Below are 57,671 nucleotides of genomic sequence, written 5' to 3'. Positions count from 1 at the left end.
ATTTATTAAATTGTCATTTAAGCATGCTTAGTGCTATAAAGTGATTTCCCATGTTAATCAGAAAATATACCTAATGAATATAGCTGAACTTCTTGAGCAAATTGCAGAGAAAGGATGGTGTGTATGGGATGAATTCCTGACACCAGATGCTGTTCAACAATTACGTGCATGCTTTGGTAATGAAAATGCTAAAAATGCACGTATTGGTCGTAATGAAAATTTACTTGCTGAAAAAACAATCCGTAGCGATAAAATTAGTTGGTTAGAACCCGAAATGGGTGAACCTGTACAACACTATTTAATGCAAATGGAAAATATTCAGCGTGCAGTAAATAGAGAGTTTTTTCTGGGTCTTTTTGAATATGAAGCGCATTTTGCCAGTTATGGTAAAGGTGCTTTTTATAAAAAACACTTAGATGCTTTTAAAGAAAATATCTCTCGTCGTTTAACAACCGTTTTATATCTAAATGATAATTGGACTGCTGAAGATGGCGGTGAGTTAGTTATTTACGATCTTGATGATAAAAAGTTAGCGACAGTTGCACCTCAAGGCGGAAGGTTGATTATTTTTCTTTCAGAACAATTCCCCCATGAAGTGTTACCAACGAATAAAGAACGCATTAGTATTGCAGGGTGGTTTCGTGTTAATGGTGTAAGAGATAACTTTCTTGATATAGCAAGCTAATTGATTGACAAAATTGCACTTATTTTAGGTTATTTATATAAAATACGTCGCATGGGATTAGGCGCGTGCCTTATTTTAAGTATAATACATAATGTAGAGTACTTAACTTAAGGGCGCTTTTTCTGTTCTTAAGGGTGTACTTAAAAATTAAAAAATAAAATAAGAAAAATTGATTTTATTTTAGTTAAATACACCGTAGTCAATTTTATGGAATAGAAAATAGCGATGAATGAATTTTCAATAGTATGTCGCCTTTTAGGTACTTTATTTCAACGTGCCCCTAATGATCCTATTTTATCACCCATTATTACGATGATTGGTGATGGTAAGTTAAGCCAGCTTTGGCCTCTTGAACAAGATGAATTATTCACAACATTAAAAAATAATGTAAAAGACTTGCAGGCTATGGAATTAGATTACCAATCATTATTTGGTAATGATTCACCCGCTGTATCAATCTATGCGCATGATTATTGTGACGTGAAAGAAGAAGAGGTTCGTCAATTTTTGCAGACAAGGGGGATGCCAGTAACTGATAATGCAACAGATAGTTTTGGTGCATTATTATTAGCGGCTTCTTGGCTTGAAGACAATGCAGCGCAGGATGAAGTATTAGCGCAAACACAATTATTTGATGACTATTTATTACCTTGGGCTGGTTCATTTCTAGGTAAAGTTGAAGCTCATGCTACAACAGGTTTTTATCGTACTTTAGCTGTTATTGCTCGTGGTGCATTATCCGCATTACGTGAAGAGCTTGCTGATGATGAAAATGAAAGTCCAGCTGACTAATTTACTGTGATGTTGATAGATACAGTGCGGTATTGATAAAAAAGGCAAACCATTGAGTTTGCCTTTTTACATATTACGGTGTAATAACGATTAAAAATTTTAATCAACAAGCGTAATTATTATAGTTGGATAACAAATTTACCCGGTTTAACCTCAATACCTTTCGCTAATTTAAAGGCTGCCGCTTCTGCGCTGTTCTTCTCAGGATTAAGCACATACACGGGCTGATTATCAAAATAAGTCGAAATAGAGCTATCTAAATAAGGTTTTAATGCAATGATTAGTGCATCCATTTTTTCTGGTGTGACTTTATAGCTATCAATAGACATGGATTTAATATAGATAGCGCCTTGTTCTGCTTGATAAACAGGTTGACCTGATAAAGTAAGAAGAACGTTAGCTTGTGTATTACCTAAAAAAGATTCAATTTTTAAATCAACTTTCCCAGATAAACTCACTTTGCCAGGCTCTGTGCGACCAATTTGAATAGTGAGATCTTTTAATTGAATATCCGCTGAAACAACGTTGTCTTCACCAATATGCTTTTGTAATTGCGTTTTTTGGCTTAGATAATTATTGATTAAGTTCTCACTGACATCAAACTGTTTTAACTGATCACAACCGACAACTAAGCTTGTTAAGAAAAATACCGCAGTTAGAAAAATCGCTTTCATACAGACTCCTTAAATGTCTCTGAGTTAAGTTTACTCGATCTCTAAGGGGTAAGCATGGTTGTTTCAACCTTTTTATGGTTAAACTGACGATAAAGAGCGTAAAGTGTTATTAATCCTACTGTTCCTAACAAAATCCAGGGTAATTCAGGGGTATTAAATTGCGCACCTAAATCATACATCCATCCACCACCGGTATAGCCAATAGCCCCACCAAAGGCTAAACCTAATCGACTAAAGCCCATATAGCTACCTCTAGCACGAGGGTCAGCTAAAGAGGCGCTTAATGTTTCACGAGCAGGATCGGCGATAATAGAACCTAGATAAAATAAGCCAATGATAAGAAAAATAGTATGTAAAGAGTGAATAATACCGACAGGAAACATGCTGATGCTCATTAATAATAAGCCCGCCATCAAGCGTTGCTCAAGTTTAAAGTGTTTTTCACTCCAGCGAGCAATAGGATAAAGCAACGTTAAAGAAAGTGTAGCTTCAATGGCATACATCCATTTAACAGCAGTGGGTGTACCGGCAATATCATTAACAACAATAGGGAACATGAGCATGACTTGCACTGATAAAACGAAATAGCCTGTCAGCGTTAAGACATAACGGACAAATTGTTTATCAATGAGAACGCGTTTTAGTCCTTCTTTAATGGGTGTTCTGGTTGTTGAAATACGATAAGCAGGAAGAAATAACGCATTAAAAATAGCAGTAATAACAAAAACAATAGCACCAACCCAGCACACAATATGAAAATCGTATAATAACAACCAGCTACCAATTAAGGCGCCGATAACTGCACCCGCGCTATCTTGCATAAATAATAAAGAATAAAAACGTCCACGTTCATAAGGGCGAGTTAATTTAATAACGAGAGCAGTACGAGGTGGATCGAATAATGTGCCACCTAATGCAGATAAAATGCAAGATACCCAAAGTATCCAAGGTTCATCAGCCATTGCCATTAATGCAAATCCTAAAGCACGCAGTAACATACCTAGGATTATCATTGGTTTTGCGCCAAAACGATCCGCAATGGCGCCACCAAAAATACCTAAACCTTGTTGAACAAGTTGTCTAAGTCCTAATGCAAAGCCGACAATAACGCCAGCCCAGCCTAGTTGTTCAACAAAATGGATAGAAATTAGTGGGAAAACAACAAAAAAGCCCAAGACAACAAGCATGTTGTCAATTAGGAGAAAATATTTACCTAAAGTACGGGCTTGAGTTACTAGCGCCATTGCTCACCATTAATAAACACATTATTCAAAAAAAGAGGTAAGAAAATTATTTAATTCTTCTCTTATTCTGGCGCTAATTGTCAATAATACCTAGTAGTTTAAAGATGATATTTTTTTATTGAGGTTAATGGCAAAATAAGTAGGATTACTTTTGAATAACATATTTTATTTTAAGGATAATAGATTGGCGATGTTTGGTTACCGAAGTGGGATGCCTAAAGTTCGTTTTGAAACGAAAAGGATGATAGTTCGTTTAACAACTGAACGAGATGCTGAAAAATTAGCAGATTATTATAGTGAAAATCGTCGCTATTTAATGCCATGGGAGCCATTTAGAGATAAATCTAATTATGTGCCATCAGGATGGGATTATCGTTTGCAATATATGAACGAACTACATCGACAAGAAAGTGCATTTCATTTTTTATTGCTAACTGCAAGTGAAGATGAAGTAATTGGTGTTGCTAATTTCAGTAATGTTATTCGTGGTGCTTTCGATGCTTGTTTCTTAGGTTATTCAGTCGGTGAAAAATGGCAAGGGAATGGCTATATGTCAGAAGCGTTAACCGAAACCATTCGTTATATGCAAAGACAACAAGGAATACATCGTATTATGGCAAACTATATGCCTCATAATTTACGTAGTGGTCATTTGCTGGCTAAACATGGTTTTGAACGAGAAGGGTATGCCAAAAATTATTTACAAATAAATAAAGAATGGCGAGATCATGTGCTTACTGCATTAACAACCCGAATGTCCTTTAAAGCAACATAGTAATATTCACCCGTTAAAATTACACGCTATTTTTATATCTATTTGAATAAGAAAACGCATCAAGTCAGTTTATTCTTACTCAATTGATGATTGATTTTTCTGTGCTAGAGACGGACTATAGTCGCTCTCTTTTTTCTTGATATCACAACAATTAGAATGAATTATGAATTTACTTAAATCACTGGCTGCAGTGAGTTCGATGACGATGTTTTCACGGGTATTAGGTTTTATTCGTGATGCCATCATTGCCCGCATTTTTGGTGCGGGTGTTGCAACAGATGCGTTCTTTGTTGCTTTCAAACTACCTAACTTATTGCGCCGTATTTTTGCTGAGGGCGCTTTTTCTCAAGCATTTGTTCCTATTTTAGCTGAGTACAAAAATCAGCAGGGCGAAGAAGCAACTCGCACATTTATTGCTTATGTATCGGGAATGTTGACGCTTATTTTAGCCGTCGTCACAGTTCTCGGTGTTATTGCCGCTCCTTGGGTCATTTATGTTACCGCACCCGGATTTATTGATTCACCTGATAAATTTCAGCTGACTACTGAATTATTACGCATCACTTTTCCTTATATTCTACTGATATCGTTAGCCTCATTAACGGGCTCTATTCTTAATACGTGGAATAGATTTTCAGTGCCTGCATTTGCACCGACATTATTAAATGTCAGCATGATATTTTTTGCTTTGGTTGTCGCACCTTATTGTAATCCACCTATTATGGCGCTTGCTTGGGCTGTTGTTGCTGGTGGTGTATTACAATTGGTTTATCAATTACCTCATTTGAAAAAAATAGGAATGCTCGTTTTACCACGTATTTCATTTAGAAATAGCGGAGTATGGAGAGTGATGAGATTAATGGGGCCCGCTATTTTAGGGGTTTCAGTGAGCCAAATTTCATTAATTATTAATACGATATTTGCATCATTTCTTGTTTCTGGCTCAGTTTCTTGGATGTATTATGCTGATCGCCTAATGGAACTACCGACAGGGGTATTAGGCGTTGCATTAGGAACGATTTTATTGCCTTCTCTTGCAAAAAGTTTTACAAGTGGAAATACGCAAGAATATAGAAAGCTGATGGATTGGGGATTAAGATTATGCTTTTTACTTGCACTCCCTTGTACGCTTGGTTTGGCTATTTTATCAGGCCCTTTAACAGCCTCTTTATTCCAATACGGTAATTTTAATTCTCATGATGCATTAATGACACAACAGGCATTAGTGGCTTATTGTGTAGGATTAATGGGGCTTATTCTCATAAAAATCCTAGCGCCTGGTTTTTATTCTCGCCAAGATATTAAAACACCAGTAAAAATTGCAATCGCAACATTGGTGTTAACACAATTAATGAATCTTGCATTTATTGGTAGTTTAAAACATGTTGGCTTAGCGCTTTCTATTGGTATTGCTGCGTGTTTTAATGCCGGCATGCTTTTTTGGCAAATTCGTAAAAAAGATATCTACCAACCTTTAGCAGGGTGGCCTATATTTTTACTTAAATTAGCGATTGCACTTGTTGTTATGTCTGCTGTGTTAATGGCGATGCTCTGGGTAATGCCAAGTTGGGATCAAGGTAGTATGCTAATGCGTATCCTACGTCTATTAGGTGTAGTTACTGTTGGAGCTGGTAGCTATTTTGTTTCATTGTATCTACTTGGCTTTAGACCTCGTCATTTTTCATTACGCGCAATTTAGCCTCTATATATTGTACTGATATAATTCAATCAACTTAATCATGCGCCTTACTTGTAAAAGTGGGGCGTATTTTTTTATCTTCTTGAAACCTAGGATATTGAGTATTATGTGGCTATTTGCCATTAGATGACAATTTTTCACATTAATGTAATAGGCGTAATTTGAATCACCTTGTAGATAGAGAAATTTAACTTGTGAATTAGTTCACATTTTTAAGAATTACAGAAACTTTTCTTAGGTATATTTTTTTAGGTCTCACGAAGAAAATCAAGTGTATTAATATTTTTTTGCAATAAATTCCATTAATCTTTTTTCTTATTTTTAGAAAATATCGACGATGTTTACGAATAAAATTTAATTTCATTGTTTTATTTATAAATATAACTTAACTTTAAGTTGCTTATATATTATTAGACAATTTGTTTATTAACTAGGTTGGTTTACAGAAAGTAAAGAAATAGATGATATATTCTAATAAGTTGCATTTTGACAAAATATCTTTTTTTAGATAAACTCTCTCATGTTGTTAAGGTTTCAAATATCGCATATCTGTTAAATATTTCTTACTTAATGATGAGATATTACAAATATTTCAAATTATTAAGGTGAATTTTAAAATATTTCATTTTTTTGATTTGAGACATATTATTATTTGCTCATTCAGGTAGATTAACCGTGACTGTAAAGTTATTTGCTTGTTATCGTTCAGTGCTACTGAAAGTGATCATATCTATTTTGTCTGCGCTTCAAATAGATAAGCGATTGCTGGGGATAAAGCTGTAAGCAGTAGGTGGGAAATTAATAATGAATGAATTTGATAGTATCAGTTGATAAGTCTTTATATTTCATTCGGTATATTGTGCTAATAATACGTTTATTTTCTATGCCTTTGTTTGCTGCTTTTCCCTCTCTTTTCTTATTTTGTCATGTATTTCTTAATTTTTCATTTTTGGCTCAATGCCTCAATTATTTCTTTATTTATTCGTTATAATCACTATGCGTTAAATCTATGATTAATTTTAAGTGTGAAGAATGCTAAATAATCAATAAGTGATTTTTAGTAACAATAAAAATAAAAAGGTGCTCAAGGAGCAATTATGAAAAAAGCAATTATCCTCTCTGTCTCATTAGCTACATTATTTCTTGCTGGCTGTACAGCTGATGGAAAAATAAAAACATCAAAAGTGACGCCAGTTAATTGTGTGGGTGTGTTTGATAAAACAAATGAAAAACTTTCATTTACGGCTAAAGATACAAATCAGCGTTTATTTACACCAAGTAAACCAATTGATAGTGTAGATGGCTGGATTGAAACGACAGATATTTCTGGCTTACTTTGCCAAGATGCCATTGTTGCGAATGAAGATTAACCAACACATGCTATAAAGCTATTAGATTGAATAATTGTTTTAATTTGCTTGAGAATTAAACCCTAATAATTAAATAGAGTTTAAAAAAATCTCAATAAAAAACCGGTGATATAGAGTCACCGGTTTTTTGTTATTTAGAGATAGAGACAAATTACATTCTATCGACAGTTTCAATACCTAATGTATCTAAACCTTGTTTTAAAGTTCTTGCTGTTAAGCGAGCGAGTTTCAAGCGACTTTGACGCACTTTTTCATCTTTTGTAGATAAGATAGGGCAGTTTTCATAGAATCCTGAGAATGTTTGTGCCAAGTCATATAGATAAGCGCACATCACATGTGGTGTGCCTTCACGAGAAACTTGCATAATGACTTCATCAAATTGAACTAAACGCAATGCGAGCAGTTTTTCGTGAGATTCTGTTAATGCAATGGGTTGTGTGAGTGTTGATTCATCAATATCAGCACGTTTAAAGATAGAAATCACACGAGTGTAAGCATATTGCATATAAGGGGCTGTGTTACCTTCAAAACTTAACATCAGATCCCAATCGAAAATGTAATCTGTTGTGCGGTTTTTAGAAAGGTCAGCATATTTAACAGCACCAATCCCCACAACACGGGCTAGATTATTTAGCTCTTCTTCATCCATTTCTGGATTTTTTTCAAGAATTAAATTCCGCGCTCTTTCTTGTGCTTCATCAAGTAAATCGGTTAAACGAATAGTGCCGCCTGAACGCGTTTTAAAAGGACGTCCATCTTTACCTAACATCATGCCGAACATATGGTGTTCAAGCGTCATTGAATCAGGAATATAACCAGCTTTGCGCACAATAGTCCATGCTTGCATTAAATGCTGATGTTGACGTGAGTCGATATAATATAAAACACGGTCTGCATGTAATTCATCGTGACGATATTTAGCACAAGCAATATCTGTCGTGGTATAGAGGTAGCCACCATCTTTTTTCTGAATAATGACACCCATTGGTTCGCCTTCCTTGTTTTTATATTCATCAAGGAAAACAACGGTGGCACCTTCACTTTCAACAGCAAGACCTTTCGCTTTTAAATCAGCGACAATTCCCGGTAGCATTGGGTTATAGAGGCTTTCCCCCATAATGTCATCTTCTGTTAATGTGACATTAAGACGTTTATAAGTCTCTTGGTTTTGTTGCATGGTGATATCAACGAGTTTACGCCACATAGTACGGCAATATTCATCACCACCTTGTAATTTGACAACGTAGTTGCGTGCTCGCAGAGCAAAGACTTCATCTTCGTCGTAACATTTTTTCGCTTCGCGATAGAACATTTCTAAATCAGATAAAGCCATATCAGCTGCATTTTCATTTTGTTTTTTCTCTAAAAACGCAATGAGCATACCAAACTGAGTGCCCCAATCACCTAAGTGATTAGCACGAACAACGTTATGACCTAAGAAAGATAATGTACGCGCACTGGCATCGCCAATAATCGTAGAGCGTAGGTGCCCTACGTGCATTTGTTTTGCAACATTAGGAGAGGAATAGTCAATAACGATTGTTTTAGGTTCAACTTTTGTCACATTAAGATGCGCATCAGCTAATGCATTTTCTGCTTGTTGGGCAACCCAAGCTGGAGATAAAAAGATATTGATAAAACCAGGACCGGCTATCTCAACTTTTTCTGCAATATCTGTAATATCAAGCTGTTCCAGAATTTTTTCTGCGAGTTGTCGGGGTGGGATCCCCATTTTTTTTGCAGCTCCCATGACCCCATTTGCTTGATAGTCGCCAAATTGTACTTTGGCTGACTGACGAACAAGTGGTTCGCTATCAGCGGGAGCGCCAGCGGCACACATTGCCACACTGATTTTTTCTGAAAGAAAAGCCTGAATATTCACCGGGTTACCTTAAATTATTGAGATAATAAAACCTGACGACCTAAGGTAGACAGGTTTTATATAAAGAATTAGGATTTAACCTTGAATTTATAACATATTCTGGCTAGGACATGCTACTATCTGCGCCTTATCTTTAAGAGTTTTTCTCTATTTTATATGTAAGGTTGCTCAATATGGCGTTATTTTCCTCAATTCCTCTTTTAAATGCGTTGTCTCAAGAGCTTCCTTTATTTGAACAAAAAATAGCGCAACTCGCTGATGAGTTGGGTCTTAACTTAAATGATTATGAAATAGATCATATTTCGTTACGGTGTCACGAATTAGCGCTTGCTGAACAATGGCGTGAAGGGTTAAGCCAATGTGGTGAGTGCATTTCAGATAAAATAATAAATGGGCGTCCTATTTACTTATTTAAACTCGATATACCAATCACATTATTTAATCAGACAATATCGATTATTGAGTTACCTTATCCAACCCATAAAAAATACGAATACCAAGGTTGGGAACATATAGAGCAGGTTATTCCTGTTGAACCTTCAATGCTTGTTGAGTATGCCCTGTCATTACTTCCTAATCTGTTACCCAAAAACTACTCGTTAAAAGTGAGTACACCTAAAGGTGATAATGAGCGTTTAGCGAACCCTACTGTAGCGGTCTCTAATGGAAAAGTGACAATTAAATATCATCCTTATTCGTTACTCAAAATAGTGGAAAGTGAGTGTTGAACAACATTTTTAGAAAATAGTTTGCTTGTGTCAGCACAAAACTCTGAAAGTAGAATTGAATGAATCACGATATTCGACAACTATTGTTACTAATCGCTAAGAAATTATATTTATTTTCTGATTACTTTCTGAATGAAAGATAAAGAGGGATGAAATGGCAGAATTGGAGATTTGTTGTTTTGGTGCAGAATGTGCGTTAATTGCTGAACTTTCTGGCGCAGATAGAATAGAGCTTTGCTCTAGCCAATCTGAAGGGGGAATTACACCAAGCTATGGAATGCTAAAGCAAGTCAGAGATCTGGTTAATATCCCAGTTCATCCTATTGTGCGACCTCGAGGTGGTGATTTTTGTTATAGCCAAGCTGATTTTGCTGTAATGAAAAATGATCTGGCACTTATACGTGATATGGGATTTGCGGGTGCAGTTGTCGGTGTATTAAATGAAGAAGGGCAAATTGATATGCCTAAAATGGCAATATTAATGGAAATTGCAGGACCTCTTGCGATTACCTTCCATCGTGCATTTGATATGTGTATTAATCCACTTTTAGCGTTAGAACAATTAACACAATTGGGTATTGCGCGTATTTTAACGTCAGGACAACAAGCCAATGCTGAGTTGGGATTACCATTATTACGAACACTTAACGAAAAAACGCAAGGGCCAATTATTATGGCGGGTGCGGGCGTTAGATTAAGCAATATACATAAATTCCTAGATGCAGGAATTAAAGAAGTACATAGCTCAGCAGGGAAAAAAGTACCTTCAACAATGAATTATCGTAAAGCGGGTGTCACTATGAGCACGGATAGTGAAATTGATGAATTTACACATTATTGTGTTGATGTTGATACAGTAGGAGCTATGAAAGATATTATTAGTATTTACTCAGCGGTTCCTTCCTAAATTGTTATAGATCATAACAATATAAATGATTATTTAAAAACAAAAGAGCCTAAGTTGGCTCTTTTGTTTATTTAGCGTGATGTTTCAAATATTAATTACCATTTTATTTAGTCAGCGTTAAGGTATGTGTAATTGCACAATTTTCAACGAAATACTTATCATGGGAAATAAGTAATAATGTGCCTTGATATTGTGCGAGCAAATTCTCTAATAATACTTTTGATTCGATATCAAGATGATTATCCGGCTCATCTAATAATAATACAGAAGGTGGTTTAGGACTTAATGTGAGTGCAAGTAAAGTTGCTTTTAATTGCTCACCACCACTGAGCTTTTCAAATGCTAATAATGATTTATCTCCACGTATTCTTAGCATTCCAAGGTGAGTTCGCCATTGCTCAACAGAAATTTCTGGCTGATATTGATGTAATGCTTGTGCAACAGGTAACCTTTTATCTAATAAAGCCAAATGCTGATCAAGATAGCAATATTCTTTATTTAATCGAAACTCACCTGAGATAGGTGCTATTTCACCAATAAGGCATTTTAATAACGTTGATTTGCCACAGCCATTAAGCCCGCTAATATGCCAATGTTCACCACTATAAGCAGAAAAAGAGATAGGATTTTTATCACCAAAAGGGAGACAGAGTTCAGAAACAAAAACGGTTAATTTACGTCCTGTGGACTTATAAGGTAATATCATTTTTTGTTGATGAATATGAGATATTTCATCATCTACTATCTGTTTTTGTGACTGCATATTATCTATAACTCGTTGATGGCGCTTCGTTATTGCACTATGTCCTTTTTCAGCGCGATTTTTTTGCATATCTAATAAGAGCGTAGATTGAGAACCACTTTCTCTAATGGCTTCGCCTTGTTGTTTACGTTGCTGTATTTTTTGTAGTGTAATTTGTTGTTGGCGTTTTTCTTGTTTTATTTGATTATTGACTTGCTCTTTCGCTGCCATTAAAGAAGCAACTGTATTATTTTTTTGTGTTTCATATAATTCATAATTACCGCCATATTCAGCTAATCCTTTATCCGTTAATTCAAAGATTGTCTCCATATGAGAAAGTAATTGTCGATTATGACTGATAATTAAAGCACCCGGTTTATGTTGCGCTAATTGATGAATAAGCCATTGTCGACCTTTACTATCGAGATAATTATCAGGTTCATCTAATAAAAGAAAATGATCGCTATGTAAAAATGCACGACATAATGCTAAGCGTGTTTGCTCACCGCCACTTAATTGCGAAATAGGCATATCAAGTAAATAAGGTAATTGCGCTGAATCAAGTAAGTTTTGCCATGTAGCAGGTAAGTGCCATTTATCTTCTAATAATTCAAAATCGTTAAGTGTTGCAATACCTTGTTCGACACGTTTAAATGCATGGTATAGAGGTTCAATATCTAATGCTTGAGCAAGCGTATTTCCAGCTAAACGAGTTAGCTGTTCAATATGGATAAAGGGCATATTCCAAACAATATTGCCGGTTGATGGTGTTGTTTTTTGTGCTAATAATCTTAAAAGTACCGACTTACCTTTACCATTTTGTCCTATAAGTGCATTTTTTTGACAAGTAATAGAGTGTGATAATGCAGGAAATAGTGGCTGGTGATTAAATTCAATACTGAGATTTGAGAAGTGACAAGCTATTGTCATAATAACCTCCTAACGAAATAGGTGGCAGACAGCCAAAGTCACATTATGATGTGAAAGCAATAATAAACTAATGTCTGCCAGTAACAGAAAATAAGATAAATACCATGTCGGTATGATTTTCTGGCAGAATTTAGTTCATCGTAGGAAAGTACCTTTTAAAAATAAATGAAAGAGGTGAAAACTTGCGTATTTAAACATGAATGAATATTAACGGCAAGCCACCAATAGAATAATGGGTTTTGATTTCTTATTTTAAATAAGGCTTTTTAAATAAAATATTAAATACCATACTTAAAAAGCAAGAGAAAATATTAATACAAAAAAGGGATACTAATCATTAATATCCCTCTTTATGTCACCACATTAAATTTATTTAGATAAATCGATACGTTAAGGCTTTGTTGCGATTAATATCGCTCGTTTAGGGGCAGGGTAGCCTTCAATGGTTTTCGTTTTATCGTCAGGCGCTAGAAATGCGTCTAATGAATCCGTTATCATCCACGGTGTTTTACGTTGTTCATCAAGTGATGTGACATTCTCATCAACAATACGTACATCTTTAAAGCCACATTTCTCAAGCCATACTTTTAACATTTTAGCTGAAGGAATAAAGTAAACATTGCGCATTTGAGCATAACGTTCACCAGGAATCAGACATTGGAATTCATCGCCATCAATAACAAGACTTTCTAATACCAATTCACCACCAGAGACGAGTTGATTTTTTAATTGCCATAAGTGATCAAGTGGTGAGCGACGGTGATAAAGCACACCCATTGAAAATACGGTATCGAACGCATTTAATTCAGGCATTTGCTCTATACCAACAGGAATTAAATGGGCGCGTTGGTTATTTCCTAATAATTTTCTTACGGCTTCAAATTGGCATAAAAAGAGTTGAGTAGGATCGATACCAACAACAAAATCTGCGCCTTCACCTAACATTCGCCACATGTGATAGCCACTACCACAGCCAACATCAAGAATGAGACGTCCTTCAAGCGGCGAAAGATGGGGTAATACACGATCCCATTTCCAATCAGAACGCCATTCTGTATCAATATTGACACCATAAAGTGAAAAGGGACCTTTACGCCATGGCATTAACGCTTTAAGAATATTATTTAAGCCTAATTGTTCACCTGCACTCAATTCTGGTTCTTTTTTAGCAACAACACCATTTTTTAAATCAAGGTTGGTTGGCATTATTTCAGGAAGATTTTCAAGCATTCTCTCCCATGAAGCAAAATGGCCATGTAATGCATGTGAGCGCCATTCTGTTAATTGAGATGGTAATGTATCAAGCCAGTGAAATAGGCGCTCATCTTGAGCGATATATTGATAAAATGAACTAAAATTAATCATTGTTATCACCTTTAATCGCCAATAAAGAGCCAAAATTAAAACATTGGAACCAAACTTCAGCGTGAGAAAAACCAGCTTGATGTAAGCGTTTTTTATGCGTTTCTACGCTATCTGTTAACATAACATTTTCTAACATACTGCGTTTTTGGCTTATTTCTAGTTCGCTGTAGCCATTTGCACGTTTAAAATCATGATGCATGTTAAAAAGTAGTTCGCCAATTTTTTTATCTTCAAAGCTAAATTTTTCAGATAGGACGAGTACACCACCCGGATTTAATCCTTGGTATATTTTATTGAGTAATTGTTGGCGGTGATGAGGTTCTAGAAATTGTAAAGTAAAGTTAAGCACGACCATTGATGCATTATTAATGTCAACATCAAGAATATCGCCTTCAATGATTTCAACTGGTGTATCTGCTTTATATGCATCAATATGGCGTTGGCAACGCTCTACCATTGCTTGCGAATTATCAACACCAATAATTTTGCATCCTGTCGCTTCTATATTACGACGCATAGAAAGCGTTGCCGCCCCTAAAGAACAGCCTAAATCATACACTTGGCTATGAGATGTGACAAAACGACCTGCCAGCATGCCAATCATAGAAATAATATTTGAATAGCCTGGTACAGAGCGCTTTATCATATCAGGAAAGACTTCAGCGACTTTTTCATCAAAATGCCAATCACCAAGGTTAGCAATAGGTGTCGCAAATAAGTTGTCTTGTTGTGGTGTTTTTGAATTAGACATAACAAAAATAGACTTAAAGAATAAAAGAAGGGGGCATTCTATCAGAAGCGTCTCAGCTCACAAAGTTGCATTAGCGAGAAAGGAATCAGAAAAAAACAGTAAATCTTTTTGATTCCCTGCCGTTATTAGAAACAACAGCAAGGATGTCGATATGGATCAAGGATGATCGCACGACTTTTAGCACGATGATTAATAGTAGAAAGAAAATATTTGTATCCAAGGAAGGAAATAGATATTTGCAATTATCATTAGTATCAGAGATAAGTACGTGGCAGCCATACCAGAACGACGCCAGCTTAATTCACGATGTTTTAATCCGTAAGAGTGAATAAGGCGGCCGGCAATTAAGATAGAACCACAAATGTGTACCATCCAAACATTAGCACCATTCATTTCCATTGTTAGCAACAATATCATTGCAACAGGAATATATTCTACAGCATTGCCGTGTACGCGAATGGCCGTTTGTAATTCGTAAAAACCACCATCACCATAAGAAACCCGATATTGCGTTCTCAATTTGACTACGTTTAGGGACAATTTAATCAATAATAGTGCGCCCAATACGATATAAAGCGAGCTAACCATTTTTTCTCCATTGCCAAAACCAAAAAGCGGCTTATTTAATGATAAACCTCAAAGTGATTTCTGTCGCTATAAATCATTATTATTAATTATTTATTTGGGGATTAGCAAATACTTGAAAAGATGTATTATATAAACTAGCTCTATACTCTTATCTCCTGAAAGAATTTTCGTTATAATGTCTGCCTTTTTTTGACACTACTCGAAAAAGACTATTGCCAAAATTTCCGCAGCAGAAAGCACAACAAGCTGAGTAAAAGGATATTGTATGCGTACTAATTATTGTGGGCAGTTAAATAGCGCCCATGTAGGCCAAAAAGTGACTCTTTGTGGTTGGGTTAATCGTCGCCGTGATTTAGGCGGGCTTATCTTTATTGATATGCGAGATCGCGAAGGTATTGTTCAGGTCTTTTTTGACCCAGAGCAGAAAGAGGCATTTTCTCAGGCTTCCGAGCTGCGTAATGAGTTTTGTATTCAAGTTACAGGCACAGTACGTGCTCGCCCTGATAGCCAAGTGAATAAAAATATGGCGACAGGTGAAATTGAATTAGCCGCAGAATCACTCTCTATTTTCAACCGTTCTGAAGCGCTTCCTTTAGATAGTAACCAAACCAACAGCGAAGAGCGTCGCTTAACATATCGTTATTTAGATTTACGTCGCCCTGAAATGTCACAACGTTTAAAAACGCGTGCAAAAATCACAAGCTTTGTACGTCGCTTTATGGATAGCGAAGGTTTCATGGATGTTGAAACACCAATGCTAACCAAAGCAACACCAGAAGGTGCTCGCGACTATTTAGTACCAAGCCGTGTACATAAAGGTAAATTCTACGCATTACCACAGTCACCACAACTTTTTAAACAGTTGTTAATGATGTCTGGTTTCGATCGTTACTATCAAATAGTAAAATGTTTCCGCGATGAAGATTTACGAGCAGATCGCCAACCTGAATTTACACAAATCGATGTTGAAACTTCTTTCATGACCGCAGATCAAGTGCGTGAAGTAATGGAGCGCATGATCCACGCATTGTGGTTAGATGTATTAAATGTTGATTTAGGCGCTTTCCCTGTGATGACTTTCGCAGAAGCGATGCGTCGTTACGGTTCTGATAAACCAGATTTACGTAACCCAATGGAATTAAAAGACATCGCTGATTTAGTCAAAGATGTTGAGTTTAGTGTATTTGCACAAGCCGCTAATGATGAAAAATGCCGAGTTATCGCTTTGCGTGTACCTGGTGGCGCTTCATTAACACGTAAAAATATCGACGAATATACCCAATTTGTTTCTATTTATGGTGCGAAAGGCCTTGCATGGATGAAAGTCAATGAAAGTGCAAAAGGTCTTGACGGTGTTCAAAGCCCAATCGCAAAATTCCTATCTAATGATGTTGTTACCGAAATTCTGAAGACTACGGATGCCACTGATGGTGACTTGATCTTCTTTGGTGCGGGTCGTAAAGGAACCATGAGTGATGCGATGGGGGCTTTACGCATTAAAGTGGGGCGTGATCTTGAATTAACAGATTTAAATGCGTGGAAACCTCTGTGGGTTATCGACTTCCCAATGTTTGAAGAAGATGAAGAATCAGGTAGCCTAAGCGCGATGCACCATCCATTTACTTCACCAAAAGATTTAACACCAGCAGAATTGACTGCTCACCCTGTAGGCGCTGTCGCAAATGCGTATGATATGGTTATCAATGGTTATGAAGTAGGTGGTGGTTCTGTTCGTATTCACCGTAATGAAATGCAACAAGCTGTGTTTGGTATCTTAGGTATTACGCCAGATGATCAACAAGAAAAATTCGGTTTCTTATTAGATGCACTGAAATTCGGTACACCACCACACGCGGGTTTAGCATTCGGCTTAGACCGTTTAGTGATGCTGTTAACGGGAACTGATAATATTCGTGATGTTATTGCATTCCCTAAAACAACAGCCGCAGCGTGTTTGATGACGAATGCCCCAAGCTTTGCTAATGAAGATGCATTAAAAGAATTAGCAATAAAAGTGACGGAAAAAGAAGTCAGCGAAGATAAAAAATAAGTTGAGTTTATGATGAAATATAAGCACCCGATCACCGTCTTAGTTGTTATTTATGCCAAAGAAACAAAACGGGTGCTTATGCTAAAGCGTCAAGATGATCCTGATTTCTGGCAATCAGTTACTGGCAGTTTAGAAGATGGTGAAACACCGTTTCAAGCTGCATTACGAGAAGTGCAGGAAGAGGTTGGAATTGATATCATAAAAGAAAATCTTGAGCTGGTGGATTGCCATCACTCAATTATGTTTGAGATTTTCGCTCATTTCCGACATCGTTATGCACCTCAAGTAACGCATTGCCAGGAGCATTGGTTTGTGTTAGCACTTCCCTCTGAACGGGAAATCGAACTGACTGAACACTCGCAATACCAATGGCTAGATATGCCACTGGCGGCAAAATTAACCAAGTCAGCCAGTAATCAGCAAGCGATTGAAGAATTTGTTATTTAATTATTAGACCACGTTTGGAGATATTTTCATGGCAGGTCATAGTAAATGGGCCAATACTAAACACCGTAAAGCAGCGCAAGATGCAAAACGCGGTAAAATTTTCACTAAAATTATTCGTGAGTTAGTTACAGCAGCACGTTTAGGCGGCGGTGATCCTGCAACTAACCCACGTTTACGTGCGGCAGTTGATAAAGCGTTATCAAACAACATGACTCGTGATACCTTAAATCGTGCTATTGCACGCGGTGCGGGTAATGATGAAAATGATAATATGGAAACTATCATCTATGAAGGTTATGGCCCCGCAGGTACAGCTGTTATGGTTGAATGTCTAAGTGATAACCGTAATCGTACTGTTTCTGATGTTCGTCATGCATTCACTAAAACAGGTGGTAATTTAGGTACTGATGGATCTGTATCTTATCTCTTCACAAAAAAAGGCGTTATCTCTTATGCGCCAGGTGCTGATGAAGACGCAATAATGGAAGCAGCACTTGAAGCAGGTGCTGATGACGTAGAAACTTATGATGATGGCGCTATTGATGTTTACACAACACCAGAATCTTTTGGTGAAGTGAAAGATGCAATGGATGCAGCTGGTTTTGTTGCTGAATCAGCTGAAGTTTCGATGATCCCATCAACAAAAGCAGAACTGGATATCGATACTGCACCTAAATTATTACGTCTTATCGATATGTTAGAAGATAGTGATGATGTTCAAGAAGTGTATCACAACGGTGATATTTCTGATGAAGTTGCAAAACAGTTAGAAGATATTCTGTAATCAGCCATATAACCATGGCTAATAACTGCGTTTTATGCCGTTATTAAAAGCGAAGAGAAGAGCATAGCGCTCTTTCTCTCGCCATTATCTTATTTGCCATAGGAAACGTTATGGCTATCATTTTAGGTATCGATCCTGGTTCACGAGTTACAGGGTATGGTGTTATTCGCCAACAAGGGCGACAGCTTATCTATTTAGGAAGTGGCTGCATTCGCACTCAAGTTCCTGATCTCCCTAATCGATTAAAACGTATTTATGCGGGTGTGAGTGAAATTATTACTCAATTCTCACCGGATATTTTTGCTATAGAACAGGTGTTTATGGCCAAAAATGCAGATTCTGCATTAAAGCTGGGGCAAGCAAGAGGCGTTGCTATTTTATCAGCGGTGAACAATGATTTACCTGTCTTTGAATATGCAGCACGTCAAGTAAAACAAACTGTTGTAGGTACAGGTGCAGCAGAAAAAAGCCAAGTACAACATATGGTTCGTTCAATTTTAAAGTTATCAGCTGCACCACAAGCGGATGCCGCTGATGCACTGGCGATTGCTATTACGCATTGTCATTTTAACCAAAATCTATTGCGAGTGGGTGATCCTCGCTTAGTCCTCACAAGAGGGCGTTTAAGATAAGTGATTATCTTGTGCAATATCACTCGATTTTAACAGGCTGGATATACGTCCAGCCTTTTTTATGTTATAAACTTTGCGTAACTATATTTTGCGGAGGCGTATAAGGTGATAGGTCGTATTAGAGGAATTATTCTTGAAAAACAGCCACCAGTGGTGCTGATTGAAGCGGGCAATGGTGTTGGTTATGAGATTAATATGCCAATGACCTGTTTTTATGAGTTGCCTGATATTGGTCAAGAAGCCATTATCTATACGCAATTTATTGTACGTGAAGATGCACAATTACTTTATGGATTTAACCAAAAACAAGAGCGTGCACTTTTTCGCGAACTCATTAAAGTTAATGGCGTTGGTCCTAAATTAGCGTTAGCGATATTATCAGGTATGTCTGCACGTCAGTTTGTTACGGCAATTGAAAATGAATCGATTTCATCTCTCGTTAAATTACCTGGTGTAGGTAAGAAAACGGCAGAGCGTTTAGTGGTTGAAATGAAAGATCGCTTTAAAGGCTTAAATGGCGACTTATTTGAAAATTCAAGTGATATTGAACTTCCTGCAAGTTCATCACCAAAAGCGCCAACAAGTGCTGATATTGAAGCAGAGGCTTCAGCTGCTTTAATTGCTTTAGGATATAAACCACAAGAGGCCGCTAAGATGATTAGCCGAGTAGCAACACCAGGTGCTGATAGCGAAACGTTGATTAAAGAAGCATTGCGAGCGGCTATTTAGGAGTAATACATTGTGATTGAAGCAGATCGCCTGATTTCAGCAGATGTCCAGCAACCGGAAGAAGAAATCATTGACAGGGCAATTCGCCCTAAATCCCTTGCTGAATATGTGGGGCAGCCACAAGTTCGCGAGCAAATGGAGATTTTTATTCAGGCGGCAAAATTGCGTCAAGATGCACTAGACCATCTACTTATCTTTGGTCCTCCTGGTTTAGGTAAAACAACATTGGCAAATATCATTGCTAATGAAATGGGTGTTAATTTACGTACAACCTCAGGACCTGTATTAGAAAAAGCCGGTGATTTAGCTGCAATGCTCACTAATTTAGAGCCTCATGATGTATTATTTATCGATGAAATTCACCGTCTTTCTCCTGTAGTAGAAGAAATTCTTTATCCTGCAATGGAAGATTATCAGCTCGATATTATGATTGGTGAAGGCCCTGCTGCTCGCTCAATTAAAATCGACCTTCCTCCTTTTACTCTCGTTGGTGCAACAACAAGAGCGGGTTCATTAACGTCACCATTACGTGATAGATTTGGAATTGTTCAACGCCTTGAGTTCTATAATGTAGATGATTTGCAACATATTGTTTCTCGTAGTGCGAATTTTATGGGGCTTGAAATCACTGATGAGGGTGCTCGCCAAATTGCAATGCGTTCTCGTGGTACACCACGTATCACAAATCGATTACTGCGTCGAGTAAGAGACTTTGCACAAGTTAAGGGCGATGGCGCGATTAATGAAGATACCGCAGCTAAAGCGCTTGATATGCTTAATGTAGATGCGGCTGGATTTGATTATCTAGACCGTAAACTTCTCCTTGCTATCATTGACAAATTTATGGGCGGTCCTGTTGGGCTTGATAATCTCGCGGCTGCTATTGGGGAAGAACGAGAAACGATAGAAGATGTTCTAGAACCATATCTAATTCAGCAAGGGTTTATTCAGCGAACACCTCGCGGTCGTATGGCAACCAATCATGCTTATCTTCACTTTAATCGTATTGCCGAAGAGCCTTAATTTAATTATTAATTAAATGACGTTAAAAACGCTGAGTTAATAATAAACCAAATAAAAACCCCTGATAACTAAATTGGCTATCAGGGGTTATTTTTTATCATTGCCTTAAGATTACTGCTTAGCGGGCACAAGCAAGCTTAAAATAAAGAAACAGCTAGCGGCTAAAACGACAGAAGGACCTGCGGGTGTGTCGTAGAATGCAGAAAAGGCTAATCCGCCAGTGATAGATAATATGCCAACGATGACCGCAATTATTGCCATTTGTTCTGGTGAGCGTGCAAAACGTCGTGCGGTTGCTGCTGGAATAATCAATAATGAAGTAATAATCAGTGCACCAACGAACTTCATTGCTAAACCAATAGTTAAAGCAGTGACCATCATTAATTTTAATCGTTCACGTTGTATATTAACACCATCAACAAATGCCATATCTTGACTGATAGTCATAGAAAGCAAAGGGCGCCAAGAGCGTATCATGACAAGTAGAACAATAATGACACCAATAAAGATGCTAAAAATATCTTGATAATTTACAGATAATAAATCACCAAATAAATATGCCATTAAATCAACACGCACATTAGCCATTAAGCTGACAACCACGAGACCAAGAGATAATGCACTATGCGCCAAAATGCCTAATAAGGTATCAACAGACAGCTGTGGTTTAAGCTCTAACCATACTAATAATAATGCGAGTAATAAAGTGACAATAATTACCGCATAAAAGGGCTCAATATTGAATAATAGGCCGAATGCAACACCGAGTAATGAAGCATGAGCCAACGTATCACCAAAGTAAGACATACGTCGCCAAACAACAAAAGAACCTAAAGGGCCTGCTGCCATTGCTAACAGAATACCAGCAATCCAGCCTGGTAATAGCAACTCAATCATGTTGACACTCCTTGTTGTGCTGATGATGGTGACGATAAATTCCTAATTGTTCAGCACCTCGGCTACCAAACATGGCGATAAATTCGGGATGAGAAGACACTACATCAGGCGTACCAGAACAACAAATATGCCCATTTAGGCAGAGTACTTCGTCTGTTTTTGCCATAACTAGATGTAAGTCATGAGAAACCATTAAGATGGCACAGTTCAACTCATGACGGAGTTGATTAATCAGATCGTAAAGCGCTAACTGACCATTAACATCAACACCTTGTGTTGGTTCATCAAGCACTAAAAGCTGCGGCTCATTAAGCAATGCTCTTGCTAATAATACGCGTTGCGATTCACCACCTGATAATTTTTGCATGGGTTGATTGATTAAATGAGTCGCATCAACACGCGCTAACGCAGGTAAAATATCTTTATCATGTACACCTGGCTTTAGTGTCATAAAGCGTTTGACGGTTAATGGCATGGTTGGATCAAGATATAGCTTTTGTGGTACATATCCAATACGTAACGATTTTTGGCGTTCAACTTCACCTGAAGTGGGTTTTAACAACCCAAGAACTAAGCGGATAACTGTTGATTTACCTGCTCCATTAGGCCCTAGAAGGGTAAGAATATGACCAGCTTTTAAATCAAAAGAGATATCTTTTAAAATTTCTCTTTCGCCAAATGAAACACATACTGATTTTAAACGAACCAAGTTAGACATAAAATTAGCACTTGCAGAATTATTGAAACGTTATAATATAACATTTCCAACGATGAATCACGAGAATTTTAGCTATGTTACCTAAAAACAAAAAATTTGCGCACCGTTTTTTATGGAAATCCCTTTTTGCTACCGTCATGATAGGAACATTCAGTTCAAGCGTTCACGCTGATGTGCTTGCTTCTGTGCGACCTGTTGGTTTTATTGCAGCCGCAATTGCTGATGGAGTAACACCGACAACTATTTTATTGCCTGATGGTGCTTCACCACATGATTACTCACTTAAACCTTCTGATTTAAGAAAAATGAAGTCTGCTGATCTCGTTGTATGGGTTGGTCCTGATATGGAAGTGTTTTTAGATAAGCCGTTAAGTCGCCTAAATAGTAAGAATACGCTAGCTTTGGCACAAACGAGTGATATAAAATCGCTTTTATTGAAAGAAAACCATGATGATGAGCATAAACATGAGGAAAGTCACGAACATCATTCTCATGGTGACTATAATATGCACATCTGGTTATCGCCAGAAATTGCGTTGTCGTCTGCAAAACAGATCCACGATAGGTTAGTGACTCTTTATCCAGATAAAAAAGAACAGCTGGACGTAAACCTTGGTAAATTCAGCGAACAACTCAAGCAAACTGATAAAAATCTTGCTAATATTCTGTCGCCCGTTGAAGACAAGGGTTATTTTGTATTTCATGATGCTTATGGTTACTTCGAAAAACATTATAATTTAAAATCATTAGGTCATTTTACGATTAATCCTGAAATACAACCTGGTGCACAGAAATTACATCAAATACGAACACAGTTGGTTGAGCAAAAAGTCACATGTATTTTTGCTGAGCCACAATTTAGGCCGACAGTGATAGAAACAGTGGCGAAGGGTACAGGGGTTAAAATCGGCGTGTTAGATCCCCTAGGTAGTGGAATTGCGTTAACTCCAGATAGTTATATGAAATTTCTTACCCAACTCGCAAACCAATACAAGAGCTGCCTGAATGAAACTCAATAAGGAATTAAGAACGTGCAGCAGAAGACGAGATCCCTTGCACAGGTATATTTAAGTTTACCATTACCACATAAGATAATGCTTGGTTCGTTAACTGCAGCAACACTGGCCGTCGCAATATGGCGGCCTATGTTGCTCAAAACGGAACATAGTCGAGATATCCCCGTCACTATTCAAGCACCCCAAGCAAATATTGCTGAAAATACGGATGATATTTTTGCAGACAGTAGTGAACAACTCACTGATGAAGGTATTGCAGGTGCTGATGATGGCTCAGATAGTAGTACTGCCGTAGCTCAAGTACCTCATACTTATATTGTATCTAGTGGTGATTCTCTAAGTTCAATTTTAACCCAATTTGGTATCGATTCTTCCGATATTGCAACTATTGCAAATCAAAATAAAGATCTCAGAAATCTAAAAATAGGTCAACCTATTAGTTGGAAATTGGATGATGATGGTTTATTGCAAGAATTAAGCTGGGGTGTTTCTCGTCGTGAAACACGAGTTTATACCCGTACAGAAACTGGATTTACAGAATCTAAAGAGTTTCAAAAAGGCGAATTGAAAAATAGTGTTACCTCAGGCGTTATTCGCGGTAGTTTTTCGAATAGTGCTACTAATGCAGGACTTACCAGTGCAGAAGCTCGTGCCGTGACAAAAGCGTTACAATGGCAAATTGATTTTAAAAAATTACAAAGTGGTGATAAATTTTCAGCTCTTTTCTCACGAGAAGTCTTAGATGGTCGTACAGAGCAAAGCGAATTAATTGGTGTTCGCTTACGTAGTGCCGGCAAGGATTATTACGCATTTCTTGCTGAAGATGGCCGTTATTATGATAGCAAAGCAGGTGGGTTAGAACGCGGATTTATGCGTTTCCCGACTGCAAAACAATTTAGAGTTTCATCGCAGTTTAATCCTCGCCGAGTAAATCCTGTTACAGGTCGTATTTCTCCTCATAAAGGCGTCGATTTTGCGATGCCAGTTGGTACTCCTGTGTTAGCCACAGGTGATGGTGAAGTTATTGTGGCAAAATATAGCGGGGCTGCGGGTAACTTTGTTGCTATTCGTCATGGTAGTCAGTACACAACGCGCTATATGCATTTACGCCAACTTCTAGTAAAACCAGGGCAACGTGTTAAACGTGGTGACCGTATTGCTTTATCAGGTAATACAGGGCGTTCTACTGGACCTCATTTACACTATGAGTTATGGATAAACCAACAGGCCGTAAATCCATTAACGGCAAAATTGCCTAGAGCTGATGGCTTAACAGGTAAAGATAAGCTTCAATATCTAACCAAAGTTAAAGAAGTCATGCCTCAATTAACGTTCAATGATTAACCATTGATACGAATGTGAAGACATAAAAGCGGATGATTGCTATCATCCGCTTTTACTTTATCGATTTTACGCCTATTTAAGGTTTCATTTCAGAGAGTTATCTGATGAACAAAGAAAAAGATACGGATAGCAAAGCAGGGTATGTTCCTACTTTTCACCGTGCTTATTTACATCCAAAACATTGGGGAACTTGGCTTGGTGCTGGTGTATTAAGCGCATTAGCGTATATGCCTATAAAGTGGCGTGATCCTCTTCTTGCTTCTATTGGTCGTTTTGTTGGGCGCAAGGCAAAAAGTGCAAGACGTCGTGCTGATATCAATTTACGTTATTGCTTTCCACAGTGGGATAAATCTCAACGTGATGACGTATTAGATAAAATGTTTGAAACAGCACCACAGTCTTTTGTTATGTTAGCAGAATTATGTTTACGCGGTGCTGAGCGTACATTAGCCCGTACATCATGGCAAGGTATAGAGATTATAGAGCGTTTAAAAGCGCAAGAGCGTAACGTTATTTTTATGGTACCTCATGGTTGGGCTGTTGATGTTCCTGCGATGCTATTTGCGGCAAAAGGGCAAAAAATGGCGGCTATGTTTCACCATCAAAAAGATCCTGTAGCCGATTATCTGTGGAATAAAGCACGCTATCATTTTGGTGGCCGATTGCACTCACGTGAAGCGGGAATTAAGCCATTTATATCAACAGTACGCCAAGGATTTTGGGGCTATTATTTGCCAGACCAAGATCACGGTGCCGAACATAGCCAATTTGTTGATTTTTTTGGTACTTACAAAGCAACATTACCTGCTATCGGTCGTTTAATGAAGGTGTGTCGGGCTGCGATAGTACCTCTTTTTCCTGTGTATTGTCACAAAACTCATCAGCTTACAATTATTATTCGTGAACCAATGGATGATATTGAGGGTAAAGATGATGCATATATAGCACGTAGAATGAATGAAGAGTTAGAAGCCTTAGTTTTACCTACGCCAGAACAATATACATGGATTTTAAAACTACTTAAAACACGTAAAGAAGGGGAAATAGAACCTTATTCTCGTGAAAATAAATTAGATTAAAGAAAGAAAACGGGCATTAAATAAAATGCCCGTTTTTAATAAAAACGACAGTAAAATATTATTCTACTTCAAGAATACGGCAAGTATTTGTACTACCAATCGTTCCCATCAGATCACCTTGAGTAACTAACACAATATCGCCAGAGACCAAGAAGCCTTTATCACGTAGGCGTGTGATAGCTTCATTTGCAGCGGCTATTCCATCAGTATGGGTACTACAGAAAACTGGGGTAACACCACGGTAAAGAGCTGTCTGATTAAGTGTTTTTTCATGGCGAGACATCGCAAAAATAGGTAAGCCTGTACTGATGCGTGACATCATTCTCGCTGTTCTACCTGACTCTGTCATTGCGATGATGGCATTAACCCCATTCATATGGTTTGCGGCATACATTGTTGACATCGCAATCGCTTCTTCTGGCGTATCAAACATCATATCTAAACGATGTTTAGACACATTAGCAGCCGGCATCTTTTCAGCGCCTAAACATACTTTAGCCATTGCTTCTACAGTTTCTGCAGGATATTGCCCTGCTGCAGTTTCAGCTGAAAGCATTACGGCATCAGTACCATCTAAAACAGCATTAGCCACATCCATTACTTCAGCGCGAGTTGGCATTGGATTGGTAATCATTGATTCCATCATTTGAGTCGCAGTAATGACGACACGATTTAGCTGACGGGCACGACGAATTAATTTTTTCTGTACACCGACTAATTCAGGATCACCAATTTCGACGCCTAAATCACCACGTGCAACCATAACAACATCAGACGCAAGAATGATTTCATCAATAATTTCATCATTAGCAACAGCTTCTGCTCGTTCTACTTTAGAAACGATCTGACATTCACAGCCAGCATCACGAGCTAAACGACGTGCATAATTGAGATCCTCACCTGTTCTTGGGAAAGAAACAGCAAGGAAATCTACCCCAATTTTGGCAGCAGTTAGAATATCTTGTTTGTCTTTTTCAGTAAGTGCATCAGCAGAAAGACCACCGCCAAGTTTGTTGATCCCTTTATTATTAGAAAGAGGACCTCCAACTGTAACCGTTGTAAAAACTTTTAAGCCGTCTACTTTTTCAACTTTTAGCTGAACACGGCCATCGTCAAGTAATAAAATATCACCAGGAACAACATCAGCAGGTAAACCTTTATAATCAATACCTACTTGTGTTTGATTGCCTTCACCGCTTTCTAAATTTGCATCAAGAAGGAATTTATCACCTACATTTAGAAATACTTTTCCATCTTTAAAGGTAGAAACACGAATTTTAGGACCTTGCAGATCACCGAGAATAGCAACATGGCGACCTAATCTTGCCGCTATTTCGCGAGTACGATTAGCTCGTGCAATATGATCTTCTGCACAACCATGAGAGAAATTTAATCGAACAACATTCGCACCTGCGGTAATGATTTTTTCTAAGTTATTATCACGATCTGTTGCTGGACCTAAGGTAGTAACAATTTTTGTTCTTCTGAGCCGTCTGGACATGTAGTACTCCGTTGACCTTGAACGAAAGGTGTTGGCTATTGGACAAAGAAGAGATAAAGAGTTTTATCCAATATGTTAAGTGAAACGCTTCAAGCTTATTGTAACATACTCGTTTGTTTTCATCATATACGAGAGTTAGCTCGCAGTTATGCTACCATTTTTCAAAAAGTTATCTAGTCAGCGACACGATAGTAAATGTGACATTTCTAACAGAATAATTAAAATGGTGGCTTATCAAACCGCGAATTACGCAAAGCTTCTTTGACTCGCTTCAAGTTATCTCTGAATTTAGGACCCCTGCGTAAAATAAATCCTGTTGCGAGAACGTCAATGACCGTTAATTGTGCAAGGCGAGATACCATAGGCATATAAATATCAGTATCTTCCGGCACATCAAGCAGAATAGGTAGGGTAGCTTCATTGGCTAAAGGAGAATCTGATGTGGTAATCGCTATTACAGCAGCATCATTTTCACGCGCTATCTTAGCAATTTCGACTAAGTTTTTTGTGCGACCTGTATGCGATATAAAAACAACAACATCACCATCTGTACTATTAATACAACTCATCCGTTGCATCACTACATCATCAAAATAAGTGATAGGAATATTAAAGCGTGAAAATTTATTCATAGCATCATGGGCCACAGCAGCAGATGCACCTAATCCAAAGAATGAAATCTTTCTGGCTTGGGTAAGAATATCAACAGCGCGATTGAGTGCCGCAATATCAATATTATTTTTTACATTCTCTAACCCAGCCATTGCTGATTCAAAAATTTTATTGGTATAAGCTGAAACGGTATCAGAATCATCAATATTACGATTTACATAAGGTGTCCCGTTTACAATACTTTGCGCTAACTGTAACTTAAAATCAGGAAAGCCTTTGGTTGCCATTCGTCGACAAAAACGATTAACAGTAGGTTCGCTGACATCTGCCGTTTTTGCAATCAAGGCAATACTAGAATGAATAACAGTTTGAGGCGCAGTTAAAACGACCTGAGCCACTTTTTTTTCCGATTTACTCAAGATGTCCAGACTAGACTGAACTCTTTCCAATATATTCATTAAATATACAGATCCTAGGCTTTGCCAATTTCAATAAAAGGAGAAATCTATAACAGTTATATGAAAATATACTACGGCTAGAGCAAGGCTTGCAGTGATAACAATCTAGAATTTCCTCTTTTTTCATTAAAGTATGACGTGTGTCTAATTTCATTACTGAAAACGAGTAACAAAATGGTTATAAATTTACAAAAATGTATAAAAAACAAGATATAAAATGAAGGGATATCCTATGTGTGCTAAGTTATGAACAAAAAAGTGTAAGCGTATTTACTGGCTACATTCAAAAGAGTACATTAATACATAATTTCTGTAACAAAATTACAAAATCTCATCATGAGGAGACGTACTATGGCAGCGATATCGACTGCACAGGCCTGTGATCTGGTTATCTTCGGTACGAAAGGGGATCTTGCCCGTCGTAAGCTAATTCCATCACTTTATCAATTGGAAAAAGCAGGATATATTCACACTGATTCACGTATTATTGGTGTAGGTCGTGCAGATTGGGATAAAGACGCTTATAAAAAAGTCGCCCATGAAGCACTAGAAACTTTCTTAAAAGAAGATATCAATCCTGAAGTTTGGCAACGTTTAAGTGATCGCTTAGATTTTTGTAATCTAGACGTCAATGAAACAGACCATTTCATTGAGTTATCAAAACATCTCAAACAAGATAAAATACCTGCGATTTACTATTTTGCAATGCCACCAAGTACATTTAGTGCAATGTGTAAAGGTCTTGGTCATGCAAAACTCAATAAAGAGCCAAATCGTGTTGTAATGGAAAAGCCATTAGGAACAGATTTAGCTTCTTCTGTCACTATTAATGATAGTGTGGCGAAATATTTTAAAGAAAACCAAATTTATCGTATTGACCACTATTTAGGTAAAGAAACGGTTTTAAACTTATTAGCGCTACGTTTTGCAAACTCTTTGTTTGTGAATAACTGGGACAATAAGACAATCGATTCTGTGCAAATCACAGTAGCAGAAGAAGTTGGTATAGAAGGCCGCTGGGGCTATTTTGATCAAGCGGGTCAAATGCGTGATATGGTACAAAATCATCTATTACAAATTCTGACCATGATTGCGATGTCTCCACCAGCTGATCTCACGGCTGATAGTATTCGCCAAGAGAAAGTAAAAGTCTTACGCTCATTACGCCGTATTGATCATACAAATGTTCGTGAAAAAACAGTTCGTGGACAATACACTAGTGGTTTTGTTCAAGGGCAAAAAGTGCCAGGTTACCTTGAAGAAGAGGGCGCAAACAAAGCAAGCAACACGGAAACATTTGTCGCTATCCGCGTTGATATTGATAACTGGCGTTGGGCTGGTGTACCTTTCTATTTAAGAACGGGTAAACGTCTACCAAGTAAATGCTCTGAAGTTGTCGTTTATTTTAAAAAACCGGCTTTGAATATCTTTAGTGAAACGTATCAAGAATTACCACAAAATAAATTAACGATCCGTTTACAACCTGATGAAGGTATCGATATTGAAGTATTGAACAAAGCGCCAGGTCTTGATCATAAACACCGCTTACAAACAACTAAGCTTGATTTAAGCTTCTCAGAAACCTTTAATCAGACACATTTAGCTGATGCTTATGAGCGCTTATTATTAGAAGCAATGAGAGGTATTCAAGCGTTATTTGTGCGTCGAGATGAAGTTGAAGAAGCATGGAAATGGGTCGACTCAATTATTAATGCATGGGAATGCGATAATGAGTTGCCTAAGCCATATCAAGCAGGCACTTGGGGACCAGTGTCATCAGTGGCCATGATCACTCGAGATGGCCGTTCTTGGAATGAAATAGAGTAATTAATATTTCTTTATTAGTCTTGTTATGTAACTAAAAATCCAGCGTAATGAACTGACCCCAGTTTATTGGACAGTTTAAATTAGTTAGGTAAAGACTGAGTTCGGTATTGAACTGGACTCAGTCCTTTTAATTTTATCTTGATCCTTTCAGTATTGTAATACTTGATATATTCATGAAGTTCTTCTTCTAATTCCTCTACATCTCTAAATTGTTTAGTATAAAAACATTCTGTTTTTAATATATCAAAAAAATTCTCTATTACTGCATTATCTAAACAATTTCCTTTTCGTGACATACTTTGAATAATGCCTTGTTTCTTAAGGCTATTGTGATAACGGCTCATTTGGTATTGCCATCCTTGATCTGAGTGCAGTATAAGCTCGCCTCCCTGAGTCAATTTTGAAAAGGCTTGGGTAAGCATCTGTTCAATCATGTTGTAATGAGAACGTCTAGCTATTTGATAGGAAACAATTTCTTGATTAAATAAGTCAAGAATAGGCGAAAGATAAAGCTTTTCACCTTTTACCTTAAATTCGGTGACATCAGTAACCCATTTTTCATTGGGCTTACTGGCATTAAAATCTCTTTTGAGATGATTATCAGCAATTCGACCTAATTGACCCTTATAAGAACGATATTTTTTAGGTCTTACAATTGATTTTAGCCCTTGAGCCTGCATTAACCGTTGTACTTTTTATGGTTAATAACGACTTCATTTCGTAGTACAGCAGTGATCCTTCGATAACCATATCGGCCTTTATGTTGATGATAAATGGCCTTTATTTTATCTTTTAATAATTTATCTTTTAAATTATTACTATTTTTTTGATGATAATAAAACGTACTTTTTGATAAAGAAAGCGCACGTAATAAAACCAAAATAGGGTAAGTCATTTTTAGTTGATTAACGACGGCAACACGTTGTTTTACCGTCGTTTTATTTCCTGCAATTCTTGTAACTTTTTTAAGCAAGCATTCTCAGCACGTAAATACTCGAGTTCCTTTAAAAGTTCTTTAACTGATTTATCTTTGTCATCCTTAAGTAACTCTTTTTTCTTTTTAGTCAATGTAGGTCTTCCTTTTTTCTTGGGAGCTAGAGCTTTAATGCCATGAATATCCATAATATTTTTCCATTCCAGTATGGTTGTAAAGGCTGGAATATTAAAAAGGGCAGCCGTTTCTCTCGCAGAAAGTAAATGCTTCTCCATGTGAAGCAAAATATGTTTTTTCAATTCGAGAGAATAAATATTTTTAGATTTTCTTGGTTTAATTCCCTCAATGCCATGTAGACGATAAGCAGAACACCAGCGACGAATTAAAGAACTATCGATAGAAAAATATTGAGAGGTTGTTCTTAACCCATTACCTTTAAGATAGAAATTAACAACATTAAGTTTAAATTCAAGAGAATATTTAGCCATAGAAAAACACCCCAAAGTTGGTGTCCAACTTTTGGGGTGCAGTTCATAAGTTGGATTTTTAGTTTTAAGCATAATTACAGCTATTTTAGTGAATAAAATAGCTGTAATCTCCAAAAACTAATGATTATCTATGCAAAAATAATCACAAGGAAAAATAAAAGTTAAATAAAACCAACTAATTACCGAAAAAATTTTATGAAAATAGATTGCTTTAAGTAATTCGGCATGATAGAAATATATTGTTATATTTAACCATCTTATATGAGGGTTCGGAGTATATCGTGCGGATGGGCTGTGCGATGAAAGAATAAATAATCATGACTAGCGCCAAAAGCGTCAAAGTTAAACGTACTACCTATAAGTTATTCCTTTCTGCTATTTTATCCAGCGAACACTACTGGTGTGGCGCATTATAGAAATCTCTCTTCTTAATTCCTGACGCAATCAGGAAATGACGTTGCCTTAACGTTCGGCTTTATTGCCGCCAGAAAGACTATCTCCATGTTCTCTATCTTCTGCGCAAGAAACGTTTCGGCGTATTTCAAATGTGTATGAGAGATGAAAAATGATTTATTGGATATTTTTAGCTTTAGCGATTGTTTGTGAAGTTATTGGCACTTTATCAATGAAGTATGCCAGCGTCAGCGGTGGGTACACCGGTATGATAGTGATGTGGCTTATGATCGCAGCCTCTTATATCTTTTTAGCCATAGCGGTTAAAAAAGTAGCCTTAGGTGTTGCATATGCACTTTGGGAAGGCATTGGTATTGTTTTAATTACAACATTTAGTGTTGTATGGTTCGGTGAGTCACTTTCACCATTAAAATTAGGTGGTCTAGTTATGTTAATTGCTGGTATCACGCTAATTAAATCTGGTACTAAAAAATCAGCAGTTGTTAAGAAAACGACTGATTCAGTAAAAAACATTGCTGGTAAAGCCAAAAATGTCGCTAATGCTGTAAAAGAAGCAAATAAGCCAAGTCCTGTAAATACCAAGGAGGCTTAATATGTTAGCGCAATTTGAATGGTGGCACGGTGCTTTTCTTGTGCTTGCTGTAGTACTGGAAATCGTTGCAAATATTTTCTTAAAAATGTCTAACGGTTTTCGCCGGTTTTGGCTAGGAATATTATCTCTTGTTTGTGTATTAAGTGCATTTAGCGCTTTGGCAATGGCAGTAAAAGGTATCGAGCTTTCAGTGGCTTATGCACTTTGGGGAGCATTCGGAATTATTGCAACTATTGCCGCAGGTTGGATTTTATTTAATCAGCGACTTAATTATAAAGGATGGGGCGGTATTATATTGTTACTAATCGGTATGTTAATGATTAAATTCGCTTAAATCTAATTAATTTAATGAGTCACCAATAAAAAACAAAAAGTAATATCACAGCAAAAAAATAAGAAGGCTGAATTCATGGGAGTTCAGCCTTTTTAAATTGAGTCTCTTATAAAGCAGCTATAATTTTAATTTCTACTTTATAATCTGGGTTCATCAATTGTGCTTGAACAGTACAACGTACAGGCGCAATCCCTTTGGCAACCCATGCATCCCAAGCTTCGTTCATACCCATGAAATCAGTCTTATCAGCTAAGAAAAGAGTCGCATCAAGAATACGTGTTTTATCAGAACCAACGCGTTGTAGCAGAACATCAATCGCGGCCAATGCATCCGCTGTTTGTGCGATGATATCACCTGATAAATTTTCAGGAACACTGGTATAATACACGGTATCATTATGAATAACGGCTTCTGACCAACGATCTTCTGGGTCGATTCGCTTAATTGTCATGCAAATTCCTCTTGTCTTCTTTGTGTGGGTGGCGCTTTTCGTTATCCACTGGCATAATTTACGTCTTATTTTATAAAAAGAGTATGCCTGTGTCAGACGATTTTTCAGAAAACGGGATTCTAACCCGAACTATTCCCGGATTTCATCCTCGTGAAGCGCAACGACAAATGGCGAAATCAGTTACGCAAGCAATTAATGAGCAAAGTGTCCTTATTGCAGAAGCGGGCACTGGTACAGGGAAAACATACGCTTATCTTGTTCCTGCTCTGCGCTCACGAAAGAAAACGATTATTTCAACAGGCTCTAAGGCGTTACAAGATCAACTCTATAGCCGTGATCTTCCCACTATTACAGAAGCAATACACTATGATGGTGTGACCGCTTTATTGAAAGGTCGCTCTAACTATTTATGCCTGGAAAGGCTTGATCAGCAAATGTTAAGTGGGGGGGCTCTCGAAGCCGAAATACTATCGGATGTTATGCATGTGCGCCAATGGTCAACACAAACTGAGGATGGTGATATTAGTCGTTGTCATTCCGTTGCTGAGGATAGTCGTGTATGGCCTTTAGTGACTAGCACAAACGATAATTGTCTTGGTAGTGATTGCCCTCGTTATAAAGAATGTTATGTCCTTATTGCGCGTAAAAAAGCGATGGATGCTGATGTCGTCGTTGTTAATCATCATCTTTTTATGGCAGATACGGTAGTGAAAGATACAGGTTTTGGTGAGCTTATTCCAGAAGCTGAAATTATGATTTTTGATGAAGCACATCAAATTCCTGATATTGCTAGTCACTATTTTGGTCAACAACTGACTAGTCGTCAATTACTTGATTTAGCAAGAGATATGATAGTGGCTTATCGCACTGAAGTACGTGATCAAGCGCAGTTACAAAAGAGTGCAGATAGGCTTTCTCAAATGGTCATGGACTTTCGCTTAATTTTGGGTGATACCGGTTATCGAGGCAATTTGCGTGAGTTATTACAAAATAAAGAAACAAAACGCTTTTTAACGCTACTTGATGATGCACTTGAACTTAGTTATGACGTTATGAAACTTTCTTTAGGACGTAGTCAATTACTTGATAGTGCTTTTGAACGTGCAACAATGTATCGAAGTCGTCTTAAACGCCTTATTGATACCACAATTGCGGGTTACAGTTATTGGTTTGAAAGTTATGGTCGTCATTTTCTTTTAGCAATTACGCCACTTTCTGTTGCTGATAAATTTCGTGAACTTATCAAAGAGCATAAAAGTAGTTGGATTTTCACCTCGGCGACACTCTCTGTTGATGAAAAAATGTCTTACTACACAGATAGATTAGGGCTAGAAAATGCCACAACTCTTATTTTAAATAGCCCCTTTGATTATCAACATCAAACGATATTGTGTGTACCACGCTATTTACCGCCACTTAATCAGTCTTATACTGCAAAACGTTTAGCAACGATGCTTGCTCCTATTATTTTAAAGAACCAAGGGCGCTGTTTTTTCCTTTGTACTTCACATTCAATGATGAGAGGCCTTGCTGAAGAATTTAAAGTAACATTGCCACTTCCTGTTTTAGTACAAGGCGAAATGGGCAAAACGCAATTACTGCAAAAATTTGTGTCTTCAGGAAACGCATTACTCGTTGCTACACAAAGCTTTTGGGAAGGCGTAGATGTTAGAGGAGATACATTATCTTGCGTGATAATTGATAAATTACCCTTTACAGCACCTGATGATCCACTGCTAAGAGCGCGTATAGAAGATTGTCAATTACGCGGTGGTGATGCTTTTCGGGATGTACAAATTCCTGATGCCGTTATCAGTCTAAAGCAAGGTGTAGGGCGGTTAATACGAGATGTACATGATTATGGTGCTATTATTGTGTGTGACGATAGACTTGTTTCTAGGGCATACGGTGAAGTATTTTTGAGCAGTTTACCGCCATCACCACGTACTCGTTCACTTGAAAAAACAATTGATTTTTTGAGTCAGCGCGCAAAACAAAATGAAACACAGAAAATATCAGATTTATAGGCCTCATTATTATTACGATGACTGTTTATGGTGTTTAGCACTATTATGATATTATTCTTTCTCTCTAAATAATCGAATTTGCCGGAGTTATGGCGTGTCACTGCGAATGTTAGCAATTGATACTGCAACAGAATCTTGTTCAGTTGCGGTTTGGAATGAAGGCGTTGTTGCTTCACGTTTTGAAATATCACCTCGTGAACATACACAAAAAATATTACCGATGATAAAAAGTGCCTTAGATGAGGCTAATTTAACCTTGCAATCGCTTGATGCACTGGTTTTTGGTCGTGGTCCTGGCAGTTTTACCGGTGTACGTATTGGTGTTGGTATTGCTCAAGGGCTAGCATTAGGTGCTGAATTACCAATGATTGGTATCTCGTCTTTAGCGACAATGGCTGAAGGTGTTTACAGAACAACAGATATAAAAAAAGTTCTTGTTGCGATTGATGCGCGTATGGGCGAAATCTATTGTGCACAATATCAACGTGATGAAAATGGTAATTGGCTTGGTGAAGATACTGAAGCCGTTATGAAGCCGGAACAATTTATCGAAAGCATTAAGACGCTTACTGGTGAGTGGGCAATAGCAGGAACCGGCTGGCAAGCTTATCCTGAATTACAAGAGATGCTGCCTTTAACATTGATTAAAACATCAATCACACTACCCGCTGCTCAAGATATGTTACCACTAGCAATCACGGCTTGGAATGAAGGCAACACAAGCAAAGTTGAAGACGCAGAGCCTGTTTATTTACGTAATGAAGTTACGTGGAAAAAATTGCCAGGTAGAGAATAATACGCTGTCATCTGATAATTGTTCTGATATAAATATTAACGCTATACTTAGAGTTATAAAGTAACGTCTATAATGGCTTGCGATGAGGTGGTTTATGAAAAAACAATTAAAATATCGTTTAGTGAGTAAAGCACTCTTTTTATCTGGCGCGCTATTTCTAGCCGGTTGTGTTTCTATCCCTGAGTCAATTCAAGGCACTTCAGCTACACCTGTTACTAACATGAATATCGTTTTAACAGCACCTGAGCTTTATCAAGGCCAAGAAGGGCGATTTGGTGGACGTGTTATCGATGTTAAAAATTTACCAACATCAACGCGCTTAGAAATTGCGGTGATGCCTCTTTCTAAATATGATGCAGCACCAGAATTACAGCAGCCATCAGTTGGACGACTTTACGCAAATGTTATGCATTTCTTAGATCCTTCTGATTATAAAAACCACTACGTAACCGTGGTTGGTACAATTAAAGGTGTTGAAAACGGTAAAGTTGGAGAAGCAACTTACCCATTCTTAGAACTCGATGTTACTGGAATGAAACGTTGGACATTATCACAACAAGTGATTATGCCAGCACCTGTTATGTCATGGGGTTATGGTTATTATGGTGATTCACCTTTCTGGGGTTATCACTATGGTTATGCTGGATACCCTTATGGTGCAGGACAAATTGTACCTGTTTTAGAATAAATACTAAATTTTAATGTTGCTGGCGAGATAATATTTTAATTCTCTTCAAAAGAATCGGTGTATAATCGTCATCAATAATATGTTGGGTGATTATCTAATATAGTAATTAGAGTCAAATAAAAAAGAAGGCGGCTTTGACCGCCTTCTTTTTTATCAACGTAAAAAAATAAAATATTTAGTGACATACTTCGCATCTTGACAACAGAAAATTGTGTGTGCTGGTAGGGTGAGTTAATACTTTGTTAAAAATAAAACATAATATTAACTAAGAAGTGCGATTAATCAGGAGTACTACATTGGAAAAAGTCTGGCTAAAACGTTACCCGGCAGATGTTCCGGAAGAAATAAACCCGGATCGTTTTGCATCATTAGCTGAGATGCTTGAAAACGCTGTCGCAAATTACGCAGATCAACCCGCCTTTATCAATATGGGCGAGGTCATGACTTATCGAAAACTTGAAGAGCGTAGTCGTGCTTTTGCTGCTTATTTACAAAATGGATTAGGTTTAAAAAGAGGTGATCGTGTTGCTTTAATGATGCCTAATTTATTGCAATATCCGATAGCTCTTTTTGGTATATTGCGAGCAGGTATGGTTGTTGTGAATGTAAATCCACTATATACGCCAAGAGAACTTGAACATCAACTTAATGATAGTGGTGCTAGTGCTATTGTTATTGTTTCAAACTTCGCTCATACACTCGAAAAAATTGTATTTAATACCAATGTTAAACACGTAATTTTAACTCGAATGGGTGATCAATTATCTCGACCAAAAGCAACGTTAGTTGATTTTGTTGTGAAATATATTAAACGGCTAGTACCAAAATATCACTTACCTGATGCTATTTCATTTCGTCGTGCGATGCACTTTGGCTATCGTATGCAATACATTAAACCCGATATAACAGGAAATGATTTAGCTTTCTTGCAATACACAGGAGGAACAACAGGTATTGCTAAAGGTGCTATGCTAACTCATCGCAATATGCTTGCAAATCTTGAGCAAGCTAAAGCGGCTTATGTGCCAGCATTAAATATAGGCAAAGAACTTGTTGTAACAGCACTGCCTCTTTACCATGTTTTTGCGCTTACGGTTAACTGCCTACTTTTTATTGAGATTGGCGGTAGGAACTTATTAATCACGAATCCACGAGATGTTAAAGGAACCGTAAAAGAGCTAGCACGTTACCCTGTCACGGCAATTACTGGTGTAAATACTTTATTTAACGCATGGCTACAAAATGCAGAATTTCGTCAATTAGATTTCTCAAAACTCAATCTTTCTGTTGGTGGTGGCATGCCAGTACAAAGTAGCGTTGCGAAAGAATGGGAAGAGTTGACAGGTAAACACCTTTTAGAAGGCTATGGTTTAACGGAATGTTCTCCATTGGTAACGGGTAACCCTTATAACCTGAAAAAATACAGCGGTAGTATTGGATTACCTGTTCCTTCAACTGAAATTAAGTTTATGGATGATGACGGTAATGAAGTTGACTACGCAACGGGTGGCGAAATGTGGGTTCGTGGTCCTCAAGTTATGAAAGGTTACTGGGAACGGCCTGACGCCACAGCTGAAGTATTACACGATGGTTGGGTTGCAACAGGTGATATTGCCAAAATGGACGATGAAGGCTTTATCCGTATTATCGATCGCAAAAAAGATATGATTTTGGTATCTGGCTTTAATGTTTATCCAAATGAAGTCGAGGAGGTGGTTACTGCACATCCTAAAGTGTTGGAGTCTGCCGCGATTGGTGTACCGAGTAAAAATTCTGGTGAAACAGTTAAAATATTTGTTGTTAAAAAAGACCCTTCTTTAACAGAAGATGAGTTAAAAACACATTGCCGTCGCTATCTAACTGGTTATAAAGTACCGAAAATTATAGAGTTTCGTGATGAGTTACCAAAATCGAATGTTGGTAAAATATTACGCAGAGAACTAAGAAATGAAGAAAAAGAGTTGAAAACCTCAACGAGATCTTGATACAACACTGAATAACCTTTTCGAATTCGCCGGTTTATACCGGCGTTTTTGTCATTACAAAAAGTCATTAGACATAAAAATAAGAGAAACCTGTTTTGAATTATCAATTGATTACGACAGATACTGAATTAGTCACAGCATGTAAAACTGCCTCCGCGTCTTCTTATATTGCGTTAGATACAGAATTTGTTCGCATACGTACTTACTACCCACATTTGGGACTTATTCAGATGTATGATGGTAAACAAATCTCTCTTATTGATCCGCTTACAATTACAGATTGGTCTCCATTTGTTGAATTGATCACCGATAAAAATATTACGAAATACCTTCACGCAGGGAGTGAAGATTTAGAAGTATTTTCACATCAATTCGGTTGTGTACCAACGCCACTTATTGATACACAAGTTGTGGCAGCTTTCTTGGGATATCCTATTTCTTGTGGTTTTGCGACATTAGTTGAAACGTATGAAAATGTTTCACTTGATAAAAGTGAATCAAGAACAGATTGGTTAGCAAGACCGTTAACAGAAAAACAGTGCCAATATGCAAGTGCTGATGTGTTTTATTTGCTACCTTTAGCCGAAAAACTGACAAAAGAAGCCATTGAAGCAGGGTATATGGATGCGATTATTGATGAATGTGAAATGATTGCGCATCGTCGTCAAGAGGTGCCTGATCCTGAGCTTGCATATCGCGATATAAGTAATGCATGGCAATTAAAAGGGCAACAGCTAGCATGTCTACAAATGTTAGCGCAATGGCGATTAGACCAAGCTAAATCACGAGATCTTGCATTGAACTTCGTTGTACGAGAAGAACATCTATGGGCAGTGGCTCGTAATATGCCAACATCATTAAGTCAATTAAATGAATTATCACTTTCAGGGCAAGAAATTCGTTGCCATGGTCGCCGTTTATTAGACTTTGTTGTAAAAGCTAAAGCGTTAAAAGAAGAGGACTGCCCTCAACCATTAAGTAACTTAATCGAAAAGCCTAACTATAAAAAGGCGTTTAAAGAGATAAAAGCAGTGATTAAAGAGGTGAGTGAAGATAAACGCTATCATCCAGAATTACTAGCCTCCAGACGTCAAATTAACCAATTGCTTAGTATTCATTGGAAAATTAAAACAGGTGAGCCTGAACTATTTTCACGCTGGCGTAAAACGATATTAGAACCACGCCTGACAGAGATATTAGCGCAATATCCTTAATCATCGTATTGCACAAATAATGGGGCTAAATAAAAACATTTAGCCTCATTTCATGAATTTTTTGTACAAAAAAAAGACCTACTTTATAGGTTTGGTATTATGATTTATTGCTAGCTATTTTTAGCGAATAAAAACAAGTAGAAAATAATCAATAAAATTCGATAATTTGTACCTAGATTTATAACAAACGACATAGATGGCAATGTTAAGTACTGCTATTTACTCGTTTAAGGTTATTCATTTTGTATATAATTACTACAGAGCCAATCAAATTAGTTATAGTTCATGGCTGGCTCTGTTAATAATCGCACCAATAAAATTATAATTTCGTCGGTTCTTCGTTTTCTGGCAATGTGACATTCAGCTCTAATACAGAGATATCATCGCCTTTTTGTTCAAATTGAACAGAAAGCATCTCAGGATCTATTTGTACATATTTACAGATGACACCTAAGATATCTCTTTTCATATCAGGTAAATAAGCGGGTTCTGTATCACCACGACGACGCTCAGCGACAATAATTTGCAGACGTTCTTTAGCAATATTAGCTGTCGATTTTTTGCGCGATAGGAAAAAGTCTAATAAAGCCATCTTTTATCCCCCAAAAAGGCGTTTCAGAAAGCCTTTTTTCTCTTCTTCAATAAAACGGAATGGATGCTCTTCGCCTAATAGGCGATTAACGGTATCTAAATAAGCGCAACCTGCATCTGATTCGCTATCTAAAATAACAGGCTCACCTTGGTTAGATGAACGTAAAACAGATTGATCTTCAGGAATAACGCCTAAAAGTGGGATACATAAAATTTCAAGTACGTCTTCCATACTTAACATATCACCACGGCTCACACGACCAGGATTATAACGTGTTAGCAATAGATGTTCTTTAATGGGTGATTCACCACGCTCTGCACGACGAGACTTAGAGGCAAGAATACCTAAAATACGGTCTGAGTCACGAACAGAAGAAACTTCAGGGTTAGTTGTGATAATTGCTTCATCAGCAAAGTAAAGAGCCATTAATGCACCACTCTCAATACCTGCTGGTGAATCACAAATAATATAATCAAAACCCATCTCTTCAAGTTCATCTAAGACTTGCTCAACGCCATCGCGTGTCAATGCATCTTTGTCTCTTGTTTGAGAAGCAGGGAGGATATAAAGATTCTCTGTACGCTTATCTTTAATTAATGCTTGATTTAAAGATGCATCACCTTGAATTACATTCACAAAATCATAAACAACTCTGCGTTCACAACCCATGATAAGGTCTAAATTACGCAACCCAATATCGAAGTCGATAACAACCGTTTTATTACCTTTTTGAGCGAGGCCGGTAGAAATGGCCGCGCTGGAAGTTGTTTTACCAACTCCACCTTTACCAGACGTAACAACAATAATGCGTGCCATGGAGTGATTCCTTGTCGATGCTCTAAATTAAGTTCTCGATTGTTAATTCATTCTCTTGCAGACTCAATTGGACTGATTTACCAACAAAGTCTGTAGGAATTTGATCGCTTAGCCAATATTGGCCAGCAATTGAAACAAGTTCAGCAGATAAATGCGTACAAAAAATATGACTTTCTACATCACCTGATGCACCAGCAAGAACTCGCCCACGTAAAATACCGTAAACGTGTACATTACCATCTGCAATCAATTCAGCGCCTGCACTCACATTACTTGTCACGATTAAATCGCTATTTTGCGCATAAATACGTTGACCAGAACGCACAGGAGTATGGATGATTTTAGTATTTTGACGCACCACTGCGGGTGCTTCATTATTCGTTGTATCGTTATCTGACTGAGCACTATTTGCCGAAGTAGCTGGCTTGGTTATTTTACCTTCATTGAGTATAGGTAATTGTGCGGCAATTATCGCTTCTTTTTGCTTAGCATCTGAACTACCGCTAATCCCCACTACACGTAAGCCAGCATCTTCTACAATTCGCCTCAGTTTTTTAAAATCAATATCTTGATCTGCAATTGCAGATACATTGATAACAACAGGCGCATTTTTCAGAAATTGAGGCGCTTGTGCAATTTTCTCTGAAATAGCCTGACGAATGACCTTAGGTGCACCATCATTTAAATGGAGTACCGAAAGGGTAAAATTACTGCCTTTTAACTCAATGGGCGTGTTTGACATCTATCTGACTCAGTAAATTTTTTATAATCTGGCACAAAAAACCAGAGACGATATTACGAAAGTATATAAGCATGTTATATTTACTAAAATATTCAGGCAAGTCGCTTATTTTAATTATTAGAGTTTAATGAAAATGATTTGTGCAATTTACCGTAGTATTAAACGTGATCAAACTTATTTATACATCGAAAAAAAGGATGATTTCTCTCGAATTCCAGAGGAATTATTACAAAGTTTTGGTGAACCACAATTTGCAATGTCGCTCTCCCTCGCTCAGAGAGAGCGTTTGGCGAATGCTGACATTGAAAAAGTGAAACAGGCCTTGAATGAACAAGGATTTTATCTACAAGTTCCACCGCCAGTGGAAAGTATGCTAAATGCATATTTAGATGAATTAAAAAAATCAGAAAAAACTGAATAAATCATCGAGATAAAAGGAGCGTTAATGTTCAAATATTCGTCTATTGCTGTGATAATTTCAAGTTTTATACTATCGGCTTGTGCTGGTAGTCATCAAAACCAGCCAGAACAATCTATGGCGATTAAAGAAACTGTCACTGCGAAAATGGATGCCACACCTCGTTGGAAAAGAGTTGATATTGATGCTTTAGCACAACAATTTCCTAAAGATAAACGTACGACTGATCAATTTCCTGCTTATATCGATGCATTAAAACGTCAAGCTGCACAACTAGGCTATAAACCAGAAACGATTGATTTTGCTTTTTCTGAAATTCACTTTATAGAACGAGTTGTTAAGTCTGATAATAATCAACCTGAGAAAAAAATTACGTTAGATGTCTATCTACCACGAGTAGTAACAAAAGGGCGCATTAACGAAGGGGCTAAGTTATATCAAGCACATCGAGAAGTGCTTGAGTCTATTAGTCAACAATATGGTGTACCCACAAGCTATATTATTGCGTTATGGGGACTTGAAAGCGGTTTTGGACGAGTACAAGGTAAAGAAGACGTTGTTTCAGCATTAGCCACATTAGCTTTCGATGGCCGTCGTGAAGAACTGTTTAGTCGTCAATTAATGGCTGCTCTCGAAATTCTTGAAAATGGACATATTCCAGAGGGGCAACGCCTCAAAGGCTCATGGGCAGGCGCAATGGGGCAGACGCAGTTTATGCCATCTTCATTCTTAACGTACGCTACAGATGGTAATGGTGACGGTAAAATTGATATTTGGAATAGTCGAGAGGATGCTTTTGCTTCGGCTGCTAATTATTTGGCAACTGAAGGATGGCAAAAAGGATTAACCTGGGGTGAACAAGTTACCTTGCCTACTCAGTTTAATACGCAATTAGAAGGTATTAAACCAGAGCAACAAAAAACAGTAGCACAGTGGAAAGCCTTAGGCGTTAAGTTACCAGCCGTAAGTCAATTAAGTGATGATACACCAGTGTGGTTAATTATTCCTGATGACGATATGCATAGAAGCTATTTGGTAACACAAAACTTCCGTACTATCATGCATTGGAACAGTTCTTACTTTTTTGCTCTTAGCATTGTAACAATGGCTGATGGTGTTGCTAATCAACTAAAATAATACAAGCCAAGCATCACACTCATTTTATAAAATAGCACATAGCAATTTGACTTATAAGGAAAATATTATGTATCAACATAGAGATTGGGAAGGTTCTTTGCTTGATTTTCCGGTTAATAAAGTAATTTGTGTTGGTAGCAACTATGCAGATCACATTAAAGAAATGGGTTCTGCACGCTCACAGGAGCCGGTTATTTTTATTAAACCAGAATCAGCAATGTGTGATATTCGTCAACCTATTGCTATTCCGAAAGAGTTTGGTGCCGTTCATCATGAGATTGAATTAGCTATTCTCATTGGGCAACCGCTAAAACAGGCGAATGAAGACAGAGTTGATCGTGCTATTGCTGGTTTTGGGGTTGCACTTGATCTTACATTGCGTGATTTACAAACCCAGCTAAAAAAAGCAGGGCAACCATGGGAAAAAAGTAAAGCATTTGATGGTTCAGCGCCATTATCAGGTTTTATTCCCGTAAATTCATTTGGTGACCCACAAAATGCTGACTTAATGTTACAAGTTAATGGTGAAATTCGTCAGCAGGGTAACAGTCGTGATATGCTTACCCCTATTTTGCCTCTGATCAGTTATATGTCTCGCTTTTTTACCTTACGCCCTGGTGATGTTGTATTAACAGGAACACCTGAAGGTGTTGGCCCATTAATATCAGGTGATATGTTGGTATTAAGCTTGAATGAAAAACAACTGACAACGAGGGTTATTTAATTTTATTTTTGATGAGCAATAAGGTAATAGCGTAAAGATGACACAGGCTTTTTGGCAGACAAAAACATTAGATGAAATGAGTGATGAAGAGTGGGAATCATTGTGTGACGGCTGTGGACAATGTTGCCTTCATAAGTTAATGGATGATGATACTGACGAAATCTATTTTACTAACGTTGCTTGTAATCAACTTAATATTAAAACCTGCTTATGCAGTAATTATGAAAATCGTTTTTTGTTTGAGCCTGATTGCATTAAATTAACCCGCTATAATTTGCCAACATTTGAATGGTTACCGATGACTTGCGCTTACCGTCTCTTAGCAGAAGGTAAACCATTGGCCGCCTGGCATCCGCTGGTAGCGGGTAATAAAATTAAAATGCACCAAAATAGAATTTCAGTTAGACATATTGCAGTGCATGAAGATGAAGTTGAAGATTGGGAAGAACATATTCTTAATCGCCCTAAAGGCCGTGGTTAATTATATTTAATGAAAGAAAGCCCAATATTGGGCTTTTTTATTGGGTTTTTCATTCTGTTTTTTGCTTATTTTATTTAAAGATAAAATTGTAAAAGCTAAATTTCTCTTCTATATATGAACTAGGGAAATAAATAAATACATAAAATATATTTTAGGCAAAAAAATTAAACTGCCCATTTATTGGACAGTTTAATTAGATTATTTTAAGGTAAAACTCAATTTATTTTCTAGTGATGATAGAAATCACCATTCAACACAAATTTTACCTAAATGGGCGCCACTTTGTTGATAAGCAAAAGCTTCACCTAGTTCTGCATATTTAAAGGTACTATCGATAATGGGTTTTTTATTCATGACTTCTAATGCTTTAACAAAATCGATTTGATCTTGACGACTTGCAACGATTAAGCCTTTAATTTGCACTTGTTTTGCAAGAAGGGTAAGTATAGATACTGATGCTTGATCGCCTGAAAGAATACCAATTTGTGCGATATGGCCACCAACTTTAATAGATTTTAATGATTCATTTAATGTTGCAGGGCCTCCTACTTCGACAACATGATCAACACCAAAACCTTGTGTCAGCTCAAGAACTTTATCTCCCCAATTTGGTGTTGTCTTATAGTTGATTATTTCATCAGCACCTAATGTGCGAACGAAATTCAATTTTTCATCAGAAGATGAGGTTGCAATCACTTTTGCACCCATGGCTTTAGCAATTTGAAGTGCTGCAATAGATACACCACCAGTTCCTTGAACTAGCACGGTTTCACCTGCTTTTAGTTGACCATCAGTAACAAGTGCTCGCCAAGCTGTTAATGCGGATGTCGTGATAGTTGCTGACTCTTTATGGCTCCATCCTTTAGGCGCATGGGTAAAGGCATTTTCTTGACGAACAACATATTCACAAGCCATACCATCAATGCCATCACCTGGTGTATAGGTAAAACCACCAACAGCAGGTGTCGGTTTACCAGCAGACCAAACAGGGAAAAATGTAGAGACAACATGATCGCCAACTTTGAAATCTTCAACACCTTCACCAATTTCTTCCACAATACCCGCACCATCTGATAAAAGAAGACGACCATCTTGAGTTGGAAATTGACCAGTCGCAACGGCTAAATCATGAAAATTGAGCGATCCCGCTTTAATCGCGACCCTAATTTCGCCTTTACCGGGCTTCCCTGGATCAGCGATATCAGACACAAGAATATTTTCAAGACCACCAGGTGCTTTCAGAGTTAATGCTTTCATTATAATTCTCCAATAAATAAATCATTTTTTCTTAATACTTAAGTGTGTAAGATAAACCATATAAACAATTTATGAAATTAGGTCTTTTTTGTTACATAGGGACATTATGGATACTGTAAAGGTGACAAGGTATGAAACGTATGATGCAGAGGCTTGTCCTGTTGAAGCCGCGCTTGAGCTGATTAGCGGTAAAGGTAAGGGTATGATCCTTTACCACCTTCAAGGTGAAACATTGCGTTTTAATGAGTTGAGAAGACGATTAGGCGTTATTACATCGCGAGTGCTGACTAGGCAACTACGTGAATTAGAAAGTGTGGGGCTTATTAATCGAAAAGTATATGCTGAAGTTCCACCTAAAGTGGAATATAGCATGACAGAAGAAGGTAAATCGCTAGGTCCTCTTCTTGATATATTAAAAGAATGGGGCGAGGAACACGCATTAAAGCTATTAAAAATAAACCCACCCCTCTCAGAAAAAATGCAAGGAAAAGGCAAGAGCGAAAAAGGGTAAAAATAAAGATAAAAGAAAAAGAACTGAATGCCCTAAAAATTAAGGGCATTCATAACTAAGAATTAATGTGTTTCGAAGGTAATTAATTGATGTCGTTGATTAAAGAATTTTTTGTACGTTAAATAGCAAGCAATGATTGTTGATATACTTGCGGTAGCCATCAACATAAACGTTACCATAATCTGGTATTTAACCGCTTGTAAAGGATCGACACCTGCAAAAATAAGACCTGACATCATACCGGGTAAACTTACAATACCAACGGTCTTTGCTGCATCCACAGTAGGTATTAATGATGATTTAATACTTTCACGAATAATACTCATTGAGGCTAATTTGGGCGTTGCACCTAAACTTAACATCTCTTGAATTTGTTGTTGCTGATTTTGAAAACGTTGGCCTAAATTATTATAACAAAGACCGGTTGCAATCATCGCATTACCTGCAATCATTCCCGTAATTGGTATAATTTGAATGGGTGTAAAGGCAATAGAACTTGTTAATAATAAAATCACTAATGTTAGTAAAGCACCTGTTGTTATTGCAGTAAATGAAATTAAAAAAATATCTTTTACATATTTACTGCGTTTTTTTGCGTTATAAGCCGCGTTATAACAGATAAACAACACCATTAAAAAGGTGAGAATAAAGTGGTCAACATTAAAAATATAAGTAAGTACATAGCCAACAATTAGAAGTTGAACAATGGCTCTGGCTGTACTCCAAATAATATCTTTTTCTAAAGAAAGTTTTTCTTTTCGGCTAATAAAAATAGCAACCAAGACTAATAAAAGAGAAAAAATAAGAGACTGATTGCTTATTGTATGTTCGTTCATAATATTATGTGTACTCACAGAAAGCGTGTTATAAAAATGACGACTTGCTAGCATTGATATGCTATTTAGTGTTCACTTGATTTAGTTGGCGTTATTCCCAGGTAAATCAATAACATCATCAGCATGTTTGATTTCACCTTGATCATGAGTAACCCATAAAACACCAAGCTTTTTCTCTTTTACATAAGTATGAATAATATCATTTACTTTGATTTTATTTTCTTCATCTAATGCACTTGTAATTTCATCAAGTAACAAAATTTTTGGCATAAACTGTAAATTTCTAATCAATGAAATACGCTGTTTCTCACCACCAGAAAGTTCATTTATTCCTTTTTCCATTATAGATTTTGGTAAAGAAAAATAGTCTAAGTTCTCGGATAATTTTTTATTATCAACAGGTAATTTTCGTAGGGAATAAGGAAATTTTAAATTGTCATAGACTGTTTCGCCAAACAACATTGGAGTCTGAGTGCAATATGAAACTTCCTGACGATATGTTTCGGGTGAAAGGGTTAAATAGTCTTTATTTTCAAAAAATAGAGTACCACTTGTTGGCGATAATAAAGAGGAAATGATTTTAAGCAATGTACTTTTACCACAACCAGAAGGGCCAGTGATAAGTTTAAATTCTCCAGGTTGCAAAGATAAAGTAATATTACTTAGTATTATTTTACTCTCTATTTTATAACCAACTTTATCAAGACGTAAGAGTGAGTTATTGTTTTCCATTCTTATCCTAAACTGAGCAGTATGAATTACATTGATTATACCGAAATTAGGATATAAAAATCCTGCTCTAAATCAGTCATTGGAAATTTTCATCTCATTTAATTTTTATCATTGATGTTTTTATCAACAAAAAATAGCCTGAAGTTGCAGGCTACTCGATTAATGAATAGGAACGTAGTAATCAATCTCTAGTGTTTTCGGTGGTTTCATTAAATCAATATCGGACTCTATACTAATATAATTCTCGATATCAGCACCAGAGCGACGGCATAAACCTAAAGCCGGTAAAGTATAAAAATAAATCTTTATAGCAAACTGCTTATATTCTTCTAATGTACCTTTAAATTGAAAACGAACGTAACGACCATTACCAATTGTTTTTTTACTCAAACCACTTGTTCGCGTTAAATGCTCTAAACTATTTAGCCCGATTTCATAGTCAATTTGTATTTTATCTTTACGTAAAATATTGGGTTGGTAAGAAATTAATACTGAACTCTCTTTAAAGTTTTTATCGGTATACAGTAAAAAATCATTCCAAAATTGATGGCGAATATTCTCATGTAATTTACCAATATCTTCAATAGAACAAAAATATTGATATTGCATTACATAGAGTGAACTTGGCGGCAAATCAATAATTTTAGGAATAGGAAGATCTGTAACATCAAAGTTAATAGGGGGCTGAAACTGATAACCACAAACGCCATCTATTTTACGATATTCCGTTGGTGTTACACCGAATACTGCTTTAAAACGACGAGTAAAAGATTGCTGAGAATCAAATTGATAGCGTAAAGCGATAACCAAAACAGGAAGTTTAGTTAAGCGTAATTCAGTTGCTGCTTTGGTTAAGCGTCTTCCTCTGATGTAAGACGCTAAAGTAAGACCTGTAGCTTGTTTAAATACACGTTGTAAATGCCATTTGGTATAACCCGATTTAATGGCAACATCATCAAGTAACAATGATTTTTCCAGATTTACCTCAATCCAGAGAAGAAGTTCTTTGATAATTTCTATATTAAATGAGGATAGAGAGTTGGAAGGGATTAGCCCATTGTACTGAGATGACATGATAATTTCCTGAAAATATTTTGTTCAGTTTACATAAAACTGATACCCATATATTATTACATACTCACGGTATGTTTCTATGAGTTTTATCATGAAAATAAAATCACGGCAACAAGAGAATTCAGAGATGACGCGGTGTGCACTACTTGAAGCTGCACAGTATCTATTTGTTAATCAATGTTATTATGATGTTTCTATCGATGAAATATCACGGTATGCGAGAGTCACTAAAGGGGCATTTTATCACCACTTTAGTAATAAAAAGGCATTACTAAAAGAGTGTTATATTTTACAAGTTAAGGATATTGTAAAAAAAATAGAGGCTATCCCAGAGAATGAAAATAAATGGGTTGAGTTAGAAGCTATTTTTTCACTCAGTATTGATCATATTTACCAACATAAAAATATGCTGTTACCTTTACAAGAGGTAATATCAATTTTAGGTTGGAAAGAATGGGATAAAATTGATGCACAAATTCTTATTCCAAGATTTCAGCAATGTGTAAAAACGCTTTTTGACAATAAAGAAATAACGGCTTATTCACCTATTATTGTGGTTGATCTCATTTATGGGTTTGTTACGCATATTGCGATTAACATTATTAAAAATGAAACGTCATTTCCTGATGAAGCACAAGAAGAATTTAAAATGATTTTTTCTGATTTTCTAAAAGGAATAAAAAACAATAAGAATAAAGCTAGTAGCGAAATACAGTGAATAATTAGAGGATAAGTGTGTAATGACACAAGAAAATATAACAACACATTTTACTGCCACAGGAATTGTCTTTAATCAAGAAGGCAAGTTTTTGCTACATCTACACCCTAAAATAGATTGCTGGTTACCACCAGGAGGGCATATTGAACAAAATGAAGAACCACAAAATGCTGTATTAAGAGAAATTGAAGAAGAAACTGGTTTGCAGTGCAAATGTTTAAATTATCAAACTGAATTAAGTCTTAATTTAATCAATAGTGATGTTATTGAGCTAGTTAAGCCTCTCGCTATTTTAAAAGAACCTATCCACGATAAAAAACAAGGATTTCATTATCATATTGATATGATTTACCTGTGTATCCCACTACCAAATAGCCAATTAACAAATAATTCTTTTCAATGGCTTTCATTGGATGAACTAAAACAAAAAAATACCCCTCTCGATGTGATAAGGCTTATTGAACTAACCAACAGGCTATTGACCAAGGAAGTTATATCATTTTCTAAATAATCCACCTTAATATCATGTTTAAATAAGTAATCAAGATGGTTTTTAGAAATCATCTTGATTTATTAAGAAATTAGCTCTATTTAATTTCTTATTTAAAAGTAGATATCGTTAAATAAATTAATAAAATAAAACTTATCATTGGTTTTAAATAAACCTTGGTTAGAACAAGAAAAGAGCAACTATAAAATATAATTAATAAATTATTACTTAAACTAAGTAAAAAACAGAATTTCATAGTGATAATGCGTTTTGAATAAAAAAACAATAGTTTTATTAGCTAAATAAAAATATATTTATTTTCACTATAAAGTTTTTATTAAATCTAACCGACATTATAAGCGCAGGCCGTACTTTGTCTGTTTTATTATACTAATGAATAAATTTTAATCTTATTTTTATTTAAACCAGGGAATGTACTCTTTAATTGAGCTAAAAGTACGTTCTGATATCTTACGGATATGCAAATTTTATTTGTATATTTTGATGGAACATAACTATGTTTAAAAATGTCAGTATCGAAAAGATTGTCAAAGTCATGCTTACTATTTTGTTCACACTTATAATGGCTATTATTTATTTAAGTTATGCCGCATCATCTCGATCCTATACTAACTTTGTTTCTTCAAATAATTTAAGTGAACAAATGTTGCTAATGGGGAAAGCGCGTTATCAAATGGCAGTGATTCGAGCCAATATTAATGGACTTGATGGTCAATTACGCGTAAATGAAAAACCATCACCACGTTATTTTCATCAAACTGCCGAATATATTGAAGTAACACGTGAAGAAATACATAAATGGGCTGATGCTGAAAAGCTAACAATGGAAGGACGTGAATTAGCAGCTGAGATGACAAAACGGTTTGATGAATTATTAGATTTATTTACAGACGCACTTGCTCGATTACGTAGAGGAGAACTCACAACACATTCAGCAAGCGCTAAAATGGATGAACTAAATAATATTACGATGAAATATTATGCTGTAGGTAATTCTATTGAAAGTGGCTATATCGATATTGCAAAAAACGCTCAAGAACGTATTTTAATGATGTCGATAATGGCAGTGGTTATCGTCATCATTCTTTTCATCATGATATTACGTTGGTTCTCTCATAGTTTTCTTGGCAATATTAAGATGTTAATTAATATCTTTTCAAAAATGAGTCAAGGCGACTTAAGTATGAGGGTTGATCACCAAGGGACTAATGAATTTGGTCAACTATTTAATGAAATGAATAAAATGAAAAATTCATTAAGTCATATGATTGCGTCTGTTAAAAATGCTGTTAACACGATAAGTGTAAGTGCGAGTGAAATAGCAACAGGAAATACCGATTTATCTTCTCGTACTGAAGAACAAGCAAGTGCTTTACAACAAACAGTTGCTAGCATGGAACAAATTAAAACAACAGTAGAAAAAAATGCAGATAATTCACGACAAGCAAGTCAACTTGCATTAACTGCAACGAGCTCAGCACAACATGGTGAATCAGTTATGACGAGTGTTGTAGAAACAATGTCGTCTATTTCTGAAAGTGCGAGAAAAATCTCAGACATTAACGATATTATTAATAGTATTGCTAGCCAAACGAATATTCTTTCTCTTAATGCGGCGGTAGAAGCAGCAAGAGCCGGTGAACAAGGGCGTGGTTTTACTGTGGTGGCATCTGAGGTGCGTAATTTAGCTAGTCGCAGTGCACAAGCCGCAAAAGAAATTAATGAATTGATTACACATTCTGTTAATAAAGTGCATGTAGGCTCTGAACAAGTCGCTCAAGCAGGTCGTTCTATGACTGAGATAGTGACAACAATTACTCAGGTTAATGATTTTATGCAATAAATAGCGTTGGCATCTAATGAACAAAGTATGGGGATTAATCAAATTGCCATGGCGGTAAGTGAAATGGATACAGTGACACAGCAAAATGCCGCATTAGTTGAAGAATCCGCCGTGATTACTGCAAATATGGATGATGAAGCGCATCAACTCGCTCAATTGGTATCACAATTTAAAATCGATGAAGAAAAGAGCATATTAAGCTGTAACAATGTTATTAAAGCTGAAATAGAAACAACAGTAGACAAAATATAGCAATAACATAAAAATAAATCCCCTTTACCTTATGGAAAGGGGATAATTTTTTTAGCGAAATAATTACTCCTTTACTTGATTAACACAATCAATACCCGCTGCGACTTCTTTAATATTATGCAATGTGGTTTCGCTGATACTGGTTAAGGCTTCTTCGGTTAAAAAAGCTTGATGGCCTGTGAATAAAACATTATGACAAGAAGATAGGCGACGGAAAATATCATCTTGAATTACGTCATTAGATTTATCTTCAAAGAAAAGATCGCGTTCATTCTCATAAACATCCATACCTAATGCACCTATTTTCCCTTGTTTAAGTGCATTAATCGCAGCGCCAGAATCAATTAAACCGCCACGACTCGTATTAATTATCATCACACCATCTTTCATTTGCGAAAAAGCGGATTCATTTAATAAATAATGGTTATCTGCGGTTAATGGACAATGCAAAGAAATAACGTCAGATTTTTCGTATAAAGTAGCTAGATCTACATACTCAGCACCTAAATCTAATACTGCTTGGCTTGGATAAGGATCAGAAGCCAGCAATTTCATACCAAAACCTTTTAATATGCGTAATGTAGCTAAACCTATTTTACCAGTGCCAATAATGCCCGCAGTGCGATTATGCATATTGAATCCAGTAAGTCCTTCTAATGAGAAGTTAGCATCACGAGTACGCTGATAAGCTCGATGAATGCGACGATTCAAACAAAGCATCATGCCCACAGTATGCTCAGCAATAGATTCTGGAGAATATGCTGGCACTCGTATAACAGTAATACCCAATTCTTTAGCCGCCTCAAGGTCAACATTATTAAAACCCGCACAGCGTAAAGCAAGAATGTGAATATTGAGGCTTGCTAGTTCTTGTAAAACTTCGCGGTTAGCATCGTCATTAACAAAAATACATACTGCATCAGCACCAACGGCATTTTTTGCTGTTTGTTCAGTTAAATTAAAATCAAAATATTCAATATCGTAGTGATATCCATTATGCTGGTTAACTAAATCCATATGTTTACGATCATAATGTTTAGTACTATAAGAGACGATTTTCATCAGTTTTTCCCTAATGGCGATTAAATTTTTATCTAGTTTATGAAGAGAATGGAAAAACAAGAATTATCCAACCTCAAAATGCAGGAAAATAATATTATTATATTATAACAATTTTAGCTGAGTAAGGGATGATCCTCTTTGTTAAAAAGGAAAATGACGTGTCGTTAAAGAAAACTATTAAATGGACAGGCGCTGTATTATTTGGTGTTGGTATTTTAGGAACTGCACTGTGGGTGACTATTCCGCGTTGGGTTCCTATTATAGCCAAATTATATCTACCAGAAGGTATTTTCCTTTCTTTATCACAGCCTAAATTGCACAAGTTAGGATTATCAGTTGATAATATTTCATTACAAACTAAAACCTGTAATTTAGCGACGTTAGATAATTTTATTTTTTCTTACAAAAAAGCACAAACTGATCATTTTCAATTTAGTAGTCAACAATTGCTGATTAATGAGCAATGTTTTTCTCAATTACCCCCTAAAGAAAAAGAAGATACGGTTGAAGTTCCTCTTGATGTTCAGTCTGTATTAGCTTCTATCCCAAATTTATCAGTTGATATTGCGCATATTGGATTACAAGCGAATGCACAATACCAAGGTACTTTTCATTTAAAAACTCAAGATAACGGGCGTTTATTTACCTACCAAGGTGATAATATTCATATTGTTGCTTTTCTTCGTGATAACCAATGGCTAGATATTAAACAGTTTAATATTGAATTACCCGAAAATAATAATATTGAGTTGGCCGCTGAAATAGCATTGCCGCTCAATTTTTCTTCATTACCTGAAAATGGTTCTATCAACGCCACCCTAAAAACATCACAATATTCTTATCCTTTAGTTCTTATTATTGAATGGCAAGGGCAATCAGGAACAATATCACTTGCTGAACAAGGTGGTGGTCATGCTCTAGCAAACTTACCTTGGGAATTAACCGCTGAAAACATCACTATAAATAATGGTCGCTGGGAATGGTTTGGCTTAGAGCAACCGTTAACAGGTGGTGTCAATATTCGTGTTTCGCAGTGGCAAAAAGGAATATCGGGTTCCCTTTTAACTGCCCGACTTAATGTTATGACTCAAGGGCGAGCAGGGAAAGGTAATTTAGTTATTTCAGTACCGGAAACACCGATAAATTGGGTTGATGCACATATTCCTATTCAAATGACCGGTGTTGTTAATAAAAGTCTAATGCAAGCGGATGCGCAATTACCCATTATTATTACAGGTATGTTAACTGATCCTAAAATTGAATTTCAGCAGGGATCATTACTTCGTTTTAAAGGCCCACTAACAGAAACATTAACGATAAAAGATGCGCGTTTACCTTTAGCGGGTACAACATTATCTTCTCAAGGATTTAATGGACGCCTAAATGCCATTGTTTTAGCTAATGATAGTATTTGGGGTGATTATCGAGTTCATTTTGAAGGCAAATCCACAGATTTTTTACCAGATAAAGGCCAATGGTACTGGCGCTATTGGGGAGATGGTAATTTATTACCGCTACAAGCTCGCTGGGATATTGCAGGAACAGGGGCGTGGATTGATAAAACGGTCAGTTTTAATACATTAAATACGGGATTCGATGTTTTAAAATATCAAAATACCACCATGACCGCGCCAAGATTAACGTTAGTTGCGCCTTTTCGTTGGATCAGAAATGATGAAAACAGTATATTTGATGGAAAGTTAAAATTAACGAGTCAGCGTATTGATTTTCCTGGTGACGGTTTTTTAGACAGAACAGATTTTATTGCTGACATTAAAGGCACTTCACCCTTTAGCTTTAATATGAAAGGAGAATTAAGTGCAAAACCTAATATAGGACCAATTGCAATTAATACTCGCTGGGATGGTGCAAGATTGAGAGGGCAAATGCGTTGGCCTTCACAACCTATTAATGCCTTTCAATCCTTGTTGCCAGAATCTTTAGGAATTACACTAGATAAAGGTGAATTTTATACACAAGCTGATTTTTCAATAGCGCCAGAACAAGGTTTAATTGCTGGTGGACATCTTGTTGTCAAACATGGAGGTATGTGGCTTAAGGATGGTATTTTAGAAGGATTAGATTTTATTCTACCGTGGCGTCTAAAAGGCGAGGAATGGCAATTAGGTGTAAAACAGCCCGTTCAATTACGAATTAAACGCATTAATAATTTATTCGAAATAACGGATATTACAGCTGATCTGCAAGGGTTTTATCCAGCGACCAAACACAAACCATTGGTATTATCGAATGTAAAAGTGGCTATGCTAGATGGCACTATTGCAATGAAAAATTTAACGATACCACAGCAAGATGCTGCGATTATTTCGTTAAATAATATTGAGTTAAGTCGCCTTTTTACGTTATTAAAAGTCACTCAATTAGCCGCATCGGGTAAAGTAAGTGGTGAGTTTCCATTTTTTATTAACAATAATCAATGGATTATAAGAAATGGTTGGTTAGCTAATTCATCAAATTTAACACTAAGATTAGATAAAGATTTTGTGGACTCGATTGATGATAATAATATGTCAGCAGGTGTTGCTATAGCATGGTTACGTTATTTAGAAATTAGTCGTTCTTGGACAAAGGTTAATTTAAGTAACTTAGGTGAATTAACCTTAGAAGCTGAAATTCAAGGGGCAAATCCTTTAGAAGATAAGCGCCGTCAAGTTAATCTTAATTATCGCCATGAAGAGAATATTTTTCAATTATGGCGAAGTTTGCGTTTTGGTTCTCAACTAGAAGAGTGGCTAGAAAAAAGCTTATCTGATTTAGGGAGTGAGTCACAATGAAAAAAACAATATTATCTGCTGCATTAATTATTGGTATCTTTAACTTAGTAGGCTGTATTCGCTTAGAAGTAGCGACGCCAGATAAACCTATTAATATTAATATGAATGTTAAAATTGAGCATGAAATTAATGTTAAGATCGATCGTCAAGTTGAAGACTTACTTAAAAATAACAGCGCCATTTTTTAAAGGATAATAAAATGAACCCTAAAAAATATCTATTAAGTTTTGCGCTAATATTAGCTTTAGGTAGCTCAAATGTTATGGCTTTAACGCTCGATGAAGCTAGATCTCAAGGTTTAGTAGGAGAAACCTTTAGTGGTTATATTGAACTGGTACAGCCTAATAATAAACAAGCTCAAGCACTTGTGAATGAAGTCAACCAAGCAAGAAGAGCAAAATATGCTGAAATAGCCAAAACAAATCAGGTAACTCCTGCTGCTGTAGCTAAAATGGCGGGTGAAAAACTCGTTTCAAGAGCAAATGCGGGTGAATATGTGAAGGGAATTAACGGTCAGTGGATTAAAAAATAATATATAAGACATTGCGATAATAAAGGTTAATTGAATTATTATTGAATATAATTTTGAAAAATATTTATTATCGCTTTGGTTGTTTTATTTATATTAATCTTCCATTGCAATGATTTCATTGTTAATTTCTATATTAAACGTAATTTTAGTGTCTATTTTCCCAGGAGAAGGGGGATGATTATCTTTTTTAACATAGTTTAATGAAAAATAAAATTCAGCTTTATTATTTTTAACAACTTTATTAAAAGTATTTTTAGTCATTAAGTTAATAGGATTTTCATTTTCTTCATCAAGAAGTTGAAATGTAACATTATCACTTGCTAGAGAATTAATGGCATTATTTATTAAATAACCATTACTAAAATCAATATTTAAAGGGTCGATACTTATTTTAATATTAAGATTGTTTTTTGAGCAACCTTCAAATGATATTGAAATAGTCTGAATATAATTTTCATCAGCTAAT

The 57,671-nt window shown here is 36.6% G+C and carries 57 protein-coding genes and 1 pseudogene; 36 read left to right on the top strand and 22 right to left on the bottom strand.

The features are described from left to right. Positions 1 to 73 precede the first annotated feature (73 nt). Positions 74 to 685 carry a 2OG-Fe(II) oxygenase gene (locus tag M983_RS00950; RefSeq protein WP_066745640.1) on the top strand — a complete coding sequence of 204 codons (612 nt, stop codon included), beginning with the start codon at positions 74 to 76 and terminating at the stop codon, positions 683 to 685. A 225-nt stretch (positions 686 to 910) separates the two neighbouring features. Continuing rightward, a complete protein-coding gene (locus M983_RS00945) occupies positions 911 to 1,477 on the top strand; it encodes a TorD/DmsD family molecular chaperone (RefSeq protein ID WP_066745638.1) in 567 nt (188 codons plus the stop codon). A 119-nt stretch (positions 1,478 to 1,596) separates the two neighbouring features. Here M983_RS00945 and M983_RS00940 read toward each other — a convergent pair whose 3' ends face one another. After that, positions 1,597 to 2,151 carry a lipoprotein gene (locus M983_RS00940; protein WP_066745637.1) on the bottom strand — a complete coding sequence of 185 codons (555 nt, stop codon included), beginning with the start codon at positions 2,149 to 2,151 and terminating at the stop codon, positions 1,597 to 1,599. Positions 2,152 to 2,192: 41 nt separating this feature from the next. Continuing rightward, complete coding sequence (gene mdtH / locus M983_RS00935) at positions 2,193 to 3,395, bottom strand: multidrug efflux MFS transporter MdtH (RefSeq protein WP_066745634.1); 1,203 nt, start codon at positions 3,393 to 3,395, stop codon at positions 2,193 to 2,195. Between the two features lie 190 nt (positions 3,396 to 3,585). On the opposite strand from mdtH, the gene rimJ reads away from it, so the two are divergent. The 3 genes from rimJ (at position 3,586) to M983_RS00920 (ending at position 7,239) form a co-directional block, all read left to right on the top strand. After that, positions 3,586 to 4,170 carry a ribosomal protein S5-alanine N-acetyltransferase gene (gene rimJ, locus M983_RS00930; RefSeq protein WP_066745632.1) on the top strand — a complete coding sequence of 195 codons (585 nt, stop codon included), beginning with the start codon at positions 3,586 to 3,588 and terminating at the stop codon, positions 4,168 to 4,170. Between the two features lie 163 nt (positions 4,171 to 4,333). Continuing rightward, positions 4,334 to 5,869, top strand: coding sequence for a murein biosynthesis integral membrane protein MurJ (gene murJ, locus M983_RS00925; RefSeq protein WP_066745629.1), 1,536 nt, complete (start codon positions 4,334 to 4,336; stop codon positions 5,867 to 5,869). 1,097 nt (positions 5,870 to 6,966) lie between these two features. Next, positions 6,967 to 7,239, top strand: coding sequence for a hypothetical protein (locus M983_RS00920; RefSeq protein WP_066745626.1), 273 nt, complete (start codon positions 6,967 to 6,969; stop codon positions 7,237 to 7,239). Between the two features lie 151 nt (positions 7,240 to 7,390). Here M983_RS00920 and argS read toward each other — a convergent pair whose 3' ends face one another. Then, the gene (argS, locus tag M983_RS00915; RefSeq protein ID WP_066745615.1) at positions 7,391 to 9,121 is read right to left on the bottom strand and encodes an arginine--tRNA ligase; all 1,731 of its coding nucleotides are present in this window, start codon (positions 9,119 to 9,121) and stop codon (positions 7,391 to 7,393) included. A gap of 173 nt (positions 9,122 to 9,294) precedes the next feature. On the opposite strand from argS, the gene M983_RS00910 reads away from it, so the two are divergent. Beyond that, positions 9,295 to 9,849, top strand: coding sequence for a VOC family protein (locus M983_RS00910; RefSeq protein WP_066745612.1), 555 nt, complete (start codon positions 9,295 to 9,297; stop codon positions 9,847 to 9,849). 154 nt (positions 9,850 to 10,003) lie between these two features. Further along, a complete protein-coding gene (gene cutC, locus M983_RS00905) occupies positions 10,004 to 10,756 on the top strand; it encodes a copper homeostasis protein CutC (RefSeq protein WP_066745609.1) in 753 nt (250 codons plus the stop codon). A 103-nt stretch (positions 10,757 to 10,859) separates the two neighbouring features. Here the strand turns inward: cutC and M983_RS00900 are convergent, their stop codons facing one another. The 4 genes from M983_RS00900 to M983_RS00885 form a co-directional block, all read right to left on the bottom strand. Then, complete coding sequence (locus tag M983_RS00900; protein ID WP_066745606.1) at positions 10,860 to 12,428, bottom strand: ATP-binding cassette domain-containing protein; 1,569 nt, start codon at positions 12,426 to 12,428, stop codon at positions 10,860 to 10,862. 390 nt (positions 12,429 to 12,818) lie between these two features. Continuing rightward, positions 12,819 to 13,793, bottom strand: coding sequence for a tRNA 5-methoxyuridine(34)/uridine 5-oxyacetic acid(34) synthase CmoB (gene cmoB / locus M983_RS00895; protein ID WP_066745602.1), 975 nt, complete (start codon positions 13,791 to 13,793; stop codon positions 12,819 to 12,821). Continuing rightward, positions 13,786 to 14,544 carry a carboxy-S-adenosyl-L-methionine synthase CmoA gene (gene cmoA, locus M983_RS00890; RefSeq protein ID WP_066745600.1) on the bottom strand — a complete coding sequence of 253 codons (759 nt, stop codon included), beginning with the start codon at positions 14,542 to 14,544 and terminating at the stop codon, positions 13,786 to 13,788. Before cmoA ends, cmoB begins: the two co-directional genes overlap by 8 nt. Positions 14,545 to 14,733: 189 nt before the next feature. Then, positions 14,734 to 15,132, bottom strand: a complete 399-nt coding sequence (locus tag M983_RS00885) for an MAPEG family protein (protein ID WP_066745598.1) — start codon at positions 15,130 to 15,132, stop codon at positions 14,734 to 14,736. Between the two features lie 265 nt (positions 15,133 to 15,397). Here M983_RS00885 and aspS point away from each other — a divergent pair, with 265 nt between their 5' ends. From aspS to ruvB, 6 genes are all read left to right on the top strand, one after another. Next, the gene (aspS, locus tag M983_RS00880) at positions 15,398 to 17,182 is read left to right on the top strand and encodes an aspartate--tRNA ligase (RefSeq protein WP_066745595.1); all 1,785 of its coding nucleotides are present in this window, start codon (positions 15,398 to 15,400) and stop codon (positions 17,180 to 17,182) included. A 12-nt stretch (positions 17,183 to 17,194) separates the two neighbouring features. Continuing rightward, a complete protein-coding gene (nudB, locus tag M983_RS00875) occupies positions 17,195 to 17,629 on the top strand; it encodes a dihydroneopterin triphosphate diphosphatase (protein ID WP_066745586.1) in 435 nt (144 codons plus the stop codon). Between the two features lie 28 nt (positions 17,630 to 17,657). After that, positions 17,658 to 18,413 carry a YebC/PmpR family DNA-binding transcriptional regulator gene (locus M983_RS00870; protein ID WP_066745584.1) on the top strand — a complete coding sequence of 252 codons (756 nt, stop codon included), beginning with the start codon at positions 17,658 to 17,660 and terminating at the stop codon, positions 18,411 to 18,413. A 110-nt stretch (positions 18,414 to 18,523) separates the two neighbouring features. Then, a complete protein-coding gene (gene ruvC / locus M983_RS00865; protein WP_066745581.1) occupies positions 18,524 to 19,045 on the top strand; it encodes a crossover junction endodeoxyribonuclease RuvC in 522 nt (173 codons plus the stop codon). Between the two features lie 105 nt (positions 19,046 to 19,150). Then, on the top strand, positions 19,151 to 19,774 hold the full coding sequence (gene ruvA / locus M983_RS00860) for a Holliday junction branch migration protein RuvA (protein WP_066745580.1): 624 nt from the start codon (positions 19,151 to 19,153) through the stop codon (positions 19,772 to 19,774). A 12-nt stretch (positions 19,775 to 19,786) separates the two neighbouring features. Beyond that, the gene (ruvB, locus tag M983_RS00855) at positions 19,787 to 20,797 is read left to right on the top strand and encodes a Holliday junction branch migration DNA helicase RuvB (protein WP_066745578.1); all 1,011 of its coding nucleotides are present in this window, start codon (positions 19,787 to 19,789) and stop codon (positions 20,795 to 20,797) included. A 111-nt stretch (positions 20,798 to 20,908) separates the two neighbouring features. Here the strand turns inward: ruvB and znuB are convergent, their stop codons facing one another. Beyond that, positions 20,909 to 21,694, bottom strand: a complete 786-nt coding sequence (znuB, locus tag M983_RS00850) for a zinc ABC transporter permease subunit ZnuB (RefSeq protein WP_066745576.1) — start codon at positions 21,692 to 21,694, stop codon at positions 20,909 to 20,911. After that, positions 21,687 to 22,412: a zinc ABC transporter ATP-binding protein ZnuC gene (gene znuC / locus M983_RS00845; protein WP_066745573.1), complete on the bottom strand. Its 726-nt coding sequence runs from the start codon at positions 22,410 to 22,412 to the stop codon at positions 21,687 to 21,689. The genes znuB and znuC overlap by 8 nt, the downstream gene beginning before the upstream one ends. Before the next feature lie 74 nt (positions 22,413 to 22,486). Here znuC and znuA point away from each other — a divergent pair, with 74 nt between their 5' ends. The 3 genes from znuA (at position 22,487) to lpxM (ending at position 25,851) form a co-directional block, all read left to right on the top strand. Further along, positions 22,487 to 23,431, top strand: a complete 945-nt coding sequence (znuA, locus tag M983_RS00840) for a zinc ABC transporter substrate-binding protein ZnuA (RefSeq protein WP_066745570.1) — start codon at positions 22,487 to 22,489, stop codon at positions 23,429 to 23,431. 12 nt (positions 23,432 to 23,443) lie between these two features. Beyond that, a complete protein-coding gene (mepM, locus tag M983_RS00835; protein ID WP_066745567.1) occupies positions 23,444 to 24,772 on the top strand; it encodes a murein DD-endopeptidase MepM in 1,329 nt (442 codons plus the stop codon). A 104-nt stretch (positions 24,773 to 24,876) separates the two neighbouring features. After that, on the top strand, positions 24,877 to 25,851 hold the full coding sequence (gene lpxM / locus M983_RS00830; RefSeq protein ID WP_066745564.1) for a lauroyl-Kdo(2)-lipid IV(A) myristoyltransferase: 975 nt from the start codon (positions 24,877 to 24,879) through the stop codon (positions 25,849 to 25,851). A gap of 58 nt (positions 25,852 to 25,909) precedes the next feature. Here the strand turns inward: lpxM and pyk are convergent, their stop codons facing one another. Together pyk and M983_RS00820 are read right to left on the bottom strand one after the other, a co-directional pair. Continuing rightward, positions 25,910 to 27,352: a pyruvate kinase gene (pyk, locus tag M983_RS00825; protein WP_066745561.1), complete on the bottom strand. Its 1,443-nt coding sequence runs from the start codon at positions 27,350 to 27,352 to the stop codon at positions 25,910 to 25,912. 218 nt (positions 27,353 to 27,570) lie between these two features. Beyond that, the gene (locus M983_RS00820; RefSeq protein ID WP_066745558.1) at positions 27,571 to 28,422 is read right to left on the bottom strand and encodes a MurR/RpiR family transcriptional regulator; all 852 of its coding nucleotides are present in this window, start codon (positions 28,420 to 28,422) and stop codon (positions 27,571 to 27,573) included. A 351-nt stretch (positions 28,423 to 28,773) separates the two neighbouring features. Between M983_RS00820 and zwf the strand changes: the two genes are divergently transcribed. Further along, positions 28,774 to 30,249 carry a glucose-6-phosphate dehydrogenase gene (gene zwf, locus M983_RS00815; protein WP_066745555.1) on the top strand — a complete coding sequence of 492 codons (1,476 nt, stop codon included), beginning with the start codon at positions 28,774 to 28,776 and terminating at the stop codon, positions 30,247 to 30,249. Between the two features lie 80 nt (positions 30,250 to 30,329). On the opposite strand, the pseudogene M983_RS17330 reads toward zwf, so the two are convergent. Further along, positions 30,330 to 31,671, bottom strand: a pseudogene (locus M983_RS17330) (IS3 family transposase). Between the two features lie 565 nt (positions 31,672 to 32,236). Between M983_RS17330 and mdtJ the strand changes: the two are divergent. Together mdtJ and mdtI are read left to right on the top strand one after the other, a co-directional pair. Then, on the top strand, positions 32,237 to 32,677 hold the full coding sequence (mdtJ, locus tag M983_RS00795) for a multidrug/spermidine efflux SMR transporter subunit MdtJ (RefSeq protein ID WP_066745545.1): 441 nt from the start codon (positions 32,237 to 32,239) through the stop codon (positions 32,675 to 32,677). Between the two features lies 1 nt (position 32,678). Then, positions 32,679 to 33,011, top strand: coding sequence for a multidrug/spermidine efflux SMR transporter subunit MdtI (mdtI, locus tag M983_RS00790; RefSeq protein WP_066745543.1), 333 nt, complete (start codon positions 32,679 to 32,681; stop codon positions 33,009 to 33,011). 106 nt (positions 33,012 to 33,117) lie between these two features. Here the strand turns inward: mdtI and M983_RS00785 are convergent, their stop codons facing one another. Then, positions 33,118 to 33,462 (bottom strand): RidA family protein, encoded by a 345-nt coding sequence (locus tag M983_RS00785; RefSeq protein WP_066745540.1) that lies wholly within the window; start codon positions 33,460 to 33,462, stop codon positions 33,118 to 33,120. A gap of 83 nt (positions 33,463 to 33,545) precedes the next feature. Between M983_RS00785 and yoaA the strand changes: the two genes are divergently transcribed. From yoaA to rnd, 5 genes are all read left to right on the top strand, one after another. Then, a complete protein-coding gene (gene yoaA, locus M983_RS00780) occupies positions 33,546 to 35,489 on the top strand; it encodes a DNA repair helicase YoaA (protein WP_083954515.1) in 1,944 nt (647 codons plus the stop codon). A 100-nt stretch (positions 35,490 to 35,589) separates the two neighbouring features. Beyond that, on the top strand, positions 35,590 to 36,285 hold the full coding sequence (gene tsaB, locus M983_RS00775; RefSeq protein ID WP_245683986.1) for a tRNA (adenosine(37)-N6)-threonylcarbamoyltransferase complex dimerization subunit type 1 TsaB: 696 nt from the start codon (positions 35,590 to 35,592) through the stop codon (positions 36,283 to 36,285). Positions 36,286 to 36,379: 94 nt separating this feature from the next. Then, positions 36,380 to 36,973 (top strand): Slp family lipoprotein, encoded by a 594-nt coding sequence (locus tag M983_RS00770; protein WP_066745533.1) that lies wholly within the window; start codon positions 36,380 to 36,382, stop codon positions 36,971 to 36,973. Positions 36,974 to 37,269: 296 nt separating this feature from the next. Next, a complete protein-coding gene (gene fadD / locus M983_RS00765) occupies positions 37,270 to 38,958 on the top strand; it encodes a long-chain-fatty-acid--CoA ligase FadD (protein WP_066745531.1) in 1,689 nt (562 codons plus the stop codon). Positions 38,959 to 39,053: 95 nt separating this feature from the next. Beyond that, complete coding sequence (gene rnd / locus M983_RS00760; protein WP_066745529.1) at positions 39,054 to 40,172, top strand: ribonuclease D; 1,119 nt, start codon at positions 39,054 to 39,056, stop codon at positions 40,170 to 40,172. Between the two features lie 319 nt (positions 40,173 to 40,491). Here the strand turns inward: rnd and minE are convergent, their stop codons facing one another. The 3 genes from minE to minC are packed head-to-tail and all read right to left on the bottom strand — an operon-like array spanning position 40,492 to position 42,322. After that, on the bottom strand, positions 40,492 to 40,764 hold the full coding sequence (minE, locus tag M983_RS00755) for a cell division topological specificity factor MinE (protein ID WP_066745527.1): 273 nt from the start codon (positions 40,762 to 40,764) through the stop codon (positions 40,492 to 40,494). A gap of 3 nt (positions 40,765 to 40,767) precedes the next feature. Continuing rightward, on the bottom strand, positions 40,768 to 41,580 hold the full coding sequence (gene minD, locus M983_RS00750) for a septum site-determining protein MinD (RefSeq protein ID WP_066745524.1): 813 nt from the start codon (positions 41,578 to 41,580) through the stop codon (positions 40,768 to 40,770). Between the two features lie 22 nt (positions 41,581 to 41,602). Beyond that, positions 41,603 to 42,322, bottom strand: coding sequence for a septum site-determining protein MinC (gene minC / locus M983_RS00745; protein WP_066745521.1), 720 nt, complete (start codon positions 42,320 to 42,322; stop codon positions 41,603 to 41,605). Between the two features lie 133 nt (positions 42,323 to 42,455). Between minC and M983_RS00740 the strand changes: the two genes are divergently transcribed. From M983_RS00740 to M983_RS00725, 4 genes are all read left to right on the top strand, one after another. Continuing rightward, entirely contained in the window at positions 42,456 to 42,743 is a 288-nt protein-coding gene (locus M983_RS00740) for a YcgL domain-containing protein (RefSeq protein WP_066745646.1), read from the top strand. A gap of 24 nt (positions 42,744 to 42,767) precedes the next feature. Further along, the gene (locus tag M983_RS00735; RefSeq protein WP_066745518.1) at positions 42,768 to 43,877 is read left to right on the top strand and encodes a lytic murein transglycosylase; all 1,110 of its coding nucleotides are present in this window, start codon (positions 42,768 to 42,770) and stop codon (positions 43,875 to 43,877) included. Positions 43,878 to 43,944: 67 nt separating this feature from the next. After that, positions 43,945 to 44,601 (top strand): fumarylacetoacetate hydrolase family protein, encoded by a 657-nt coding sequence (locus M983_RS00730; RefSeq protein WP_066745515.1) that lies wholly within the window; start codon positions 43,945 to 43,947, stop codon positions 44,599 to 44,601. A gap of 37 nt (positions 44,602 to 44,638) precedes the next feature. Continuing rightward, a complete protein-coding gene (locus M983_RS00725; protein WP_066745513.1) occupies positions 44,639 to 45,082 on the top strand; it encodes a YcgN family cysteine cluster protein in 444 nt (147 codons plus the stop codon). A 243-nt stretch (positions 45,083 to 45,325) separates the two neighbouring features. On the opposite strand, the gene M983_RS00720 is transcribed toward M983_RS00725, so the two are convergent. Next, positions 45,326 to 46,339: a zinc-dependent alcohol dehydrogenase family protein gene (locus tag M983_RS00720; RefSeq protein WP_066745510.1), complete on the bottom strand. Its 1,014-nt coding sequence runs from the start codon at positions 46,337 to 46,339 to the stop codon at positions 45,326 to 45,328. Positions 46,340 to 46,445: 106 nt separating this feature from the next. Here M983_RS00720 and M983_RS00715 point away from each other — a divergent pair, with 106 nt between their 5' ends. Continuing rightward, on the top strand, positions 46,446 to 46,850 hold the full coding sequence (locus M983_RS00715; RefSeq protein ID WP_066745507.1) for a winged helix-turn-helix transcriptional regulator: 405 nt from the start codon (positions 46,446 to 46,448) through the stop codon (positions 46,848 to 46,850). 62 nt (positions 46,851 to 46,912) lie between these two features. Here the strand turns inward: M983_RS00715 and fetB are convergent, their stop codons facing one another. The 3 genes from fetB to M983_RS17980 form a co-directional block, all read right to left on the bottom strand. After that, entirely contained in the window at positions 46,913 to 47,686 is a 774-nt protein-coding gene (gene fetB / locus M983_RS00710; RefSeq protein ID WP_066745643.1) for an iron efflux ABC transporter permease subunit FetB, read from the bottom strand. Between the two features lie 81 nt (positions 47,687 to 47,767). Further along, positions 47,768 to 48,418: an iron efflux ABC transporter ATP-binding subunit FetA gene (gene fetA / locus M983_RS00705; protein ID WP_066745503.1), complete on the bottom strand. Its 651-nt coding sequence runs from the start codon at positions 48,416 to 48,418 to the stop codon at positions 47,768 to 47,770. Positions 48,419 to 48,577: 159 nt separating this feature from the next. Continuing rightward, a complete protein-coding gene (locus M983_RS17980) occupies positions 48,578 to 49,492 on the bottom strand; it encodes a helix-turn-helix domain-containing protein (protein ID WP_066745500.1) in 915 nt (304 codons plus the stop codon). Positions 49,493 to 49,583: 91 nt separating this feature from the next. Here M983_RS17980 and M983_RS00695 point away from each other — a divergent pair, with 91 nt between their 5' ends. From M983_RS00695 to M983_RS17830, 4 genes are all read left to right on the top strand, one after another. Beyond that, entirely contained in the window at positions 49,584 to 50,210 is a 627-nt protein-coding gene (locus M983_RS00695; protein ID WP_066745498.1) for a TetR family transcriptional regulator, read from the top strand. A gap of 22 nt (positions 50,211 to 50,232) precedes the next feature. Further along, entirely contained in the window at positions 50,233 to 50,721 is a 489-nt protein-coding gene (locus tag M983_RS00690; RefSeq protein WP_066745496.1) for an NUDIX hydrolase, read from the top strand. A 496-nt stretch (positions 50,722 to 51,217) separates the two neighbouring features. After that, complete coding sequence (locus M983_RS00685) at positions 51,218 to 52,564, top strand: methyl-accepting chemotaxis protein (protein WP_245683984.1); 1,347 nt, start codon at positions 51,218 to 51,220, stop codon at positions 52,562 to 52,564. A 27-nt stretch (positions 52,565 to 52,591) separates the two neighbouring features. Beyond that, the gene (locus M983_RS17830; RefSeq protein WP_245683983.1) at positions 52,592 to 52,816 is read left to right on the top strand and encodes a hypothetical protein; all 225 of its coding nucleotides are present in this window, start codon (positions 52,592 to 52,594) and stop codon (positions 52,814 to 52,816) included. 63 nt (positions 52,817 to 52,879) lie between these two features. Here the strand turns inward: M983_RS17830 and M983_RS00680 are convergent, their stop codons facing one another. Then, positions 52,880 to 53,878 (bottom strand): 2-hydroxyacid dehydrogenase, encoded by a 999-nt coding sequence (locus M983_RS00680; protein ID WP_066745494.1) that lies wholly within the window; start codon positions 53,876 to 53,878, stop codon positions 52,880 to 52,882. A gap of 158 nt (positions 53,879 to 54,036) precedes the next feature. On the opposite strand from M983_RS00680, the gene M983_RS00675 reads away from it, so the two are divergent. Genes M983_RS00675 through M983_RS00665 form a run of 3 tightly spaced genes read left to right on the top strand, consistent with a single transcriptional unit; the run spans position 54,037 to position 57,205 of the window. After that, positions 54,037 to 56,673: a YdbH family protein gene (locus M983_RS00675; protein ID WP_083954514.1), complete on the top strand. Its 2,637-nt coding sequence runs from the start codon at positions 54,037 to 54,039 to the stop codon at positions 56,671 to 56,673. Further along, positions 56,670 to 56,861, top strand: a complete 192-nt coding sequence (locus tag M983_RS00670) for a YnbE family lipoprotein (protein WP_066745488.1) — start codon at positions 56,670 to 56,672, stop codon at positions 56,859 to 56,861. Before M983_RS00675 ends, M983_RS00670 begins: the two co-directional genes overlap by 4 nt. 11 nt (positions 56,862 to 56,872) lie before the next feature. Further along, positions 56,873 to 57,205: a YdbL family probable chaperone protein gene (locus M983_RS00665; RefSeq protein WP_066745486.1), complete on the top strand. Its 333-nt coding sequence runs from the start codon at positions 56,873 to 56,875 to the stop codon at positions 57,203 to 57,205. Between the two features lie 93 nt (positions 57,206 to 57,298). On the opposite strand, the gene M983_RS00660 is transcribed toward M983_RS00665, so the two are convergent. Next, a partial coding sequence (locus tag M983_RS00660) for a fimbrial protein (RefSeq protein WP_157091903.1) occupies positions 57,299 to 57,671 on the bottom strand: 373 nt, incomplete at its 5' end.

Origin of the sequence: Proteus myxofaciens ATCC 19692, assembly GCF_001654855.1 — a bacterium.
GTDB classification, from domain to species: Bacteria; Pseudomonadota; Gammaproteobacteria; order Enterobacterales; family Enterobacteriaceae; genus Proteus; species Proteus myxofaciens.
This window is presented reverse-complemented; position numbering and strand designations above follow the sequence as displayed.

Excerpts from the sequence above, each read along its gene's own strand:
- lpxM (WP_066745564.1), top strand. The coding sequence starts at position 24,877 with ATGAACAAAGAAAAAGATACGGATAGCAAAGCAGGGTATGTTCCTACT.
- minD (WP_066745524.1), bottom strand. The coding sequence starts at position 41,580 with ATGGCACGCATTATTGTTGTTACGTCTGGTAAAGGTGGAGTTGGTAAA.
- M983_RS00665 (WP_066745486.1), top strand. The coding sequence starts at position 56,873 with ATGAACCCTAAAAAATATCTATTAAGTTTTGCGCTAATATTAGCTTTA.
- znuC (WP_066745573.1), bottom strand. The coding sequence starts at position 22,412 with ATGTCTAACTTGGTTCGTTTAAAATCAGTATGTGTTTCATTTGGCGAA.
- M983_RS00695 (WP_066745498.1), top strand. The coding sequence starts at position 49,584 with ATGAAAATAAAATCACGGCAACAAGAGAATTCAGAGATGACGCGGTGT.
- M983_RS00680 (WP_066745494.1), bottom strand. The coding sequence starts at position 53,878 with ATGAAAATCGTCTCTTATAGTACTAAACATTATGATCGTAAACATATG.
- M983_RS00715 (WP_066745507.1), top strand. The coding sequence starts at position 46,446 with ATGGATACTGTAAAGGTGACAAGGTATGAAACGTATGATGCAGAGGCT.
- nudB (WP_066745586.1), top strand. The coding sequence starts at position 17,195 with ATGAAATATAAGCACCCGATCACCGTCTTAGTTGTTATTTATGCCAAA.
- M983_RS00735 (WP_066745518.1), top strand. The coding sequence starts at position 42,768 with ATGTTCAAATATTCGTCTATTGCTGTGATAATTTCAAGTTTTATACTA.
- M983_RS00740 (WP_066745646.1), top strand. The coding sequence starts at position 42,456 with ATGATTTGTGCAATTTACCGTAGTATTAAACGTGATCAAACTTATTTA.
- mdtH (WP_066745634.1), bottom strand. The coding sequence starts at position 3,395 with ATGGCGCTAGTAACTCAAGCCCGTACTTTAGGTAAATATTTTCTCCTA.
- M983_RS17980 (WP_066745500.1), bottom strand. The coding sequence starts at position 49,492 with ATGTCATCTCAGTACAATGGGCTAATCCCTTCCAACTCTCTATCCTCA.
- M983_RS00940 (WP_066745637.1), bottom strand. The coding sequence starts at position 2,151 with ATGAAAGCGATTTTTCTAACTGCGGTATTTTTCTTAACAAGCTTAGTT.
- cmoB (WP_066745602.1), bottom strand. The coding sequence starts at position 13,793 with ATGATTAATTTTAGTTCATTTTATCAATATATCGCTCAAGATGAGCGC.
- minE (WP_066745527.1), bottom strand. The coding sequence starts at position 40,764 with ATGGCTTTATTAGACTTTTTCCTATCGCGCAAAAAATCGACAGCTAAT.
- fetA (WP_066745503.1), bottom strand. The coding sequence starts at position 48,418 with ATGGAAAACAATAACTCACTCTTACGTCTTGATAAAGTTGGTTATAAA.
- M983_RS00820 (WP_066745558.1), bottom strand. The coding sequence starts at position 28,422 with ATGAATATATTGGAAAGAGTTCAGTCTAGTCTGGACATCTTGAGTAAA.
- znuB (WP_066745576.1), bottom strand. The coding sequence starts at position 21,694 with ATGATTGAGTTGCTATTACCAGGCTGGATTGCTGGTATTCTGTTAGCA.
- cmoA (WP_066745600.1), bottom strand. The coding sequence starts at position 14,544 with ATGTCTAATTCAAAAACACCACAACAAGACAACTTATTTGCGACACCT.
- M983_RS00885 (WP_066745598.1), bottom strand. The coding sequence starts at position 15,132 with ATGGTTAGCTCGCTTTATATCGTATTGGGCGCACTATTATTGATTAAA.
- mdtI (WP_066745543.1), top strand. The coding sequence starts at position 32,679 with ATGTTAGCGCAATTTGAATGGTGGCACGGTGCTTTTCTTGTGCTTGCT.
- mdtJ (WP_066745545.1), top strand. The coding sequence starts at position 32,237 with ATGATTTATTGGATATTTTTAGCTTTAGCGATTGTTTGTGAAGTTATT.
- fetB (WP_066745643.1), bottom strand. The coding sequence starts at position 47,686 with ATGAACGAACATACAATAAGCAATCAGTCTCTTATTTTTTCTCTTTTA.
- M983_RS00945 (WP_066745638.1), top strand. The coding sequence starts at position 911 with ATGAATGAATTTTCAATAGTATGTCGCCTTTTAGGTACTTTATTTCAA.
- aspS (WP_066745595.1), top strand. The coding sequence starts at position 15,398 with ATGCGTACTAATTATTGTGGGCAGTTAAATAGCGCCCATGTAGGCCAA.
- M983_RS00910 (WP_066745612.1), top strand. The coding sequence starts at position 9,295 with ATGGCGTTATTTTCCTCAATTCCTCTTTTAAATGCGTTGTCTCAAGAG.
- pyk (WP_066745561.1), bottom strand. The coding sequence starts at position 27,352 with ATGTCCAGACGGCTCAGAAGAACAAAAATTGTTACTACCTTAGGTCCA.
- M983_RS00670 (WP_066745488.1), top strand. The coding sequence starts at position 56,670 with ATGAAAAAAACAATATTATCTGCTGCATTAATTATTGGTATCTTTAAC.
- M983_RS00730 (WP_066745515.1), top strand. The coding sequence starts at position 43,945 with ATGTATCAACATAGAGATTGGGAAGGTTCTTTGCTTGATTTTCCGGTT.
- M983_RS17830 (WP_245683983.1), top strand. The coding sequence starts at position 52,592 with ATGGGGATTAATCAAATTGCCATGGCGGTAAGTGAAATGGATACAGTG.
- M983_RS00900 (WP_066745606.1), bottom strand. The coding sequence starts at position 12,428 with ATGACAATAGCTTGTCACTTCTCAAATCTCAGTATTGAATTTAATCAC.
- M983_RS00725 (WP_066745513.1), top strand. The coding sequence starts at position 44,639 with ATGACACAGGCTTTTTGGCAGACAAAAACATTAGATGAAATGAGTGAT.
- znuA (WP_066745570.1), top strand. The coding sequence starts at position 22,487 with ATGTTACCTAAAAACAAAAAATTTGCGCACCGTTTTTTATGGAAATCC.
- ruvC (WP_066745581.1), top strand. The coding sequence starts at position 18,524 with ATGGCTATCATTTTAGGTATCGATCCTGGTTCACGAGTTACAGGGTAT.
- yoaA (WP_083954515.1), top strand. The coding sequence starts at position 33,546 with ATGCCTGTGTCAGACGATTTTTCAGAAAACGGGATTCTAACCCGAACT.
- M983_RS00690 (WP_066745496.1), top strand. The coding sequence starts at position 50,233 with ATGACACAAGAAAATATAACAACACATTTTACTGCCACAGGAATTGTC.
- minC (WP_066745521.1), bottom strand. The coding sequence starts at position 42,322 with ATGTCAAACACGCCCATTGAGTTAAAAGGCAGTAATTTTACCCTTTCG.
- zwf (WP_066745555.1), top strand. The coding sequence starts at position 28,774 with ATGGCAGCGATATCGACTGCACAGGCCTGTGATCTGGTTATCTTCGGT.
- M983_RS00785 (WP_066745540.1), bottom strand. The coding sequence starts at position 33,462 with ATGACAATTAAGCGAATCGACCCAGAAGATCGTTGGTCAGAAGCCGTT.
- rimJ (WP_066745632.1), top strand. The coding sequence starts at position 3,586 with ATGTTTGGTTACCGAAGTGGGATGCCTAAAGTTCGTTTTGAAACGAAA.
- M983_RS00870 (WP_066745584.1), top strand. The coding sequence starts at position 17,658 with ATGGCAGGTCATAGTAAATGGGCCAATACTAAACACCGTAAAGCAGCG.
- M983_RS00950 (WP_066745640.1), top strand. The coding sequence starts at position 74 with ATGAATATAGCTGAACTTCTTGAGCAAATTGCAGAGAAAGGATGGTGT.
- M983_RS00685 (WP_245683984.1), top strand. The coding sequence starts at position 51,218 with ATGTTTAAAAATGTCAGTATCGAAAAGATTGTCAAAGTCATGCTTACT.
- murJ (WP_066745629.1), top strand. The coding sequence starts at position 4,334 with ATGAATTTACTTAAATCACTGGCTGCAGTGAGTTCGATGACGATGTTT.
- cutC (WP_066745609.1), top strand. The coding sequence starts at position 10,004 with ATGGCAGAATTGGAGATTTGTTGTTTTGGTGCAGAATGTGCGTTAATT.
- M983_RS00770 (WP_066745533.1), top strand. The coding sequence starts at position 36,380 with ATGAAAAAACAATTAAAATATCGTTTAGTGAGTAAAGCACTCTTTTTA.
- M983_RS00920 (WP_066745626.1), top strand. The coding sequence starts at position 6,967 with ATGAAAAAAGCAATTATCCTCTCTGTCTCATTAGCTACATTATTTCTT.
- M983_RS00720 (WP_066745510.1), bottom strand. The coding sequence starts at position 46,339 with ATGAAAGCATTAACTCTGAAAGCACCTGGTGGTCTTGAAAATATTCTT.